The organism is Enterococcus nangangensis, assembly GCF_005405245.1.
Taxonomy (GTDB): domain Bacteria; phylum Bacillota; class Bacilli; order Lactobacillales; family Enterococcaceae; genus Enterococcus_J; species Enterococcus_J nangangensis.
Map to the genome: position 1 here is coordinate 1 of NZ_BJDR01000011.1, position 57,437 is coordinate 57,437.

General features: G+C 41.6%; 61 protein-coding genes and 1 pseudogene. 43 read left to right on the forward strand and 19 right to left on the reverse strand.

Going from position 1 to position 57,437, the window contains the following annotated elements; genetic code table 11:
* The first annotated feature begins 163 nt into the window (after positions 1-163).
* From rlmN to FFM57_RS05025, 3 genes and pseudogenes are all read left to right on the forward strand, one after another.
* Complete coding sequence (gene rlmN / locus FFM57_RS05015; RefSeq protein ID WP_137599431.1) at positions 164-1,231, forward strand: dual-specificity RNA methyltransferase RlmN; 1,068 nt, start codon at positions 164-166, stop codon at positions 1,229-1,231.
* Positions 1,232-1,317: 86 nt separating this feature from the next.
* Positions 1,318-1,824 (forward strand): signal peptidase I, encoded by a 507-nt coding sequence (gene lepB / locus FFM57_RS05020; protein ID WP_137599432.1) that lies wholly within the window; start codon positions 1,318-1,320, stop codon positions 1,822-1,824.
* Between the two features lie 84 nt (positions 1,825-1,908).
* Positions 1,909-3,103, forward strand: a pseudogene (locus FFM57_RS05025) (MDR family MFS transporter).
* A 57-nt stretch (positions 3,104-3,160) separates the two neighbouring features.
* On the opposite strand, the gene FFM57_RS05030 reads toward FFM57_RS05025, so the two are convergent.
* Entirely contained in the window at positions 3,161-4,000 is an 840-nt protein-coding gene (locus FFM57_RS05030) for an NUDIX domain-containing protein (protein WP_137599433.1), read from the reverse strand.
* 176 nt (positions 4,001-4,176) lie between these two features.
* Between FFM57_RS05030 and FFM57_RS05035 the strand changes: the two genes are divergently transcribed.
* The 9 genes from FFM57_RS05035 to FFM57_RS05075 all read left to right on the forward strand — a co-directional run bounded on the left by FFM57_RS05035 (position 4,177) and on the right by FFM57_RS05075 (position 12,342).
* Positions 4,177-4,818 (forward strand): deoxynucleoside kinase, encoded by a 642-nt coding sequence (locus FFM57_RS05035; RefSeq protein ID WP_137599489.1) that lies wholly within the window; start codon positions 4,177-4,179, stop codon positions 4,816-4,818.
* Positions 4,819-4,926: 108 nt separating this feature from the next.
* Entirely contained in the window at positions 4,927-6,933 is a 2,007-nt protein-coding gene (gene metG, locus FFM57_RS05040; RefSeq protein WP_137599434.1) for a methionine--tRNA ligase, read from the forward strand.
* A gap of 195 nt (positions 6,934-7,128) precedes the next feature.
* Positions 7,129-7,908: a TatD family hydrolase gene (locus FFM57_RS05045; RefSeq protein ID WP_137599435.1), complete on the forward strand. Its 780-nt coding sequence runs from the start codon at positions 7,129-7,131 to the stop codon at positions 7,906-7,908.
* Positions 7,905-8,477, forward strand: coding sequence for a ribonuclease M5 (gene rnmV, locus FFM57_RS05050; protein ID WP_137599436.1), 573 nt, complete (start codon positions 7,905-7,907; stop codon positions 8,475-8,477). Before FFM57_RS05045 ends, rnmV begins: the two co-directional genes overlap by 4 nt.
* Positions 8,470-9,354 carry a 16S rRNA (adenine(1518)-N(6)/adenine(1519)-N(6))-dimethyltransferase RsmA gene (rsmA, locus tag FFM57_RS05055; protein ID WP_137599437.1) on the forward strand — a complete coding sequence of 295 codons (885 nt, stop codon included), beginning with the start codon at positions 8,470-8,472 and terminating at the stop codon, positions 9,352-9,354. Before rnmV ends, rsmA begins: the two co-directional genes overlap by 8 nt.
* 68 nt (positions 9,355-9,422) lie before the next feature.
* Positions 9,423-10,898 (forward strand): MDR family MFS transporter, encoded by a 1,476-nt coding sequence (locus FFM57_RS05060; protein ID WP_137599438.1) that lies wholly within the window; start codon positions 9,423-9,425, stop codon positions 10,896-10,898.
* Positions 10,899-11,160: 262 nt separating this feature from the next.
* Positions 11,161-11,523: a hypothetical protein gene (locus FFM57_RS05065; protein ID WP_137599439.1), complete on the forward strand. Its 363-nt coding sequence runs from the start codon at positions 11,161-11,163 to the stop codon at positions 11,521-11,523.
* A gap of 21 nt (positions 11,524-11,544) precedes the next feature.
* The gene (locus FFM57_RS05070) at positions 11,545-11,940 is read left to right on the forward strand and encodes a hypothetical protein (RefSeq protein WP_137599440.1); all 396 of its coding nucleotides are present in this window, start codon (positions 11,545-11,547) and stop codon (positions 11,938-11,940) included.
* Between the two features lie 12 nt (positions 11,941-11,952).
* Entirely contained in the window at positions 11,953-12,342 is a 390-nt protein-coding gene (locus FFM57_RS05075; RefSeq protein ID WP_137599441.1) for a hypothetical protein, read from the forward strand.
* A gap of 100 nt (positions 12,343-12,442) precedes the next feature.
* On the opposite strand, the gene FFM57_RS05080 is transcribed toward FFM57_RS05075, so the two are convergent.
* Positions 12,443-12,751 (reverse strand): type II toxin-antitoxin system RelB/DinJ family antitoxin, encoded by a 309-nt coding sequence (locus FFM57_RS05080; protein WP_137599442.1) that lies wholly within the window; start codon positions 12,749-12,751, stop codon positions 12,443-12,445.
* A gap of 217 nt (positions 12,752-12,968) precedes the next feature.
* On the opposite strand from FFM57_RS05080, the gene FFM57_RS05085 reads away from it, so the two are divergent.
* Positions 12,969-13,574 carry a hypothetical protein gene (locus FFM57_RS05085; protein WP_137599443.1) on the forward strand — a complete coding sequence of 202 codons (606 nt, stop codon included), beginning with the start codon at positions 12,969-12,971 and terminating at the stop codon, positions 13,572-13,574.
* Between the two features lie 141 nt (positions 13,575-13,715).
* On the opposite strand, the gene FFM57_RS05090 is transcribed toward FFM57_RS05085, so the two are convergent.
* Both FFM57_RS05090 and FFM57_RS05095 read right to left on the reverse strand, forming a co-directional pair.
* Positions 13,716-13,970, reverse strand: a complete 255-nt coding sequence (locus FFM57_RS05090; RefSeq protein WP_137599444.1) for an AbrB/MazE/SpoVT family DNA-binding domain-containing protein — start codon at positions 13,968-13,970, stop codon at positions 13,716-13,718.
* 296 nt (positions 13,971-14,266) lie between these two features.
* On the reverse strand, positions 14,267-15,370 hold the full coding sequence (locus FFM57_RS05095) for an ABC transporter ATP-binding protein (RefSeq protein ID WP_137599445.1): 1,104 nt from the start codon (positions 15,368-15,370) through the stop codon (positions 14,267-14,269).
* A gap of 184 nt (positions 15,371-15,554) precedes the next feature.
* Between FFM57_RS05095 and mgsA the strand changes: the two genes are divergently transcribed.
* From mgsA to FFM57_RS05110, 3 genes are all read left to right on the forward strand, one after another.
* Positions 15,555-15,974 (forward strand): methylglyoxal synthase, encoded by a 420-nt coding sequence (mgsA, locus tag FFM57_RS05100; protein ID WP_137599446.1) that lies wholly within the window; start codon positions 15,555-15,557, stop codon positions 15,972-15,974.
* Positions 15,975-16,088: 114 nt separating this feature from the next.
* Positions 16,089-16,418, forward strand: coding sequence for a P-loop NTPase family protein (locus tag FFM57_RS05105; RefSeq protein WP_137599447.1), 330 nt, complete (start codon positions 16,089-16,091; stop codon positions 16,416-16,418).
* Between the two features lie 75 nt (positions 16,419-16,493).
* Positions 16,494-16,763: a hypothetical protein gene (locus FFM57_RS05110; protein ID WP_137599448.1), complete on the forward strand. Its 270-nt coding sequence runs from the start codon at positions 16,494-16,496 to the stop codon at positions 16,761-16,763.
* A 75-nt stretch (positions 16,764-16,838) separates the two neighbouring features.
* Here the strand turns inward: FFM57_RS05110 and FFM57_RS05115 are convergent, their stop codons facing one another.
* From FFM57_RS05115 to FFM57_RS05135, 5 genes are all read right to left on the reverse strand, one after another.
* Positions 16,839-17,432: a hypothetical protein gene (locus FFM57_RS05115; protein WP_137599449.1), complete on the reverse strand. Its 594-nt coding sequence runs from the start codon at positions 17,430-17,432 to the stop codon at positions 16,839-16,841.
* A gap of 158 nt (positions 17,433-17,590) precedes the next feature.
* Complete coding sequence (locus FFM57_RS05120) at positions 17,591-17,935, reverse strand: type II toxin-antitoxin system PemK/MazF family toxin (RefSeq protein ID WP_137599450.1); 345 nt, start codon at positions 17,933-17,935, stop codon at positions 17,591-17,593.
* Positions 17,929-18,192, reverse strand: coding sequence for an AbrB/MazE/SpoVT family DNA-binding domain-containing protein (locus FFM57_RS05125; RefSeq protein ID WP_137599451.1), 264 nt, complete (start codon positions 18,190-18,192; stop codon positions 17,929-17,931). The genes FFM57_RS05120 and FFM57_RS05125 overlap by 7 nt, the downstream gene beginning before the upstream one ends.
* 85 nt (positions 18,193-18,277) lie before the next feature.
* A complete protein-coding gene (locus FFM57_RS05130) occupies positions 18,278-20,044 on the reverse strand; it encodes an ABC transporter ATP-binding protein (protein WP_246023405.1) in 1,767 nt (588 codons plus the stop codon).
* Complete coding sequence (locus FFM57_RS05135) at positions 20,041-21,771, reverse strand: ABC transporter ATP-binding protein (protein ID WP_137599452.1); 1,731 nt, start codon at positions 21,769-21,771, stop codon at positions 20,041-20,043. The genes FFM57_RS05130 and FFM57_RS05135 overlap by 4 nt, the downstream gene beginning before the upstream one ends.
* A 109-nt stretch (positions 21,772-21,880) precedes the next feature.
* Here FFM57_RS05135 and FFM57_RS05140 point away from each other — a divergent pair, with 109 nt between their 5' ends.
* On the forward strand, positions 21,881-22,693 hold the full coding sequence (locus FFM57_RS05140; RefSeq protein WP_137599453.1) for a putative ABC transporter permease: 813 nt from the start codon (positions 21,881-21,883) through the stop codon (positions 22,691-22,693).
* Positions 22,694-22,747: 54 nt separating this feature from the next.
* Here the strand turns inward: FFM57_RS05140 and FFM57_RS05145 are convergent, their stop codons facing one another.
* The gene (locus tag FFM57_RS05145; protein ID WP_137599454.1) at positions 22,748-23,224 is read right to left on the reverse strand and encodes a nucleoside 2-deoxyribosyltransferase; all 477 of its coding nucleotides are present in this window, start codon (positions 23,222-23,224) and stop codon (positions 22,748-22,750) included.
* Between the two features lie 151 nt (positions 23,225-23,375).
* Here FFM57_RS05145 and FFM57_RS05150 point away from each other — a divergent pair, with 151 nt between their 5' ends.
* Complete coding sequence (locus FFM57_RS05150) at positions 23,376-24,569, forward strand: 3D domain-containing protein (RefSeq protein WP_137599455.1); 1,194 nt, start codon at positions 23,376-23,378, stop codon at positions 24,567-24,569.
* 128 nt (positions 24,570-24,697) lie between these two features.
* Positions 24,698-25,264: a GNAT family N-acetyltransferase gene (locus FFM57_RS05155; RefSeq protein WP_137599456.1), complete on the forward strand. Its 567-nt coding sequence runs from the start codon at positions 24,698-24,700 to the stop codon at positions 25,262-25,264.
* Positions 25,265-25,356: 92 nt separating this feature from the next.
* Here the strand turns inward: FFM57_RS05155 and FFM57_RS05160 are convergent, their stop codons facing one another.
* The 3 genes from FFM57_RS05160 to FFM57_RS05170 form a co-directional block, all read right to left on the reverse strand.
* Positions 25,357-25,572: a hypothetical protein gene (locus FFM57_RS05160; RefSeq protein ID WP_137599457.1), complete on the reverse strand. Its 216-nt coding sequence runs from the start codon at positions 25,570-25,572 to the stop codon at positions 25,357-25,359.
* 174 nt (positions 25,573-25,746) lie between these two features.
* Positions 25,747-26,262: an LURP-one-related/scramblase family protein gene (locus FFM57_RS05165; protein WP_137599458.1), complete on the reverse strand. Its 516-nt coding sequence runs from the start codon at positions 26,260-26,262 to the stop codon at positions 25,747-25,749.
* 32 nt (positions 26,263-26,294) lie between these two features.
* On the reverse strand, positions 26,295-27,161 hold the full coding sequence (locus tag FFM57_RS05170; protein ID WP_137599459.1) for a Cof-type HAD-IIB family hydrolase: 867 nt from the start codon (positions 27,159-27,161) through the stop codon (positions 26,295-26,297).
* Between the two features lie 111 nt (positions 27,162-27,272).
* Between FFM57_RS05170 and FFM57_RS05175 the strand changes: the two genes are divergently transcribed.
* The 5 genes from FFM57_RS05175 to FFM57_RS05195 all read left to right on the forward strand — a co-directional run bounded on the left by FFM57_RS05175 (position 27,273) and on the right by FFM57_RS05195 (position 33,727).
* On the forward strand, positions 27,273-27,962 hold the full coding sequence (locus FFM57_RS05175) for a uracil-DNA glycosylase (protein ID WP_137599460.1): 690 nt from the start codon (positions 27,273-27,275) through the stop codon (positions 27,960-27,962).
* 102 nt (positions 27,963-28,064) lie between these two features.
* The gene (gene pta / locus FFM57_RS05180) at positions 28,065-29,045 is read left to right on the forward strand and encodes a phosphate acetyltransferase (protein WP_137599461.1); all 981 of its coding nucleotides are present in this window, start codon (positions 28,065-28,067) and stop codon (positions 29,043-29,045) included.
* Between the two features lie 442 nt (positions 29,046-29,487).
* The gene (locus FFM57_RS05185) at positions 29,488-30,873 is read left to right on the forward strand and encodes a citrate transporter (RefSeq protein WP_137599462.1); all 1,386 of its coding nucleotides are present in this window, start codon (positions 29,488-29,490) and stop codon (positions 30,871-30,873) included.
* A gap of 63 nt (positions 30,874-30,936) precedes the next feature.
* Positions 30,937-33,069, forward strand: a complete 2,133-nt coding sequence (locus FFM57_RS05190; RefSeq protein ID WP_137599463.1) for a hydantoinase/oxoprolinase family protein — start codon at positions 30,937-30,939, stop codon at positions 33,067-33,069.
* Positions 33,044-33,727, forward strand: coding sequence for a hypothetical protein (locus FFM57_RS05195; protein ID WP_137599464.1), 684 nt, complete (start codon positions 33,044-33,046; stop codon positions 33,725-33,727). Before FFM57_RS05190 ends, FFM57_RS05195 begins: the two co-directional genes overlap by 26 nt.
* A 56-nt stretch (positions 33,728-33,783) precedes the next feature.
* On the opposite strand, the gene FFM57_RS05200 is transcribed toward FFM57_RS05195, so the two are convergent.
* Entirely contained in the window at positions 33,784-34,806 is a 1,023-nt protein-coding gene (locus FFM57_RS05200) for a YeiH family protein (protein WP_137599465.1), read from the reverse strand.
* A gap of 103 nt (positions 34,807-34,909) precedes the next feature.
* Between FFM57_RS05200 and FFM57_RS05205 the strand changes: the two genes are divergently transcribed.
* Positions 34,910-35,749, forward strand: coding sequence for a LysR substrate-binding domain-containing protein (locus tag FFM57_RS05205; protein WP_246023407.1), 840 nt, complete (start codon positions 34,910-34,912; stop codon positions 35,747-35,749).
* A gap of 27 nt (positions 35,750-35,776) precedes the next feature.
* Here FFM57_RS05205 and FFM57_RS05210 read toward each other — a convergent pair whose 3' ends face one another.
* The 3 genes from FFM57_RS05210 to FFM57_RS05220 are packed head-to-tail and all read right to left on the reverse strand — an operon-like array spanning position 35,777 to position 38,985.
* Positions 35,777-36,598, reverse strand: coding sequence for a TPM domain-containing protein (locus FFM57_RS05210; protein ID WP_246023409.1), 822 nt, complete (start codon positions 36,596-36,598; stop codon positions 35,777-35,779).
* Complete coding sequence (locus FFM57_RS05215; protein ID WP_137599467.1) at positions 36,595-37,722, reverse strand: TFIIB-type zinc ribbon-containing protein; 1,128 nt, start codon at positions 37,720-37,722, stop codon at positions 36,595-36,597. Before FFM57_RS05215 ends, FFM57_RS05210 begins: the two co-directional genes overlap by 4 nt.
* Before the next feature lie 12 nt (positions 37,723-37,734).
* Positions 37,735-38,985 carry an SPFH domain-containing protein gene (locus tag FFM57_RS05220; RefSeq protein ID WP_137599468.1) on the reverse strand — a complete coding sequence of 417 codons (1,251 nt, stop codon included), beginning with the start codon at positions 38,983-38,985 and terminating at the stop codon, positions 37,735-37,737.
* Positions 38,986-39,137: 152 nt separating this feature from the next.
* Between FFM57_RS05220 and dnaX the strand changes: the two genes are divergently transcribed.
* The 10 genes from dnaX (at position 39,138) to dinB (ending at position 47,249) form a co-directional block, all read left to right on the forward strand.
* Positions 39,138-40,964 (forward strand): DNA polymerase III subunit gamma/tau, encoded by a 1,827-nt coding sequence (gene dnaX, locus FFM57_RS05225; protein WP_137599469.1) that lies wholly within the window; start codon positions 39,138-39,140, stop codon positions 40,962-40,964.
* Positions 40,965-40,988: 24 nt separating this feature from the next.
* A complete protein-coding gene (locus FFM57_RS05230; RefSeq protein ID WP_137599470.1) occupies positions 40,989-41,297 on the forward strand; it encodes a YbaB/EbfC family nucleoid-associated protein in 309 nt (102 codons plus the stop codon).
* Between the two features lie 39 nt (positions 41,298-41,336).
* The gene (gene recR / locus FFM57_RS05235; RefSeq protein ID WP_137599471.1) at positions 41,337-41,933 is read left to right on the forward strand and encodes a recombination mediator RecR; all 597 of its coding nucleotides are present in this window, start codon (positions 41,337-41,339) and stop codon (positions 41,931-41,933) included.
* 42 nt (positions 41,934-41,975) lie between these two features.
* Entirely contained in the window at positions 41,976-42,617 is a 642-nt protein-coding gene (tmk, locus tag FFM57_RS05240; protein WP_137599472.1) for a dTMP kinase, read from the forward strand.
* Positions 42,618-42,645: 28 nt separating this feature from the next.
* Positions 42,646-42,975, forward strand: coding sequence for a cyclic di-AMP receptor DarA (darA, locus tag FFM57_RS05245; protein WP_137599473.1), 330 nt, complete (start codon positions 42,646-42,648; stop codon positions 42,973-42,975).
* A gap of 15 nt (positions 42,976-42,990) precedes the next feature.
* Positions 42,991-43,920, forward strand: coding sequence for a DNA polymerase III delta subunit-related protein (locus tag FFM57_RS05250; RefSeq protein ID WP_137599474.1), 930 nt, complete (start codon positions 42,991-42,993; stop codon positions 43,918-43,920).
* Between the two features lie 18 nt (positions 43,921-43,938).
* Positions 43,939-44,748, forward strand: coding sequence for a PSP1 domain-containing protein (locus FFM57_RS05255; protein WP_137599475.1), 810 nt, complete (start codon positions 43,939-43,941; stop codon positions 44,746-44,748).
* Positions 44,749-44,752: 4 nt separating this feature from the next.
* Complete coding sequence (locus FFM57_RS05260; RefSeq protein WP_137599476.1) at positions 44,753-45,091, forward strand: DNA replication initiation control protein YabA; 339 nt, start codon at positions 44,753-44,755, stop codon at positions 45,089-45,091.
* A 104-nt stretch (positions 45,092-45,195) separates the two neighbouring features.
* On the forward strand, positions 45,196-46,068 hold the full coding sequence (gene rsmI, locus FFM57_RS05265) for a 16S rRNA (cytidine(1402)-2'-O)-methyltransferase (protein WP_137599477.1): 873 nt from the start codon (positions 45,196-45,198) through the stop codon (positions 46,066-46,068).
* A gap of 68 nt (positions 46,069-46,136) precedes the next feature.
* Positions 46,137-47,249, forward strand: a complete 1,113-nt coding sequence (gene dinB, locus FFM57_RS05270) for a DNA polymerase IV (protein ID WP_137599478.1) — start codon at positions 46,137-46,139, stop codon at positions 47,247-47,249.
* Between the two features lie 107 nt (positions 47,250-47,356).
* Here the strand turns inward: dinB and FFM57_RS05275 are convergent, their stop codons facing one another.
* The gene (locus FFM57_RS05275) at positions 47,357-49,150 is read right to left on the reverse strand and encodes a hypothetical protein (RefSeq protein ID WP_137599479.1); all 1,794 of its coding nucleotides are present in this window, start codon (positions 49,148-49,150) and stop codon (positions 47,357-47,359) included.
* A 135-nt stretch (positions 49,151-49,285) separates the two neighbouring features.
* Here FFM57_RS05275 and FFM57_RS05280 point away from each other — a divergent pair, with 135 nt between their 5' ends.
* Complete coding sequence (locus FFM57_RS05280; RefSeq protein WP_137599480.1) at positions 49,286-49,777, forward strand: S24/S26 family peptidase; 492 nt, start codon at positions 49,286-49,288, stop codon at positions 49,775-49,777.
* Between the two features lie 86 nt (positions 49,778-49,863).
* Positions 49,864-50,481 (forward strand): alpha/beta hydrolase, encoded by a 618-nt coding sequence (locus FFM57_RS05285; protein WP_137599481.1) that lies wholly within the window; start codon positions 49,864-49,866, stop codon positions 50,479-50,481.
* Positions 50,482-50,656: 175 nt separating this feature from the next.
* Here the strand turns inward: FFM57_RS05285 and lepB (FFM57_RS05290) are convergent, their stop codons facing one another.
* Positions 50,657-51,232 (reverse strand): signal peptidase I, encoded by a 576-nt coding sequence (gene lepB, locus FFM57_RS05290; RefSeq protein WP_170999901.1) that lies wholly within the window; start codon positions 51,230-51,232, stop codon positions 50,657-50,659.
* A 261-nt stretch (positions 51,233-51,493) separates the two neighbouring features.
* Between lepB (FFM57_RS05290) and yycF the strand changes: the two genes are divergently transcribed.
* The 6 genes from yycF (at position 51,494) to FFM57_RS05320 (ending at position 57,414) form a co-directional block, all read left to right on the forward strand.
* Entirely contained in the window at positions 51,494-52,189 is a 696-nt protein-coding gene (yycF, locus tag FFM57_RS05295) for a response regulator YycF (RefSeq protein ID WP_137599483.1), read from the forward strand.
* Between the two features lie 9 nt (positions 52,190-52,198).
* Positions 52,199-54,037, forward strand: coding sequence for a cell wall metabolism sensor histidine kinase WalK (gene walK / locus FFM57_RS05300; RefSeq protein WP_137599484.1), 1,839 nt, complete (start codon positions 52,199-52,201; stop codon positions 54,035-54,037).
* Complete coding sequence (locus tag FFM57_RS05305; protein ID WP_137599485.1) at positions 54,034-55,347, forward strand: YycH family regulatory protein; 1,314 nt, start codon at positions 54,034-54,036, stop codon at positions 55,345-55,347. Before walK ends, FFM57_RS05305 begins: the two co-directional genes overlap by 4 nt.
* Positions 55,348-56,178, forward strand: a complete 831-nt coding sequence (locus tag FFM57_RS05310) for a two-component system regulatory protein YycI (protein ID WP_137599486.1) — start codon at positions 55,348-55,350, stop codon at positions 56,176-56,178.
* 53 nt (positions 56,179-56,231) lie between these two features.
* Positions 56,232-57,038, forward strand: coding sequence for an MBL fold metallo-hydrolase (locus FFM57_RS05315; RefSeq protein WP_137599487.1), 807 nt, complete (start codon positions 56,232-56,234; stop codon positions 57,036-57,038).
* 175 nt (positions 57,039-57,213) lie between these two features.
* On the forward strand, positions 57,214-57,414 hold the full coding sequence (locus tag FFM57_RS05320) for a hypothetical protein (RefSeq protein ID WP_137599488.1): 201 nt from the start codon (positions 57,214-57,216) through the stop codon (positions 57,412-57,414).
* Positions 57,415-57,437: the final 23 nt, after the last annotated feature.

Sequence of the window (57,437 nt, forward strand, 5' to 3'; positions counted from 1 at the left end):
CTTCCATAAGGTTATTTTATCATTTTGGGACATTTTCCCTTTCGATATACCTAGGACATTATCACTTTCGAACGAGAAGCTTCAGCTTTTCACAGCAAGGCAGCTTGCTTTTTGAAAAAAATTAGGCTATAGTTTAGAAACGAATAAGGGGGATTTTTTAACGATGAAACCATCCATCTACGGTTTAACTCAACCGGCATTAAGCAATTGGCTACAAGAACACGGCGAGAAAAAATTTCGCGCTAGCCAGATTTGGGACTGGCTCTATCGCCAACGGGTGACGGAGTTTAGCGCCATGACGAATTTATCAAAAAACTTAATTACCTTACTAGCAGAAAATTTTATTATTAACCCACTAAATTTATTAGTAACACAAGAAGCTAGCGATGGCACGGTGAAGTATTTATTTGAGCTGGCGGATAAATTGTTAATCGAAACGGTTTTAATGCGGCAAGAATACGGTTTGTCGGTCTGCGTGACAACGCAAGTCGGTTGCAACATTGGCTGTACCTTCTGTGCTTCTGGTCTATTGAAAAAGCAACGAGACTTAACGGCCGGTGAAATTGTGGCGCAAATTATGATGGTGCAACATTATTTTGATGAGCGCCAACAAGATGAACGGGTTTCCCACGTGGTAGTGATGGGGATTGGCGAACCTTTCGATAATTATGACAATCTCTTAGAATTTTTACACGTGATTAACGATGCGAAAGGCTTAGCAATCGGCGCACGGCATATCACAGTCTCCACCAGTGGTTTAGCCCATAAAATTTATGATTTTGCTAAAAATGGACTGCAAGTAAACTTGGCGATTTCTTTACATGCGCCGAATAACGAGGTACGGACTTCCATGATGCGGATTAATCGTAGCTTCCCTTTGGAAAAATTAATGGCCGCGGTGGACTACTATATTGAAGAAACCAATCGGCGGATTACTTTTGAATACATTATGCTCCATAACGTCAACGATCGTTTGGAACACGCCGATCAATTGGCCGCTCTTTTACAAAATAAAAAGAAACTAGCTTACGTGAACTTGATTCCTTATAATCCCGTTAGTGAGCACGACCAATATTCCCGCTCAGACCGCAGTGATGTGCTGGCCTTTTATGATCGCTTGAAGAAAAAAGGGATTAATGTTGTAATTCGTAAGGAACATGGTACGGACATTGACGCGGCTTGTGGTCAACTTCGTTCTAAACAAATGAAAAAGCAAAACACCCCAGCTTAAGGAAATCTTTAAGGGAGTAGAGTGTAGCTTTCCACCTTTTTTTGTTATACTAAAAAGGCAGATGAAATGAGACGGGGGAACTTGGTATGAAAAAAAGTGATTGGCTCTTTTTGGTAGTAGTCGCCTTAATTTTTGCAGGACTACGCCTCTTTGTATTTTTTCCAGCAGCAGTCGATGGCCGCTCCATGGCGCCGACGTTAGCCACCAGTGATCGTGGTATCGTGCTACAATTGAAAACCCCGGACCGTTTTGACATTGTCACCTTAGATAGTCATGATGCTGAAGAAAAAATTTACATCAAACGGGTGATTGGCTTGCCTGGTGATCACGTGGTGTATCAAGACGGCGTGTTAACCATTAACGACAAGATGTACGAGGAACCTTTCTTGGATCCACAATTAGCCTTTAATGAAGATGGTACCAGTGCCACCGGCGATTGGGATTTAGAAGTACCGGCAGATTCTTATTGGGTTTTAGGGGATAACCGTGGCAACTCAAAAGATAGTCGAGCTATCGGTTTTATTAAGAAAAAGGATATTGACGGTGTCTTTGTCTGGCGTTTCTGGCCGTTAAACAAGTGGGAATTGTTTTAAAAAGAAGAGTTAGAGCTGTGGCGGAAGCTGCAGTTCTTTTTTCATAGATTTTAGCAGTTAGCTGAGAGGGAAGAGGTTTATTTGTTGGCAAAAGAAATTAAGTTACCGTGGCTGTTGTTAGGTTCCATCCTTACTAGTATTGGCATGAGTTTTATTTGGCCCTTAACGAGTGTTTATCTCCACGACCAGTTGGGGATTAGTCTAGCTGTGATTGGTGTGGTGTTGTTCTTCAACTCCCTAGCTAGTGTGGTGGGGAATTTAGTCGGTGGGCTGTTGTATGATCATTTTAATCCTTACCGCCTGTTAGTTGGCGGCGCCCTTTTTACTGTGGCGTCGTTAGCGGGGATGATTTTTTTTCACGGTTGGCCGAACTTTGGCGTGGGTCTTTTCTTCGTGGGCTTAGGGAGTGGTTGGAACGCGACGTTAGTAGCCGCGTTTGGGGCCAGCATTAAAAAGTATGACGGACGATATGTTTTTAACATGCTCTACTTTGCGCAAAATTTAGGGACGGTACTGGGGACGCGCGTTAGTGGGTTTTGTCTATGACTATTCCGTGACACTGCTGTTTATTTTAGCAACAGTGCTTTATGTGGGCTTCACCTTAATTGCCCTTTTTGCCTATCGCCCGATTCGTTATGTGAAAAGGCATGACTCTAGCACAACGAGTACGGAAAAGAATTTTAAAAATAAATTAGCGGGCAAAAATATTTTGCTTTTAAATAGTTTTTTTCTGATTTTATTTTTTGCGTGGGTGATGTATCAACAATGGGTTTCCAATTTGTCGGTATATATGACAGGCATGGGGATTCCCCTCAGTTCCTACAGCCTATTGTGGACGTTAAATGCGGGGCTTATCGTGCTGATTCAATTAATTTTAGTGCGTATCTCCCGCTGGATTAAAGAAACGATTTACCAAATTTATTTTGGTTTATTGATGTTGGCTTTATCTTTCTTTGTCTTATTGCTGGCGAAAAGTTATCTTTACTTTGTGGTAGCCATGATGGTTTTAACGCTAGGGGAAGCGACAGCTTTTCCGGCGATTCCCGCATTGATTCACGAGTACACGCCCCAAAGTGTCAAAGGCCGCTATTTAGGTTTAGCCAATTCTTTTGCAGCAGCAGGTCGGGCAGTGGGGCCTTTGTTTGGTGGGCTATTAATTGACGGAGCGAGCTACCAAGTTCTTTTTGTGGTAGCCGGCTTAACGGATTTAATTTTATTAGCGGGTTTACTCTTCATGTATCGTCTGACGAAAAATAGTCTTCACGTCTATCGCGAATAAAAAGGTTGTGGCAAACTTCGACGAACAGAAGTTTTCCACAACCTTTTTCACTATTTGCTAGTTTTCAATTTTATTTTTCGTTAAGACTTGCTCATCCAAACGATAAATTTTCGACGGGCGACCAATCCCCACTGGTCGTTCACCAATTTCCACAAAGTAACGGAGCATCGCTTTTTTAAAATTAGAATGGTCGATGCGTTTAAAATCTTCCCCTAAAAATTTAGCAAAAACTTTGCGAGCCTCAGTGATGGTAAAGTCATCGCCTAAAACTTGTAAAATCTTCGGATCGTGTTCCATACGGTTTAAAACTTGCAAAAAGGCGGTCCAAATAATCAAGTTGTGGTCAAAAGCCAAACGGTCAGGGCCTAAAGATTCGCCGGTTTTTAAATCTAAAATAATTTGCACATTTTCACTCGTCAAGAACAAGCGATTGTTTTCTCGCCGAATGTCAAACCAGCGAGCCGTCTTGGCATCATCGCCGGCGGTTAGAGGTTCTTCACCAATGAAAGCCAAATAACTAACCGTGACTACCCAGCCCCGTGGATCTCGATTAGGTTCGGAAAAAGCGTGGAGTTGTTGAATTTGATCTAAGGTAATCAAGACGCCAGTTTCTTCTTTGGTTTCCCGAATGCAACTCATTTCTGTCGATTCATTAGGATTAACGAAGCCCCCCGGCAGCGCCCAAGAATTTTTGTAAGGGTTAGTGTCCCGTTGCACCAATAGCACTTTCAAGGCATCTTCTTTTTTGTTGTAACAAAGTAAAACATCATCCACCGTCAAAGAGGGAGACTCATATTGGGGATGTTCTTGCTGTTTATACCAAATTAAAAATTCTTCTTCGCTAGCTTGGTGATTATAATAATATTTTTCGTCTTTTTTTGAGGCAAAAGTTTTCATCAGCAACTACTCACTTTCTATAATTTCTGTCTCAATCATAGCAAAAAAAGTTAGAAAAACCAACGGCTAAGAAGCAACAAACTTTTTCTGGTTGTTTTTTTATTTATTGAGTGTGGGCAGGGGACCTGATGTTTGCTATAATAGGAAAGATTAAATGAAGGAAGGCGATGAATATTTTGATTATCACTAGTGGGACCATCGGCTCAGGGAAATCTTCCTTGACAACCTTAATCGCTGAGAACCTCGGAACGAAGGCTTTTTATGAAAGTGTCGATGATAATCCCGTGTTACCACTTTTTTATTCCAATCCTGAGCAGTATGCTTTTTTACTGCAAATTTTCTTTTTAAATACGCGTTTTGCCAGCATCAAACAAGCCTTAAAAGACGACAATAACGTGTTGGATCGCAGTATTTATGAAGACAGCTTGTTCTTCCATATGAATGCCGAAATGGGCAGAGCAACGCCAACAGAAGTGGAAGTTTACGATAAGTTACTCAACAATATGCTGGAAGAAATTACGATGGCCGCACCGAAAAAAGCGCCAGACTTATTGATTCATATTGAAGTTTCTTTAGATACGATGTTAAAACGCATCCAAAAACGTGGCCGCGATTACGAACAATTGAGTTATGACGGGAGCTTATATGACTACTATAAAGAATTAAATTCCCGCTACGTCAAATGGTATGACGATTACGATTACTCACCAAAAATGAAAATCGACGGGGATCGTTACGACTTTATGGAAAGTTTGGAAGATCGCGCTGCTGTTTTAGCGCAAATCAAAACGAAGCTGAAAGAATTAGGCCGCATTTAAAAGAAGCTGCGCTTTTTAAACAACTGAATTTTATCCACAAGGCCTAATAAAATGTGATATACTTACTCTAAATGTAAAGATTTTTTTGACGACAAGGAGGCACTACTCGTGACGGATAAACCAACATTTTATATCACGACACCCATCTATTACCCTAGCGGTAAATTGCACATTGGTAACTCTTATACGACAATTGCTTGCGATGCGATTGCCCGCTACAAACGCCTGATGGACTTTGATGTTTTTTATTTAACAGGGATGGACGAACACGGACAAAAAATTGAAACGAAAGCCAAAGCACTAGGCGTGGAACCCCAAGAATACGTGGATTCCATGGCGGTCGATATTAAAAAGCTGTGGCAAACCTTAGACATCAGCTATACGAAATTTATTCGGACAACGGATGACTACCATCAAAAGGCGATTCAAAAAATTTTTGAAAAACTTTTGGCGCAAGGGGATATTTACCTTGGGGAATACGCCGGCTGGTACTCGGTGGATGATGAAGAATACTTCACCGAAACCCAATTATCTGAAGTGTACAAAGACGAAGCAGGCCAAGTGATTGGCGGACTCGCTCCTAGTGGTCACGAGGTCAAATTAGTTAAAGAAGAATGTTACTTCTTCAAAATGAGTAAGTACGCGGATCGTTTATTGCAATACTACGATGAACATCCTAACTTCATTCAACCAGTTTCCCGAAAAAATGAAATGGTGAACAACTTCATTAAACCAGGTTTAGAAGACTTAGCGATTTCCCGCACGACCTTCACTTGGGGGATTCCTGTGAAATCTAATCCAAAACACGTGGTCTACGTCTGGATTGATGCTTTATTTAACTATATAACCGCGCTGGGTTATGAATCAGACGATGACTCTTTATTGAAAAAATATTGGCCGGCGGATGTCCATATGGTAGGTAAAGAAATCGTCCGTTTCCATACAATTTATTGGCCAATTATGTTAATGGCAGTAGGATTGCCGTTGCCTAAACAAATTTTTGCCCACGGTTGGTTATTAATGAAAGACGGCAAAATGTCTAAATCTAAAGGCAACGTGGTTTACCCAGAAACCTTAGTCAACCGTTATGGCTTAGATGCCTTACGTTACTACTTGTTGCGGGCTGTTCCATTTGGTGCTGATGGCGTCTTTACGCCAGAAGATTTCATTAACCGCGTCAACTTTGATTTGGCCAACGACCTAGGCAACTTATTGAATCGGACGATTGCCATGATTAATAAATATTGTGATGGCGTCGTGCCAAGTTACGCTTCATTTGTGACGGAGTTTGATTCCGAGCTTTCTTCGACAGCGGCTAACGTCATTGGTCGTTACCATGAAGCGATGGATAAAATGGAATTCAACACCGCTTTAGCTGAAGTCTGGACTTTAATTTCCCGTGCTAATAAATACATTGATGAAACGGAACCTTGGGTCTTAGCCAAAGACGACGCGCGGAAAAAAGAATTAAATTCCGTGATGGTCCATTTAGCAGAAAGCTTGCGGATTATCGCCATTTTACTACAACCAGTCATGACCAAAGCACCAAAAGAAATTTACCGTCAATTAGGCTTGAAAGATGTGCCCATGACCTTAAAAGAAATTCACTTTGGCGAATTTCCTAAAAATATCAAAGTTGTCGCCAAAGGTACGCCAATTTTCCCTCGTTTAGAAGTGGAAACGGAAGTCGAATACCTCCAAAAGAAAATGGCTGAAACGGCTAACGCCCAACCTGTTGATGTGAAATGGGATCCAGCTGAAACCGAATTAACCTTAGCGAAGGGCAAACAAATTGATTTTGCCGCCTTTGACCAAGTAGAATTAAAAGTTGCCGAAGTCATTCACTGCGAAAAACTTAAAGGTTCTGATAAACTTTTGAAATTCCGTCTAGATGCTGGGGATAACCAAAATCGCCAAATTTTATCCGGCGTAGCCGAATTTTATCCAGACCCTAACGAATTAATTGGGACAAAAGTGGTGATTGTGGCTAACTTGGCCCCAAGAAAAATTCGCGGCGCCATCAGCCAAGGGATGATTTTATCCGCTGAAGCTGACGGCAAACTTGCAATTGTTAAAGCACCAAAAGGCATGCCTAATGGTGCCTTGATTGGCTAATTAAGAGGCTGGGAGAAAAAGCCTCCAGCTCCAAGAAATAAGCGGGAATATCCGAAAATGGCTTTTGACATTTTTGTGATATTCCCGCTTATTTCCGAGAAACGAGGGGGTTAAAACCCTTTGCCAACATTGCTTTTTGACCGCCGTTTTTACATGCCACAAACTAGTATTAGGCTGCGGATGGAGGAAGAGAAAATGAAAATTTTTGATAGTCATACACATTTGAATGCTGAGGAATTTCAAGAGGAGATTCCCGAAACCATTGCTCGCGCGCAAGAACTAGGGGTGACGCAAATGGCAGTGGTGGGTTTTGATGATCCCACCATCAAAAAAACGCTGGCTCTAAGTCAGGAATATCCTAACATCTGGTCGATTATCGGTTGGCATCCCACCGAAGCTGGCTCTTACACACCCGCTGTGGAAAAGTTTTTACAAACCCATTTAACTGATGAGAAAGTAGTCGCTTTAGGAGAAATTGGTTTAGATTATCATTGGATGGAAGATCCTAAAGACGTACAAGAAAAAGTTTTTCGGCGCCAAATTGCTATTGCTAAAGAATTTCATTTGCCGATTTCCATTCATATGCGAGAAGCCATTGAAGATACGTATCGCATTTTAAAAGATGAAGATGTGCGGGAGATTGGCGGCATCATGCATAGTTATAGTGGCGACACTGAGTACATGAAACGCTTCTTAGATCTTGGCATGCACATTTCTTTAAGCGGAGTCGTGACTTTTAAAAAAGCGGCGGAAGTTCACGAAGTCGCTAAAGCTGTTCCTCTTGATAAATTATTAGTGGAAACCGATGCACCCTACTTAGCGCCTGTACCCAAACGAGGTAAACGCAATGAACCAGGCTATACTCGTTATACTGTAGAACGAATTGCGGAATTACGAGGCGTAACGCCAGAAGAAATCGCGGCGGTTACTTTTCAAAATGCGGTGGAACTTTTCAAACTTGAGGGTCGTCTATGAAAGAAAAAATTCAAGAAATCATCGTGGTGGAAGGTCGCGACGACACCAGAAGACTGCAAGAAGTTTTTGAAGTGGATACCATTGAAACTATCGGCTCGGCCATCAATCAAGAAATTTTAGCGCGGATTGCTCATGCTGAAGAAGTCCGAGGCGTCATTGTTTTTACGGATCCTGACTTTGCCGGTGAAAAAATTCGCAAGACGGTTATGGAAGCTGTCCCTTCAGCCAAACACGCCTTTTTACCTAAAAAAGAAGGGCGGGGGAAAAAGAAATACGCTTCACTAGGTGTCGAACATGCCAGTGACGAGGCCATCAAGAAGGCCTTAGCGCAAGTGGTGACCCCCACGACGGAAGAAATGGAATTGATTCCTTTAGCTGATCTCCAAATGCTAGGTCTAGTCTCGGGTCCTAACGCCAAACACTATCGCGAATTGTTGGGGGAAAAGCTAGCGATTGGCTACACCAATGGCAAGCAGTTGCAAAAACGCTTAGGAATGTTTCGCATTCCTTTAACTGAAGTTGTCGCCTATCTCAAAGAAATTCAGGAGAAAGAAAAAAATCATGAATGAACCTTTAATTGCTACCCCTTCCCGTACGCGGGCCATTATGAAAAAGTACGGCTTAGTTACCAAAAAAAGTTTGGGCCAAAACTTTATCACGGATACGAATATTTTAACGAAAATTGTGGCTACCGCCGCCCTGAATACCGAAACCAGTAACGTGATTGAAGTCGGACCCGGGATTGGCGCTTTAACCGAAATCCTAGCGCAAAACGCCAAAAAAGTTTTAGCGTTTGAAATCGACAATCGTTTGATTCCCGTCTTAGCTGACACGCTAGCTCCTTATCCTAACGTAACGGTGCTTCATGAAGATGTTTTAAAAAGTTATCTCGAAAAACGGGCGACAGAAGTCTTCGGGGAAAATCCGCAAGTGAAAGTCGTGGCGAATTTACCTTACTACATTACCACGCCCATTATGATGCACTTTTTAGAATCCAATTTAGACGTCACCCAAATGGTGGTGATGATGCAAAGGGAAGTCGCCGAACGGATTACGGCGAGTCCTAATTCCAAAGCTTACGGTTCTTTATCCATTGCCGTTCAATATTATATGGAAGCAAAAGTTGCCTTCATCGTACCCAAGACCGTCTTCGTGCCGCAGCCTAACGTGGATTCAGCAATTCTTTCCTTAACGAAACGGGCAACACCCTTAGTCCAAGTGACTGACGAAAAAGAATTTTTCAAACTCGTCAAAGGTGCTTTTCAATTACGCCGCAAAACGTTGTGGAATAATTTATTGCGCCTCTATGGTAAGGAAGAGGTCACGCAAAGCTGGCTAAAAGAAGCTTTGGCTAGCGCGACAATTGAACCAAGTCGCCGGGGAGAAAGTTTGAGTATTGAAGATTTTGCTAATTTAAGTAACGCCTTAGTGGTTTTAAAAAAATGAAAGTAAAAACTGTGGAGCAATTACCCACAGTTTTCTTTTTGTAAAGATAAAGGGGATTAAGAGCTTTAATGAAAGAAACAAATGTAAAATTAGTAACGGTGGCCGTTTTTGTGGCGACCTTTATGACCGCAGTAGAAGGCACCATTGTCACCACTGCGATGCCGACAATTGTCGGCACCTTGCATGGCATCGAAATTATGAATTGGGTTTTTGCCATTTATTTGTTAACCAACGCCATGTTAACGCCGATTTATGGCAAACTCGCCGATAAAATTGGCCGCAAACCGGTTTTTATTTTCGGGACACTTTTATTTATCATCGGCTCCGCCTTATGTGGCATGTCGAACACCATGATGACTTTAATTATTTCCCGGGGTATCCAAGGGATGGGTGCCGGGGCCATGATGCCAGTAGCCTTAACGATTATTGGCGACTTATATGATATGGAAAAGCGCGCACGAGTCTTAGGCTTAAATAGCACAGCTTGGGGCATTGCTAGTGTCGTGGGTCCTTTGGCTGGCGGCATTATTGTGGATACTGTCGGTTGGCACTGGATTTTTTTCATTAATGTCCCCATTGGTTTACTGTTAATTTTTCTCATTTGGCGCTACTTAGTAGAAGGGGAAAACTTTAAAAAAGAAAACAAAGCTAGTAAACAAGCCCCAATGGATATTGCCGGTAGTTTATTTTTAATGGGCAGCTTAGTAACGTTACTTTTAGCTTTCCAATTTTTAGGAGAAGGCGGCCGACAATTACCCGTGATTAGTTTACTGGTAGGCTTTGTAATTTGTTTAGTTTTATTTATTTTCGTCGAAAAAAAAGCCCAAGACCCGGTAATTAATTTAAAATTATTTACGAGTAACATCTTTGTGGTGGTAAACATTGTCGCAGCTTTAGCCAGTGGCTTTATGATGGCTATTGACGTATATATTCCCATGTGGATGCAAGGAGTCTTAGGCCTTTCAGCAGGTGTCGGCGGTTTAGTGTTAACGCCTCTATCCATCTTGTGGATGTTGGGTTCTTTTTTAGCCGGTCGTTGGTTAGTCCAATATGATGTGCGAAAAACCCTGTTACTAGGTTTAGCCATCGCTTTTGTGGGGAGTCTTAGCTTATACCTGATTCCTATTTCAGCACCTTTAATTTGGTTTATTCTTATTTCGGCAATCTTAGGAGTCGGGTTAGGCGCCATCACAGTAACCACCACCGTCAGCGCCCAAAGTAGTGTTAACCATGAAGAATTAGGCGTAGCCACATCTTTTAATACTTTAGCCAGAACGATTGGTCAAACGATTATGGTTTCAGTCTTTGGTATTTTAATGAATACTATTACTAGCCAAAAATTAGCCCATCAAGAAATTACCCATGATCCAGATATTATGAACAAATTAGTGAATCCCCACACGGCAAAACTTTTACCCTTAGAACAACTTGTTCCTCTAAGAAAAATTTTATTTGCTGGTTTGCATGGCATTTATGGCGCCGGTTTGTTATTGCTTGTTTTAGCAATCCTCTTGACGGCGCTTATGAGAAATAAGGAAAAATAAAAAAATCCCTCAGCATTAACTACGAACTAGTCAGGTTCGTGGCGATGCTGGGGGATTTTTATGTTGGGAAAACAACAAAGTTGTCGGTAGGTTTTGCTGTCTCCATGGATATAACGAATTTTTTATAAATTATTTTTATTAGTAGTCAAAAGTTTATTGTAATCAGCTAAAAAGTGGCATATACTGTAAAAAAATTGTAATCGTATTCAGCTGATTTTATGTGGGTTATTGATGGTTGAAACGTTGGAAGGAAAAAATGTAAATGAAAAAGCAAAATCCGGTGGTCACTGTGTTAGGAGCAATCGCCATCATTAATATGACGCTGCGTTATGTTGGCAAAGCATTCCCCCAGTTAGATATTTTGTGGTGGGGCATTCGGCTAAATACCTTGGTGGCTTTAGTCTTAGTTGTCGGTGTGGCCAAAGAACAAGCGGGGACGGGGCACCGTTTCGCCCAACATCCACTGCTGGTGCACGTAATTGTTTCTTTCTTTTATGCTTTAATTGTCTTCGCTGCTTTTCTCAAACTTACGTTAGCTTTGAAAATTGGAGCGGGGATTGGCTTAGCTGTGATTTGTCTGGGTCTTTTATACATGATGGAAGGTCGAAGAATGCAACGCAATTAATCAAGAAGAGGGGTAAAGAATATGTCCATTCGTACGAAGTTCAATAAAATAGTAAGTAATTTTGTGATTGTCTTTGTGGTGGCGATGGGAGCCGATGTCCTCATGCTCCGTTTAATGGATTGGCTGCCCCAAGGTGATTTTGCTTGGATGCTGTTGGATAAATTTATTAAATTTGGTTTTATTCTCTGGTTTGTTGCCTATTTGACGGCGAGAAGAGAAGGGCGCCCGATTGTCTTAGACAAATATATTTTTGGCTCGTTGCTCATTTTTTCTGTGATGGATACTGGGGTTAATTTTATCCAAAGACTACACTTTAGTAGCGACATCCATCTATTTTTAATTGGTTTGCGCTTCGTTTTATTTCTAGTGCTACTCTTTGTTTTTTATAAAATCTATCGTCGTAAACTTCAACAATAAAGGAGAGTGTCGATGTTAAAGAAATTATTGAATAACCTCGTAGTGGTATTTATCTTAGTCGTTTCCCTCCGTGTGCTCATGGATCACATGGAGGAATGGGTGCCTGCTGGTTTATTTTTATGGCGTGCTGTAGGAAAACTGATTATGTTGTCCTTTCTCTTTTGGGTGATAGAGCGAGAAACTGCTAAGAAGTCCGGACAATCCTACACCTTTGATAAAGCACTTTTTGCTTCAGCAATAGTCTATGCTGTCGTCGCTACAGGGATTGATTTTTTACAAAAATTGCCAACCTTTGTCCAAACACCAGCTATCGGAATTGGCTTACACATCCTCCTTATAATTTTCTTGCTGTTTGCCTTATATAAAGTCTATAAGCATAAAAATCAACAACAATCCAATTAATAGTCTTCCCCAAAGGAGCACCACGATTTTGTCGTAGGTGTTTCTTTTTTTGCGTAGCTTACTGCAAATTAAAAAAGACTACTCGTGAGAGCAACCTTTTTTAAGATGGTTGGATATTATTTAATTCTTTTTCAAAAGCCTCTTTGGCAGGAATACCTTTACCACTCATTATTTCTGCATATCCTTTTTCAAGCTCGTGATTCATTTCCTCATCAGAAAGTTTGCTGGCATTTAATATACGATGGTCTGGTAATTTCACATCAAATGGAAGTCCGCGCTGCAAAATAATCTGTTTATAAAACATAGTGATTGCGTTTGATGCGGGAATTCCCAGTGTGTTGAGGATTTCTTCTGCTTGCTCTTTTACATCAGGCTCGATGCGCGCATATAAATTTGCCGTTTTAGCCATCTAGTTTACCTCCCACTCTTTTATAGTACAATTATAATTTTTTGTGCGGACAAAAGCAATACATTCGATTAGGATAACGAATTATCATAAGAAGTTATTTCCGAAAGATTCCGTGAAAATTTTCGCAAAAACAAGTCTAGTGTCTTGACACCTAACTGTAAACAAAGTAAAATGAACAAGAATTTAACGTGTCATGACATGTTTGGAGGAGATTATTATGGGAAGAAGTTCATTGTCAGTGCGCCAACTCGCTTTATCTGGATTATTAATTGCCATGGGGATTATGATTCCCATGTATATGCCCCGATTCACGATGGGGCCAGCTAGTTTCACTTTGGCTAGCCACGTACCCGTGTTCATCGCCATGTTTGTTTCACCATTTTCCGCAGCAGTAGTGGCTGTGGGTACAGCCTTTGGTTTTTTTATGACCGCTACGCCAATCATCGCTTTTCGCGCTTTGAGTCACTTAGTCTTTGCGGTCCTTGGAGCAATCTATTTGCAAAAGAATCCCAAGATTGTTTTGAAGACTAGTCAATTTATGATTTTTAATTCTGTGATTGCTTTGATTCACGCCGCAGTAGAATTAGCGGTAGTAACGGTGTTCTTCACAGTAGGGAATATGCCGGAAGCTTACTACACACAAGGCTATTTTTATTCCATCGTTATCTTGATGGGCGTTGGCGGTGTGATTCACTCTTTGGTGGACTACACGATTGCTTACGCTGTCGGGAAAAGTCTTAGCCGGACTTTCGACTTACCAATCTTCAGCAAAGCAAAAGGTGAGCTACACGCAGATGAAGCTTTACGCGCTAAAATTTCTTAAAAAAATCATACGAAAAAGCCCGACTGCGCGTCGAGCTTTTTTTGTTGGAAAAATTTTATTGGTGTACGTAGAGAGTTAGACTAAGAAAAATTTGTTAATCAATATCATCTTAAGAGTGATAACTTTTTCCGGGTAAACATCTTATTTATCAACTAGCGACTTATATAGTTTCTCGTATTGTTTCATGCTCTCTCTTGCGAGAGCAAACACTTCTTCATCAGATGCTTCGTCAACCTTTTTTAGAATGACATCATCGTCACTTAAGACGTATTGAATATAAATTTCGCCATCATCTGCTGAGATACGTAAGAGGGCACTTACTTCTTTTGGAACAGGCAAAATATAACTATCGCCATCTTTTCTCAGCTTAATTGGTTTTGATAAGATCTTGTCCATGGACTGTTCACTCCTTTTCTTGTGTGTAAACAATACACCGTACCATTAGTAAAATCAAATCTATTTATTGTTCGGGTGAAAATAAATTTTTTAAACGAGCTTACTTAGCTCTTCCATGTGTCCAGCTTTCCCAACTAGAAGAGTCGGTAATAAGCCATAAGGCACAAAAAATTTGGAAAACAATTTTCCATGCCTTCCGTCTTATTACTCCTCTTCTGAGCGAGTTGTCAAAGCTCTTCCAATAAAAAATAGCCACCTTCTATTGCTAGAAGGTGGCTAGAAAAGGGGGACGTAGTTTAGCGAATTACTTGTTCAGTTTCAAGATCGAAGAAGTGTGCTTTGTTTAAGTTGAAAGCCAAATCGATAGTGTCTTCTGGTTTGTAATAGTTACGAGCGTCAACTTTAGAAATGAATTCTGTTTCGTCGAGTTTCGTGTATAACATTGTTTCAGCACCTAATAATTCAGATACGACGATTTCAGCTTTAACAACAGATTCTGGAGCAGCTTGGATAGCTACTGGTTCAGAGTGGATATCTTCTGGACGGATACCAAAAGTTAATTCTTTACCTTCGTAACCAGCTTCAACCAAGACTTTGTTTTTGCCTTCTGGTAAACGTAATTTAAGGTCGCGGCCGTTAGAAATCACGCCGTTGTTTAACGTAACTTTGAAGAAGTTCATGGCAGGGGAACCAATGAAGCTTGCTACGAACAAGTTGTTTGGTGTATCGTAAACTTCTTTAGGTGTACCAACTTGTTGGATAATCCCAGCGCTCATGATAACGATTCGGTCAGCCATGGTCATAGCTTCTGTTTGGTCGTGAGTTACGTAGATTGTTGTTGTTTCCAAACGACGGTGCAATTTAGCAATTTCAGCACGCATGGAAACACGTAATTTAGCATCCAAGTTAGATAAAGGTTCATCCATCAAGAAGACTTTAGCATCACGCACGATGGCACGTCCTAAGGCAACCCGTTGACGTTGTCCACCAGATAATGCAGCTGGTTTACGTTTCAAGTATTCTGTTAAGCCTAAGATTTCAGCAGCGTTTTCAACACGTTGTTTGATATCAGCTTTGTCGTATTTACGCAATTTCAAACCGAAAGCCATGTTATCATACACGGTCATGTGTGGGTATAAAGCGTAGTTTTGGAATACCATAGCGATGTCACGGTCTTTAGGCGCTACATCGTTCATCATTTTGTCGCCAATCCAAAGTTCACCTTCAGTGATATCTTCAAGACCTGCGATCATCCGCAAGGTAGTAGATTTACCACAACCGGAAGGACCAACGAAAACGATAAATTCGCGATCGGCGATGTCCAAGTTAAAGTCGTTTACAGAGTAGAAATCATTATTTTCGTATTTTTTGTATACGTGTTTTAATGCCATTTGTACCATAAGTTTCACTCACCTTTTGTTTTTTTAGTATTGCTTAACTGATGTCTTTAGTATATTGAAAACGGTTCCTCTCCACAAGGTCAGGATGCACAAGAAAACGGTGTCAATTTTCAGCATGTTGCCCAATAGTTTTTGTTTGTGGTATCATGAGGGCGAATTAAGTGCTGGAAGGAGCATGATTGAAATGAAAATTGCATTGATTGCCCATGATCGTAAAAAAGATTTAATTGTTAAATTAGCGACAGCGTATCAAGATATTTTAGCGCAACATGAACTTTTTGCTACAGGCACGACTGGACAACGAATTATGGAAGCAACGGGTTTACCGGTGCACCGCTTCAAGTCCGGTCCTTTAGGGGGCGACCAACAAATTGGCGCCATGATTTCGGAAGATAAAATGGATTTAGTAATTTTTTTGCGGGATCCATTAGCGGCCCAACCCCACGAACCAGACGTCAACGCTTTGATTCGTTTAAGCGACGTTTACGAAGTACCGCTAGCCACCAACATTGGCACGGCGGAAGTACTGATTCGCGGATTGAAAGCTGGCTTCATTGACTTTCGTAACGTGGTTCACGATGATCCCCATCCTGTTAGTTTATAAAAAGAAAATCCGTTAAAAGCTGACGCTGCCCAACAAAAAATTTGTGGGGAAGTTCAGAAGCTTTTGACGGATTTTTTTGTTGGCGCCAAGACTAACAAAGAGAAGAGGACTAAGATGAGAACTATTGAAATTTATGACTATCACCTACAAGCTAACCAACAAGATTTATTTCACATTCAAGAACTAGCGATTGTTCCAGGGGAGAAGGTGGGCTTCGTGGCGGAAAACGGGCAAGGGAAGACGACTTTATTTAAAAAAATAATGGCCCAAGATGATGAAAGAATTCGCGTGCATGGTTCACTGGCGTACCTACCCCAGCTTTTTATTGACCATGATTGTAGTGGTGGCGAAAAGGTAAAGGCCGAGTTGATGCGTTTATTTAAAGGCGAAGAAGATAGTCTACTGTCACAGGAACACTTCCAACCTTTTTATCGTATTGTATAGACTCAATTGAAATGTTATCATGTATTTACCAAGTAAGGGTTTACAAAAGAGGGTGAAAGGATTGGAGAGGTACAGATGACCATTGAAGAAAAATATAAAAAGTATACAGATAATGTTGTCGCAAAAATTATTTTAATCTCCGCCCTGTATTCATTAATTTTGGAGGATAAAGTAGCAAGCGCGATTGTTGATGCAATTATGCTCTATATCCTACCAATCATTGCCTTTTCTTATGTGATAATTATGTATTTTGTGATGAAACCAAAAGCTCCTGTGAAGTTTATCTTTTCCGCCCTTATTCTTGCTGCCTATTTGTATCTCTTTGCCAGAAGTTGCTTAAGCTAAAAAATGTCGTGCTACAGACGAAAAGATGATGTTAACTTCGCCAAAATGGAAATTAACATCATCTTTTCTAATTTCTTATTTCGCTTCTACTTTTTCTAAGTGTCGCACATGTACTACTTCTCGATAGAGTGAGGAGTTATAATGAGCAACCCCTTGCGTAGTAATTGCTACTTTGTCGCCAGTTGCCAACTTTTCATGGGAATTATCAAACCAAACAACGTCTGGACTTGTCGACTTTAGTTCCATATGGTGCTTATTATAGACGTCAATCAATTCTGTTGTAGCAAAACCAACTTGATTTTTGGTGGAATCGACACTCACCACATAGCCCACTTCGGTAGCTTTAGCAAAAAAATTTGTATAAATAGGGTAGATTGATCTAAACGTCAGAATCAGAATAGGAATCAAAGCTAACCAAATTTTTGTTTTTCTAGTTTTTGCGGGGCGAAGGATTAAGAAGTAATAACCCACTAAACTAATAGCGATAGCCACCAAAGCATAGGGTAAAAAAAGATGCATGGCGTTTGCCTCGGCGGTGACGCTAGCACTAGTTTGGGCGTTAAAGAAATCAGCGTCTTGCATGGGAATAAGCAGGGGAAAAGTCATTAAAAAGCCTAAGACAAATAGTACGCGTACTAAAGCTTTCAAAAAAATTTTTAAGGTCTGCACTTTATCTACCTCACTTGTGGTTATTGGTAATTTATTTTATGTTAGCATGAATTTATGTAGATTTATTAGAAAATAAAGTATTTTTATTATTTCTTAAAAAGCTAACTATTTATTGAGTTGGAAAAAGCATAAAGTCAGCATTCATCAGAATGTTAACTTTATGCTTTTTGAAATACCGCGCGAACCTTTAACAAGAGTTCAGTTACAAGTTCCTCATGGGCGTGTTCTAAAAATTTACAGTCTCTTGCTTCGTAGTCAATAGTAGTTAATTGATCTAGCAAAACTTTGCCGGTAGTTTTCATTTGATAATTAGGATGGATAGGGACATAGAGAGGATAGTTGCGCTGCGTGCTAGAAATAGGCGCAACAATAACGACATTGCTATAATCGGCAATAATATTATGACTTAAAACAATGTAGGGACGTTTACCAGTTTGTTCGTGACCTGAACGCGGCGCAGTGTTCAATAATAAAATATCGCCTTGACGTGGGATATTTACCATTGTTCCTTACCTACTGCATCCCCTAAAGATTGTAGTTCGACGTGAACTTTCTCTCCAGAATAGTTTGCGAAAATCTCTTCAATAGTGAGTTCATTTTCTGACGCAGCAGCTTCAATAATCAGACGCTTTTTGCCATTGACTTCTTCTTGCGTAATTTTTACTTTGTCATCAGTGTGGATACCAAGATACTCCATAATATTTTTAGGAAGGCGTAGTCCATTACTATTTCCCCATTTTTTTACAGGCATCATTTCCATCAAAAACACCCCTCTCTTGTATATACATAGTATAACATAAAAGGGAGGAGTGTATATACTAAATTATCCGCGTACGATTCTTTCGTTAACCTTGATTAAACTGTGCTTGGTAAAGTTGATAATAGGCGCCACCTTTAGCTAGGAGTTCTTGGTGGTTACCACTTTCCACAATTTGACCATGATCCATGACGAGAATTTGGTGGGCGTTTTGAATGGTGGATAGACGGTGGGCGATGATGAAACTAGTTTTACCTGCCATCATTTTATTGAAGCCATCTTGAATTTGTTTTTCTGTTAAGGTATCGACGGAACTGGTAGCCTCATCCAAAATAAGCAGGGGCGGATTTTTTAACATAGTACGGGCAATCGTTAAGAGTTGCCGTTGCCCATTGGAAATTTCTAGGCCGCCTTGACCGAGGATTGTTTGATAACCCTCCGGTAAACTTTGAATGAAGTGGTGGATATGGGCCTCTTTGCAGGCGGCAATCATTTCTTCGTCGCGAGCTTCGGGGCGGCCAAACTTCAGATTCTCAGCGATACTAGCATCAAATAGCCAAGTGTCTTGCAGCACCATGCCAAAGTTTTGCCGTAAAGAATCGCGAGTAGAGTGTTGGACATTTTCACCATCAATAAAAATTGCGCCATCATCAACTTCATAAAATCGCATCAATAAGTTGACGAGGGTCGATTTACCGGCGCCAGTTTTCCCCACAATGGCAACTCGTTCGCCAGGGTTCACTTGCAGATTAAAATTTTGAATCAAAGGCTGATCCGGAGTGTAGCTGAAGTCCACGTCTTGAAAGGTAATTGCGCCTTTCGGGTGAGTCAAAACTTTTTCATTAGGAAAGGTTGGTGCGGGAACTTCATCTAAGATAGCGAAGCTTCGACTCAAGCCAACTTGGGCAGTTTGTAATTGGGTCATCAGGCCCGATAGTTCAATAAAAGGTTTTGAAAATTGGCCGGCGTAAATAGTGAAGCTAGAAATAATGCCAATGGTGATGCCACTGTTTCCTTTTAAATAAAGGAGTCCGCCAATTAACGCAATCAAGACGTAAGCCAAGTGATCCACGAAACGGGCACAAGGATTAGTTAGGGAACTAGCGAATTGCGCCTTTTGTCCTTTAATGTACAGCTGGTGATTCAAGTCTTCAAAGGTTGCTTGCCGTACTTTTTCTTGGGAGAAGGCGCGGACAATTTTTTGTTGTAAAATTCCTTCTTGGGCGTAGCCGGATAACTGGCCTAAAATTTCTTGTTGTGCTTGGAAAGTTTTTTGGGAATTTTTAGCGACTAAGTAATTCGTCAAGAAAATTAGTGGGGTGGTGATAAGGACGGTTAAGGTCAGCCAGCCGCTTAAACGACCCATAAAGATTAGCGCCAAGATAATCGTCGTTAAGCCTTGAAAAATTTGGGCAAAGACGGCAGTCACGGCGATGGAGATATTATCCATATCGTTGGTAAAACGACTAATCAGACTGCCTTGGCTAGTTTGATCAAAGAAACGTAAAGGCAAAGTGTCGAGTTTTTCAATGGCTTCTTGGCGCAAATCATTGACGGCGTGGTAAGCTAAACGATTGGCAAAAAACTGGGTGAAAAATTGGGTCAAGCTAGTGACTAGCATAAAGAAAAGGAGCAGACCTAAGATGTTAGTGAGTCCGGTAAAGTCCACTTGACCTTGACCTACTAGGCGGTCAATCCCGCGCCCTAGATAATAGGTGGTAACGACACTGGCAATCCCACCTAAAACACCGCAGCAAAAACCTAAGCCGAGACTTCCCTTATAAGGAGTAACATAAGTCATAAAGCGTTGAATTAATTTTGGTTCTTGATTTTTCGTACTAGTGGTCAAGCTCATGCGTTTTCCACCTCCTGTTGTGAGGTAAAGATTTCTTGGTAGGTAGGATTTTCTGCCAACAAGGTGGCGTGGGTCCCGAGACCGACTTGTTGTCCTTCCGCTAAAACTAAAATTTGTTGGGCATTTTGCAGGGTGGAAACTCGTTGTGAGATTAAGAGGAGTGCTGTGTCTTGCAAGTTTTCTTTTAGTGCTTGGCGCAACTTATAATCGGTTTGGTAATCTAAAGCACTTAAGGCATCATCTAAAATTAACAGGCGCGGCTTACGAATTAACGCGCGAGCAATCGTTAAGCGTTGCTTTTGTCCGCCAGAGAAATTTTGACCCCCTTCAAAAACCGGGGTGTCTAATTGTTGGGGCAGACTTTGGACAAATTCCGCCACTTGAGCAATCCTTAAGGCTTCCCAGCACTCAGCATCAGTCGCTGGCTGTTTACCGAAAGCTAAGTTCTCGCGAATCGTCCCGGAAAATAAGACTGCTTTTTGCGGCACCCAAGCGATGGCGTTTTTCAAGCTCTCGTCTTGGAGGAAATTAACGTCTTTATTATAGAAAGAAACCGTTCCTTTTGTTGCTTCATACTCGTGCAAAATCAAAGGAATCAAAGAACTTTTCCCGCTACCGGTAGCGCCAATCACCCCAAAGATTTCACCGCGTTTTAAAGTGAAGTGGATATTTTGTAAAACTAAGCCACTTTTCGGTGTATAACGGAAGTCGACGTGGTTAAATTGTAAAATTTCCGATTGTGTAAAATCGGTAGGGGTTAATTCCGTGGTACCTGCTTGCAATAAGTTTTCGCTAATTAAGACTTGGTGCACGCGGTTGGCGGAAGCTTCCGCCCGCGTAAATAAGACCACCAAGTTAGAGACGATAATTAAAGCGAGCAACATTTGCGACATGTAATTGACTAACGCCAAGATTTCCCCTTGAGGCAGTTGACCATTGTTAACTAAAAAACCGCCGAAATACAAAATACATAAAATCCCCATATTCAAAATCAACGTTGTTAACGGACTCAATAAAGCGGAGAGGTTGGCGACTTTTTCATAGGTAATCCGGAGGGCGTCGCTAATCTTTTCCAATTTTTCCGTCAAGACTTTTTGTTTGGCAAAAGCGCGAATCACCCGTACACCAGTCAAATTTTGTCCTAACTGGCTGTTAAAATGATCCAATGTTTCTTGTACCTTTTGATACATCGGTACGGATAATTTAATAATGAAGTACAAAAGGCAAATAAATAATGGTAAAGTCACGAGAAAAATTAAACCGATTTTCCAGTTAAGGTAAAAAGCCATCACGATACTGCCGAGACTGAGAAACGGTGCCCGGACTAAGAGGCGAATCACCATGGCTAGCGCGGTCTGCACTTGGTTTATATCGTTGGTTAAGCGGGTAATCAAGGTGTCGGCGCCGAATTCATCCAACTGTTGGTAAGAAAAGTGGTTTACTTTGTGCATCAAAGCATCCCGTAAAGCCGTTCCAAAACCTTGGGAAGCAATCGAGGCATAATATTGGCAAACTAGGGCGCACAACAAACCAGTGATGGAAAAGAAAAACATCAAGCCGGTCATTTGCCAGACCACATGAGGATCGTTTGCCTTCAGACCTTGGTCAATTAAGCGCGCCAAAAGCAGCGGCAAGAGCAGCTCAAAGACTGCTTCTAAAAATTTAAATACTGGACCTAAAATAATTTGTTTCCGATATTTTTTAGCGTAAGGAATTAATTTAAACAATGGCTTACCTCCTTCAAACAATTCAACTTTCATTTTTACATATTTTGGACAGATTGCAAGGACAGTTTCCCAACTATTTGGTAAAATAATGCTAACAAGGAGGAGAAGGATGACAAAAACAATGGAAATTATTTTATTATTTTTCTGCTATTCTTTTTTAGGTTGGCTGTGGGAAACAGTTTACGTTTCACTACGGACGAAAAAATTTGCTTACCGCGGATTTTTAGTGGGACCCATTACGCCAATTTACGGTTTTGCAATTTTAGGTGTTTTATTTTTACTGCAACCCTTCACGGAAAATATTTGGTTGCTTTTTGGCGGTGCGGTAGTAATTTGTTCGGTGGTGGAATACATCACCAGTTGGGGCTTAGAAAAATTATTCAATGCTTCATGGTGGGATTACCACGATGTACCGTTTAATATCAACGGCCGCGTTGCGTTACCAATTTCTCTTTTTTGGGGCGTTTGTTGTGTGTTAATTAGTCGGATTGTTCATCCGTGGTTGGCTGCGGTGGTGGCAGGTGTGATTGCTAAGACAGGTTATTTGTTCCCAATTTTGTTTAGTGTCATTACAGTCGGCGATTTAATTTACACCGTCTACAATATGGTAGGTTTCAAAAAAATTGTCGCTACGTTAAATACGGCAGTGGAAGAAAAGAAAGCCGAGCTTACCGAAAGCCTCACCGATTTAAAAGAACAATTAGGCGACGATGCAGAAAAGTATCGGCAAAAATTGCGGGAGCGGCGCTTAACCTGGTTGCAAGAATTAAAGAAACAACCGGAACAATGGCAAGCATTGCCTAAATTAAACGCCCACCAAAAACGTTGGTTGCGGAACTTCCAACGCTTAGACTTTAAAAAGATTCCTCTTTCTACTGAAGAATTGAAAGAATTAGTTCGCGCTTTACAAAAGAAAAACTAAAAGGAAATGAAAAGACCATGCAGCTCGTAAAGGAGGTACATGGTCTTTTTAACTTTATAAATATTTTGCAACACTTGTCAGTAAATCTTCTTCATTATTAACAATGGCGCCATTAAGTTTCACAAGTCCAATAGTATACAAGTTAGCATAAGGAAATTGTGATTCGGCAATTTCTCCTAGCGCTTTTAGTTTTTGTGAATTACTTGCCCCTTGTTGACGACTGTCAGTAAAAAGTCCTACGATGGGAATTTGTGCTTGATAGGCCACGCCAATTTCTGAAGCGACACCGACATCAATCACGGGACCATCTAGTACAGCAATCATTAACTGACTTTGTAGTAGTTGCTCCGTATCGTATTGGGCAATTTGTTTTGCATCTGCGTAATTATTTTTATCGTTAATTTCTGCCGCTTCTTGGGGTAAATAAAAGGTTTTAGTAGGAAAAGCACTCCGTAATTCTTTTACCAAGTGAGCATTGTAAAGTTGTTCGCTTTGAGCAAACAAGGGGGCAGCGAAGTACACATCAGCCATAAAAAATCTCTCCTTCATCCATGAAATATTACATAATCTCCTAGATTATGACACAATTTGTAATAAAAAGTAAACGAAATGAAACCCGTCACGGAAAGAGAACGGCTATAATAGTAAATGTTAAAATTCCTTTAAGAAAGGTGTTTTTTGCATGAAAGGGAAACAGTTACTAGCCCGCCTATTGGTGCTGGTTACCGTAGTAGCCGCCATGACGCCAGTAAATTTATTTGCGGATAGTCTAGGGGACATTACGAAAAAGCAACAAGAAGCTCAAGCAGCTGGCAGTGCCATTTCCTCTGAACTAGAGGATGCTTTGCAGCAAGTCAGTGACACGTATACCGAGATTGACAATTTAAATACAGAAATCACCGACACGAAAGCGCAAATTTCGCAAACGCAAGTAGATATTGAAGCTTCCAAAGAAAAAATTGAAAAACGCAAAGCAGTCGTAGCGGAGCGCTTACAAGCTTTACAAGTTTCGAACACAGGGCAACAAAAAATGGCTATGCTCTTAGAAGCTAAAAGTATTTCCGAGTTTATTAATCGAGCGCTGTTAATCAGCCAGATGCAAGCTGCGGAAAACGAAAAAATGAATAGCTTGATACAAGAACAAGAAAATCTCGATAGTTTGATGGCACAATTGGAAGACGCCCAACAAGCCTTGACGACAAAAGAAGGCACGCTACAAAGTGAAGTCGCTGACTTATCGACGCAAGTGACTGGCTTACAAGCCCAGTTTGCTAAGAATCAAGATTTAGTGGCGCAATTGGCGACTGAAAAAACGGCTGAAGAACAACGGATTGCTGATGAAAAAGCCGCGCAAGAAAAAGCTGCTAAAGAAGCCGCTGAAAAAGCGGAGCAAGAAAAAGCCGCCGCTAAGGCCGCTGCCGAAAAACAAGCGGCAAGCGACAAGAATAGTAGCACTAGCAACAATAATGATAGCAGCAGTTCCAACACTGGCAATTCTAGTAACGCAAACGAAGATTCTAGCTCCACAGAAGCTAATACTGGTAACAGTGAGGATAATAGTAATTCGACACCAAGTGGTAGCACTACTTTTTCCATGGAAACAACAGCCTATTCCTTCAGTGAAGCCGGAGCGAGTCCTTTTACAGCCAGCGGCATTGACTTGCGGACTTATCAAGGAGGCGTTATTGCCGTGGACCCAAGTGTGATTCCTTTAGGGACTCAAGTCTATGTGGAAGGATATGGTGTGGCGATTGCCGCTGATACAGGTGGTGCGATTAAGGGAAACATCATCGACTTGCACTTTAGAACGGTTGGTGAATGTTATAGTTGGGGTCGACGCTATAATGTCAAAGTTACCGTTTTAAAATGGCCATAAATAATAATCTTTGAATCATCAAGGAGCTGCGCTTGTGCAGTTCCTTTTTTTCGTAAAAGGGGACTTTGACTTTTCTGTAGCCCTTCGCTACACTGGAAGACAGGAAGAAAAGATGAGGAGGAAGAGATATGATTCGGCCAGCTGAAGAAAAAGATGCAGCAGCGATTGCCCGTTTAGTGTTCATTATTTTAAAAGATATGGAATTACCTTTTTTAAATGAGGTGCCAGAAGCCGAGGTATTAGCGATTTTAGCGGAAACGGCACTGGAGCCCACTTATCGTTACGGCTTAGCTCGGGGGATTGTGGAAGAAATTGATGGAGAAGTTGCCGGGATTGCTTTTGGCTATCCAGCTGATGATGAACCGCTTATTGATTTGCCCTTAAGTGCTGTCCTAGTCCGTCATAATTTAAGTGGAGACTTGAAGCTCTTTGAAGATTTAGAGACTTTACCGGGGGAATGGTATTTAGATTCCATCGCCGTTGCTGAAAAATTCCGTGGTCAAAAAGTGGGTACACGTTTACTGGCGGCAATTCCAGCAATTGCGCAAGCAGCAGGCTTTGCTAAAGTCGGCTTAAATGTCGACTTGAAAAATCCTAATGCCCAACGTCTTTACCAACGAATGGGCTACCAAGTAGTGAGCCAAATGATTTTATCTGGTCACGATTATAACCATATGCAACTAACGCTAGCATAAAGAAAACGGACTGCCAACTTACAAAGGCAGTCCGTTTTCTTTCAGTTTTTAACAATTATTTTTCTCAGCTCTATAAGCAATGAGAGAAACTGTCATTTGGGACGAGTTTTCTGCTGAGCTTTCTTTCCTTTTGCTTTTTTCTTTTCTTCTTCCGCTTCTTTGTCATCTTTAACGTCCATTTTTAACTCCCGATCTTTTTTTGCTATTTCGTAAAAATGAAGCCGACTAATTTCGGGGATTTTAATACTTCCGGCTACCTGCTCATCCATTGTCTGGGAAAAATTTGGATTATTAACAATTTCGGCCACCATAGATTCCTTCTTTCTAAAGTAAATTAATTTGATAATCATAGCAAACTGATTAACTGCCAGTGTTAATCAGGAGTCACCTTCATTGATAAGCTAAAGGACTGATAGAAGCTGCGACAGGCTCACCTTTTTCATACGTTAAAAATCGCTAGGCTTAACGTATGAAAAAGTAGTTTAATCTAGTGAAAGATTAGGCTTCAAATTTTTTTGTGGATCTTTTTTTGTATTGTAAAGCCAGTAGTCTAAGACAGAAGCTATGCAAATAGCTAAGGGCGCCTCTGTAACTTGCGGAATATCTAAAACGTAACAATCCCCAAAGGTAAAACTCCCGCTAGTCATCGCCATGACTTGCCGCCGAAATTGAAAAATATGGTACTGGTGTTCCTCCACATTGCCAAAGACGTGCCAGCCAAGTTTTTGAATGTAGTAAAGATCCAGCGTGAAGTGAAAGAGGCGATTCATGGTGCCCACCTTTTGATAGTCTTGGTACAAATCAAAACGCGTGCCAAAAGACCAAGGAACACGCTTTACAAAAGCCAATAAGGTCCCAGACATAGAATACACCGATAGGACATTGCCTTTAGGTCCCCAACTTCCGACTAATAAAAATTGGGGGACACCGGCGGGATTTTTAACTACCGTACGCGCAGCTTGTCCTAAATACTTTTGCTGGATTAAATATTCACTCACGCGTCGTTCCTCCTTTTTTTAATGGCTGGGGACTAAAGATTTTCATTAATAGCGCGATGGATAGCTTGGGCTACACCATTTTCGCTATTAGCTGGGGCTAAATACTTGGCATAAGCATGTACTGCTTCAGGACCATTAGCCATAGCAAAACTGACACCGGCAACTTCCAACATACTTAAGTCATTGAAATTATCACCAATCGCCATGACTTCGTCTAAAGGTATGTCCTTTAGTTCTGCCACGCGTTTTAAGGCGCGACCTTTTTGAGCGTTGACGTGATTAATTTCAATATTATTTTTAGCGCTAGAAGTAACAGTAAGGTGCGGCAACTTATTGAGTTCATCGGTCGCCACTGCCAGTAGACCAGGGTCATCTAAAGCAAAGACGATAAATTTCAAAATTTGTAAGTTTTCATCTGCTAAAATGCTGGCAAAGTCCGGTACAAAGTGGACGTGCAATAGTTCTAAGTGCGCCGCAGCCATGGCAATCGCCATTTTACGGGAAATATTGCGGGCTTCTTTTAAATAATTAGACGTGGTAGCAATCCGCATGGCATGACTGTTGGAAAAAGTTCCTTTCGTCGTTGCCAATTCAAAATACAACTGATGCTTTTCTAATACAGTAATCACTTGTAAAACAAGTTCTTTTGGGATATCAATGGTAAACATTATTTGGCCGGCTTGGTCGTAGACTTGCGCACCATTGACGCTAATCATGGGTAAGCTGAGGCCAGCTTTGGCTAATACAGGTGAGGCTTCCGTTCGTCCACGTCCCGTTGCCACCATAAATTCGATGCCTTGCTCTTGGGCGTAGCGAATTGCCGCCGCATTTTCTTTTGAGACTTGCGATGTTTCGTTCAGTAAGGTACCATCCATATCAGAAGCAATTAATTTAATCACAGTAGATTCTCCCTCGCTTTCGTTCTCTTCATTTTACCACTTTTTATAGGAAGTGAAAAACGTAAACCGAAGCACGACAGTGGGGTGTAACCAATTTAAGGAGGCAGCGCATTGAAAACCATTCTTCACAATAGCTGGCAAGAAATTTTAGCGCCAGAGTTTAGCAAACCTTATTATGGCCAGTTGCATCAATTTTTAAAAGAAGAGTATCAAACGCAAACGATTTATCCTGATATGTACCACATCTATGAAGCATTGGAGTTAACGCCTTATGAAAAAGTAAAAGTGGTCATCCTCGGTCAAGATCCTTATCATGGTCCAGGACAAGCCCATGGGTTAAGTTTTTCGGTGAATCCAGGTGTAGCGATCCCGCCTTCATTAAAAAATATTTATCAAGAATTGCAAAATGATTTAGGGATTACTCCTGTGTCCCACGGCTATTTAGTTGCTTGGGCTAAGCAAGGGGTCTTACTACTAAATACGGTACTTACAGTTCGTGGCGGCCAAGCTTACTCTCATCGCGGTAAAGGTTGGGAGCAACTGACGGATAAAATTATTCAAGCGCTTAACGAGCGGAAAACGCCGATTGTTTTTATTCTTTGGGGCAACGGTGCAAAAGAAAAAATGAAAATGATTGATACATCTCGACATATTGTATTAACTTCGCCACATCCCTCACCCTTATCAGCCCATCGCGGCTTTTTTGGCTCTCGGCCCTTTTCAAAAACGAATAACGCCCTGATTGCGCTAGGGGAGGAGCCCATCAACTGGCAACTGCCCGCTGATCCGCACAAAGAATAATCAAGAGTAGAAACAAAAAAAGTAGTACAGGAAAAAAGACTGTTTTTTTTGTGGAAAGTAGTGTATGATAAGACCATAAATAATTTTTTGGAGGGACTCCCTGTGGAACTTTTTGATAGCTTGAAATACAAAATTATCCGTCGTAACATTAAAATCGTTTTTCCTGAAGCAACTGATCCTCGTATCTTAGGTGCTGCCGTACGTTTGAAAGCTGACGAATTGGTGAACCCCATTTTAGTCGGTAATAAAGCTGAAGTAAGCGAAAAAGCTAAAAGCTTAGGTTATCAAGCTGACAGCTTCACCATCTTAGATCCTAATGATTATCCTGAATGGGATGCCATGGTGGAAAGCTTTGTTGAACGCCGTAAAGGTAAAGCAACGAAAGAACAAGCTGAAAGCATTTTGAAAGACCCAAACTACTTTGGTACGATGTTAGTTTACATGGGCAAAGCTGATGGGATGGTAAGTGGTGCGATTCACTCTACTGGTGATACTGTTCGTCCTGCTTTACAAATCATTAAAACAAAACCAGGCGTTTCACGGACATCCGGCGCTTTCTTAATGGTTCGTGGCCGTGACCAAGAAAAATACTTGTTCTCTGACTGTGCGATTAACGTAAACCCAGGAGCACAAGAATTAGCTGAAATTGCTGTAGAAAGTGCTAAAACAGCTGCCTTGTTTGATATCGAACCCAAAGTTGCAATGTTAAGTTTCTCGACAAAGGGTTCTGCTAAAGCAGACGAAGTGACAAAAGTTCAAGAAGCAACAAGAATTGCTAAAGAATTAGATCCAACAATCGAATTAGATGGTGAATTACAATTTGATGCTGCTTATGTTCCATCTGTTGCAGCGCAAAAAGCGCCAGAATCTGATGTTGCTGGTAAAGCGACAGTCTTCGTCTTCCCTGAATTAGAAGCTGGGAACATTGGCTACAAGATTGCTCAACGTTTCGGTGGTTTTGAAGCCATTGGACCAATCTTACAAGGGTTGAACCAACCGATTTCTGACCTTTCTCGTGGTTCTAACGAAGAAGATGTATACAAGTTAACAATTATTACTGCCGCACAAACGTTATTAAAATAAAAAATAAGTTTTTGATATATTAGTATTTTTGAAAAAAAATCCTTTAGCCGTGAGCTGAGGGATTTTTTTTTAGGTAAAAAAGTATTTTATTCTGACCGTTTGTTATTTTTAGAATATGGAAATTTTCATGAAAACGAGGATTAAAGTATGCCCTTAAGCTTTTTATTTTATGCAATGAAAATGTAAACCCTTAACAATGTGATTTTTTCAACAAAGATAGTGGTCTTGACCAAAAAAGATATTGAAAAAGAAAAGTGGAAGCGTTATACTGTGGTCATGCTTTCTGATATATCAGTCTGGCGCAAGCCTAGTATATCAGGAGTGCCAAGGAAAAAATTTTTTGAGGAAGTTTGTTTGTTTAATTAGTGAAGAAAGGAGCAAAAAACGGGGGACAAACAGACAGAATCGCATCTCTTCTAATTTGAAACGGAGGCATAACAAATTGGTTAATGTAATTATTGGTTTGATTTTAATTGCCACATTCTTTGTAATGGTGTGGTACTGTGTGAAAGGTTACAACTTGATGGTTGGTTTCTTCGTAATGGCAACATTATGGACGGCTATCGCTTTAATTGGTAATGCTCTTTCTCCTTCTGATGTAATGGAAAACAAAGACTGGTTAAGCGTTTTGATTAACGTTTACGGCGACGGACCAGCTGAGTACTCTCGGTCGATCTTAGTTAACGTCTTCTTCGGTGCATTCTTCGGTCGTGTGTTAGTAGAAACAGGGATTGCTGCTACTTTAATCCGTAAAGTTACCGAACTTGGTGGGGATAAACCACGGATCACGATGGCGCTTTTATGTATCGTAACAGCAGTCATCTTCATGGTTAATACTGGTATTGGGCCAGTTATCTCTATCGCTGTTATCGTATTACCTATCTTACTTTCTTTAGGGATTTCTGCTCCAGTTGCTTTGTTTGCATTCATGGGCTCCATCATGGCTGGTATTTTCTCTAATCCAGTTAACTTTGCCCAATACCAAACAATCTTCAAAGGATTTAACGAAGCTGCAGGTGCTTATACTTTCAATGAATACTTCAACTTCTCCATCATCGCTTCTGTTGTAGCTTTAGTTGTTGTTTTAGTGGTAGCTAACTTATCTATGGGTAAAAAGAAATCTTACTCTTGGGCTGCTAACGCACAACAAAGTGGTTCTGATGACGCTCCTTGGTATTCTTGGATTGCCGTTATCTTACCAGTAGTTTTAGTTTTAGCTGTTAAAACAAGTGTTCCTGGTGCTGATGGCAAACCTTTAACACAAACTTTCCCAATCATCTTTGGGTTCATCATCTCCGGTATTTATGCTTTATTAACAACTGGCAAACTTAAAGGTAACTATTCTGAAATTTGCCGTCGTTTTGCTAAATTGTTCACAGATGGTTCTATCGACGTTGCGCCAATGATTGGTTTCTTACTTACTTTGGCTATGTTCAACAACGCTGCTGCTTTTGCTAAACCTTACTTTACTGCAATCTTGGGCGACTTCATTCCTCATTCTGCATTAATCTTAGCAATCGCTTTTGGTATCTTAACTCCACTCGGATTCTTCCGTGGGCCTTTAAACTTAGTTGGTTCTGGTTCTGCTATTTTAGCAGTTGTCTTAGCTGCTTACCCAGACAATGCTTACACTTTCTTGTTCCCATTGTTTGCCGTAACAACAATTGCACCTCAACATTTGGACGTAACACAATCATGGGTTGCTTGGGGCTTTGGTTACAGTAAAGTTTCTTCCGGCGACTTCATGAAGAAATCTATCCCAACTGGGTGGATTATCGGTATCGTAATGTGTTTAGTTGCTTACGTATTATACGGAACAAGCTTCTAATTCCGCGTCGTAAATATATTCTTGATTTGATTTAAAATGTAATAAAAAGTAAGGGGAATTCTCATGAAACGTTCAGTCAGAATGGGTATCGACGTTGGTGGTACGCACACGAAAGCCGTGGCTATCGACAACGCTACTCACGAAATTATTGGTAAATCCTCTGTTAAGACCACCCACGATGATCCTCGTGGGGTGGCTGCAGGGGTTGTAAGATCTTTTGAAAATTGTATGAATGAAAATGGCATCGCTCCAGATGACGTCGTTTTCGTAGCTCACTCCACCACCCAAGCAACTAACGCCTTAATTGAAGGGGACGTTGCTAAAGTTGGGGTTATCGGAATGGCTAAAGGTGGTTTGGAAGGTTTCTTAGCAAAACGCCAAACACGAATTGACGACATTGACCTTGGTAATAACAAGACCATCAGTATCGTGAACTCTTTCATTCCTTTAAAACAATTATCTGAAAGCAAAGTTGAAGAAACTATCGGTCAATTAGAAGGACAAGGCGCACGCGTTTTAGTTGCTTCCATGGCCTTTGGGGTAGATGATGGCAAGCCAGAACAAATCGTTCACGAAGCTGCTGAAAAGAAAAATATCCCAACGACAATGGCTTCTGATATTACAAAACTTTATGGTTTAACACGTCGGACACGGACAGCAGCCATCAATGCTTCTATCTTGCCTAAAATGTTAGACACTGCTAATTCTACTGAAGCTTCCGTTCGTGAAGCTGGGGTTAACGTTCCACTAATGATCATGCGTGGTGATGGTGGGGTTATGGAAATTAGCGAAATGAAAAAACGTCCAGTTTTAACCATGTTATCTGGTCCAGCCGCTTCAGTTATGGGTTCCTTAATGTACTTACGTGCATCTAACGGGGTTTACTTTGAAGTAGGTGGTACCACAACAAACATTGGGGTTATTAAAAATGGTCGTCCAGCTATTGACTATTCCATCGTTGGTGGACACCCAACTTACATTTCTTCTTTAGACGTGCGAGTTTTAGGGGTTGCCGGTGGTTCAATGGTTCGTGCTGATAAGAGTGGTATCGTTGATGTTGGTCCACGTTCTGCCCATATTGCCGGTCTTGATTATGCTGTATTTACCGATACAGATAAAATTGTCGGACCAAAAGTTGAATTTTTCTCACCAAAACCAGGAGATCCAGCTGACTACGTGAAAATCGTGATGGAAGACGGTTCTGCCGTAACGATTACGAACTCATGTGCAGCTAACGTTTTAGGTTTAGTTACACCTGAACACTTCTCTTATGGGAATGTTGAATCTGCTAGAAAAGCAATGCAAGCATTAGCCGATTACTGTGGCACAACAGTTGAAGATATCGCTAAACAAATCATGGCTAAAGCCTATGCGAAAATCGAACCAGTTATTTTGGAATTAGCTGAGAAATACAAACTTGAAAAAGACCAAATCTCCTTAGTAGGTGTTGGTGGTGGTGCGGCTTCTCTAATCGTCTACTTCTCCAATACAATGGGTGTTAAATATTCCATTCCAGAAAACGCCGAAGTTATTTCTTCTATCGGTGTAGCCTTAGCCATGGTGCGGGACGTTGTTGAACGGATTATTCCTAACCCAACAGAAGAAGATATTCGTTCCTTAAAACGTGAAGCATTAGATAAAGCAGTTGAATCTGGTGCAACACCTGACTCTGTCGAAATCCACATTGAAATCGATCCACAAACTTCTAAAGTTACAGCGATTGCTACCGGTTCTACCGAAGTTAAAGCAACTGACTTAACGAAAGAAGTGGACGAAGCTGAAGCACGAGAAATCGCTGCTGAAGATATGCGGATGACGGACGCTAACCAAGCCGAATTGTTGGCTGAATCTCATAGCTTCTTCGTTTATGGGGATAAAGCTGCCAATGGCGGTAACGGTCCAGTCCGGATTATCGACAAAAAAGGGTTCATTAAAGTTCAACGTGGTAACGGGATGGCTGTGAAGACTACCGCTGCTAATTATAAAGCTGAATTAGAACGCTTGTGGGATGAAATGGCTGTTTACCAAACAGAATTAATTGCTCGTCCAGATTACTACTTATGTATTGGTGCACGGGTAATGGACTTCTCTGCTATTGATTTTGATCAATTAACCTTGTTGACGGACTTAGAAGTTTCGGCTTTAGAACCGGACGATGAGGTGATTGTAGTTGCCGCAAACATCAAACAAAGCTAAGATTGTTCCTTTAGAACAAATTGCCCACGATCTCAAAGGTTTATCCGATGAGACGTGGGGGCGTTATGCTTTTTCCCGTGATCTTTTGAAAGAAAAGATTGACGAAAAAACTATGTTGGAATTGATTCACGGATCCATTCAAGCAGGGGAAGAAGCAGCTAAAAAAATTCAAATCCAATATCCAAACTTTGCCGTGCCAGAAGTTGTGGCGGCTCACGGAGTACGGGTGGAAAAAATGAAAGCTGAAGATGAACGAATTGGTAACCGGATTATGTTTGCGTTATATACGCCACCGGACCTCGTTCAATTAGCGTCAGCACCAATTGAAAAATTGGGAGCTTTCGACTTGCCTTGGCTGGCAAAAGAAAAAGTGGAAAACTTAATGTTAGGCCACGAACTCTTCCATCATATTGAAACCCACGACCCAGAAATTTTTACGCAAAAGACTAAGATTACTTTATGGAAAGTTTTGTTTTACTCCTACCGGACGAATGTTCGCGCTACGAGTGAAATTGCCGCCATGGTCTTTACAAAAATATTGAATGATCTAGATTATTCACCGTTTATGTTAGACATCTTGCTCTTTTATGCGTATGAACCTGAGACAGCCACCACGATGTATTACGAAGTACTGGATTTCTTAAATGAAAATTCGTAATGACTGACGAATGAGAATTTTTTAAGACCCGAGCGTTGCAACGCTCGGGCTTTTTTTTATTTTAAATGTAATGAAAAAATTAATAGACAGGCGGCCAAAGTTTGGAGGCTACCAACCCCTAAACCGTAAGCCAGGAAGCGGGGACCTTCTTTTAAAAATTTGCGCAAGTCTAAACGTAAACCAATTGCAGCTAGCGCAGTGGTTTCAAACCACGTACTAAAGAAATGAGCGCCGGTGGCTAAAAATGTTGGTAGGGGGAAGAAGCTATTGGCAATACATAAAATTAAGAACCCTAGCACATACCAAGGAATCGAAAGACGACGCCGACTTTTTGTTGAAGGGGCAGAGTTATGAGCTTGTATTTTTTTTTCAAAAAGAAAAACTACCACCACTAACAAGATGATGCGGGTAATTTTAAAGAGCATGGCATATTGAACAGTTTCACTATTAATTAAACTCGCTCCGGCGACTACTTGCCCGACAGATTGTAAGGTGCCACCTAATAAGGCACTGCGGGCTAACAATGTTTTACCAAAAAGAGCAGTGCCTAAAAAAGGGAGCGTCAACATCATGATAGTCCCTAGGAGATTAACGAGGGTAATAATTTGCCCTTTTTCTTCATCCTCTGCTTGAATCGCTGGGGCAATGGCCCCAATCGCCGATGAACCACAAACTGCGTTCCCGCCGGCCATCATTAAAGCCATTTTTTCATTGAAGCCTAACTTTCGGCCTAAAAGATAAGCGCCCAAAATAGTAAGCGTCATCAGGCAAAGAATGTAAAGCAATCCGCGCCAGCCCATTTGACTAATTGTTTGGAACGTAACCGTCAAACCTAAGAGTACAACGGAGTACTCTAACAGGCGACTTTCAGCAAATTTTGTGCCGGGAGCCAAATTTTTTTGCCGAAATAAAGTGTTGCCGCCTAAAATTCCTAGCAGAATAGCAAAGGTGGCCCCGCCAATCGTTGGTAAGACGAGGGCACAGAGCTTTCCCAGTAGTGCCACCGCTAGTGATAAGAGTAAGCCGCGCTGAATATTACTAAATGAATTCTTTTTTGTTTTTTTGAACCAGTGTTGCATCAAATCATCCTTTCTTTGTTAAAATAAGTATAAACGTAAAGTAGTCCGCGATTAATCGTAACTTTGAATACTAGCTATTAAAAAAATGGATGGAAGGGTTCTCATGCTGAAACAATTAACTACTTTTAAAACAGTTTACGAAACCCGCAGCTTTTCGAAGACTGCGCTGCTGCTTTTTATTGCTCAACCTACTGTCTCGGCGCAAATTAAGCAATTGGAAAATGATTTACAGACGCAATTATTTATTCGGAGTGGTCGCCAAGAACTGCAAGTAACCGCGGCGGCTGATTTTTTATATCATAAGACGTTAGGACTATTGGATGACTGGGAAGAAGTCGTACAAGCTTTGCGTTTACAACAAGAAGAAGTGCGGCTGATCCGCCTGGGTGCTTCCCATACTTTTGCTAGCTATGTACTGCCGCAGGTCTTGCCCTTACTTCATGCAGCTTTTCCTAAAATAAAATTTATCGTGGAACTTTTAAATTCCTTTGAAGTGTTGCAAGCTTTGACGCAACACCAAATCGATTTAGGCTTCATTGAAAAGCCTTTAGCAAGTAAGGAGTTGACGCGCCACACATTGTTGGCAGATGAACTAGTTTTAGTGGGGGATTGTAAAGGGCCGTGGCTAGTACGGGAATCTTCTTCAGGGGTTTACTATTACACGCAACGCTATTTGGAAGAAGCTGGTTTGACGCCAGAAATTTTGACGATTAAAAATAATGAAATTATCGTGGCATTATTACGCCAAGGGTTTGGCTGTTCCTTACTGTCTAAAAGAGCTGCTGAAGGGCTACCATATCAAAAATTAGGTCCAAGCTATCAACGAGAATTTTATTTGTTGCAGCAAAAGACGGCTGATCGGCAGTTAGAAGCTTACATCGCCTTTATTCGCCAGTGGAGTGGAAAAATAGACGGACAACCAAAAAAACTTCCCAACGTCTAGGCGTCGGGAAGTTTTTTTTAGTTAGTATTAAAAGCCCCGGGAGCCGCCACCAAACGTTCCGCCACCAGAAGAATGGGTGGTAGAACCGCCACCACCACCGCCACCGCCACTTTTTTCTGAACGCGGAATGCGGCGGGTAGTGACAAAGGAATTGGTGAGCTGATCTTTTTGATCGGTTAAGGTGAGCTGGCCTTGTTGCCGGTACTCGTATTCATAGCTAGGTTTTTTCAATTGATAGCGACTCTTCACCACAAAGAAGAAGATGCCACTGAGAATTAAAGCGCCTAAAAAAGCGAGTCCTCCTTCAAATAACGTGATAGTACGATACATGGTCACTTTGCCTGTTGCTTCGTCAATGGTGTAATGTCCACTGGGAATACCTTCATTGAAGTAATACAAAGTCTCATCAATAAAAGTATTGAAAGCTTGATAATACTCTTCGCTACTCAAACCATTATCGTAAACGGCATCTAAAGTATCTTCAATCCGACTGTCGGTCATGTAGTGAATCATATTGCCTGAAGTGGAGATGTACACTTGGCGACCAGTCATATCGAGATAAAGGAGAATACCATTCTCATCGTTGCCGATGGTGTCGCCTAATGTTCGATCGACAGCATAGCGCGGGTCATCTTGATCCAAGTCATAGCTAGTGGCAATCATGAAGGTGGCTTTCGTTTGTTGCTGCGCTTCAGCTAGCCGACTTTCTAATTTGGCGATTTGCTGGTTGGTCAAAAGACCTGCATCATCTAAAACATTTTCTGCAGCGTAGGTAGTACGAGAGCTGAAAGCAAAATAGGTCAGCAAGCTAAAGACAATAATTAAGAGAAAACGACTCATTTTTTTCATAGGAGATACCCTCCTAATAAGAATAGGGCAAATAAAGCGGCGAAGATTCCTCCGCAAGCAAGGCCAAGACGTTGCAAACTAATGGGGAGAACGCCGGCGGTTTTACCAGTTTGACCATTCATGGCATAATAATAAACTTTTTTGTCGCCGCGATTTTGATAGGTCACTAACCAGACAGGGAGCAAGACGTAATGATTTTCCTGTTGCTGAGTTTTGATATTACTTTGTTTGCCAGTGACGGTTGTGTACTGGCTAGCGGTTTCCTGTAGTAAATTTTGACTGTAGTTTTGTAATTCTTTTTGGACACTTTCTTGTAGCACATTAAATTCAATGTCCCGTTTTTCCGCTTGGAAGCCGGCTAAATATTGGCTATGAAAGCTGACAGCCTTATCTAAAGGGAAAGGTTGGACCGAAGTAACCATATTTTTTTGCACATTTTTCGTCAAAGCGTTTTTTACCAAGTTTTTAAAAGAAAGCTTTCCTTGTCGATAAATGGCGTATTGCTTGGTTTCGGTGTACTCAAGGTCCCCGACACGCCAAACCCGCAGACTGGTGGCATTGGCGCGGAACTGACCATCCAGCTCAGCATCCACCACCCAATACGGAAAATAGACCCCCGTTAGCAATTGAATTTGTTTCTCATCAAAAAAATCTTTAGGAATAAATTTTTTCTTTTTTGTCCAATTTAAAAATTCTGCCTCGGCTTTTTCTTTAGAAATAGCAAAAGGCAAAACTTTTTCTGGTTGGAAAGTACCGGCGAGGCGGCCAGTTAAGACCACCGGATTGTGGCAAAAGTAACAGTAGGTGGCAGCCGTAGTAGCATCCGTGACAATTTCAGCACCACAACTAGGACAAGTAAATAATTCTAGGTTACTCGCGCTGGTGGCATCGGTTGCCGCTTGTGGCACTGTCGTATCTTTTGCAGCAGCTGTCGTTTCTGAACCTTCTACAGTTGGCGAGGGTTCATCTGCTACTAGCCGTGCTGCTTTTTGTTGCGCTTCAAAAGCGCTGACTTCAGCTTCCGTAAATTCTGACAAACAAAAATCACAATGAAATTTTTGATCGTCAGGATTAAAAGTTAAAGGACCACCACAGTTGGGGCACTTATGCGTAATGACCTCCATCGTCAGTCCTCCTTATAGGGGAATGCCTTGGAAAGGTTTCCCGCAGTGGGGACAAAATTTCGGCACACCTTGGCTTAAATCAACGACTTCATGACATTCGCTACAACGCATTTCGATTTTTACCCCGTTAGTCGCTTGACTAGGCGCTTCCGGTCGCGCCTCTCCACAGTTAGAACAGAATTTACCAGTGTTTTCTTGTCCGCATTTTGGACAAGTCCAACTGTTATTTGGTGCACTTTCTTTTTGCTGCTGTTCTTTTTGTTGTGCGGCTTGTGCTTGATTATTTTTTGATGCTTCGGCAAAATAATTTCCAGTTTGGTTCATCCCCATGCCGACGCCAAAGAAACCGCTAGCTGCGCCACCAGGATTTTTCCCAGCTTCTTCAATGCCTCGTGCCATCGCTCCTTGGACGTAACCTTCCCGCACGCTAGGATCGCCTAACATCGCTCCTTGGTTGCGCATGTTAATGAGTTTGGTAGAATCATCGGTGTAAGAAATGCTAGCCACCGCCACTGCGGCTACTTCCATGCCACGGTTTGCTTTCCATTCGTTATCTAAGGCATCTTGCATGTAGCGGGAAAGCTCCAAACTTTTTGACGGTACGTAAGAAATGCGTTGACCATCTTGGGACATTTGGTTAATGGCGCTTTGTAAAGCAGTGAGGAATTCATTTAAATATTGTTCGTTGATGTCGTTAATGTCTACCCGCGTTTGATTGCGTGGGACGGCTTCTTTGTAAAAAAGTAAGGGATCAGTAATTTTAATGGAGTAAGTACCATGGGCGCGCAAAAATAATTCCGCGTTGTAAAAATTATCGAAATAATTGAGGGGCGCTGGGGTACCAAATTTAATTCCTTTAATTTCTTGCAAGTTAATAAAGAAGACTTGTTGCTTTTGCGGGGTCACCCCACCGAAACGGAAACGTTGGAAAGATTCTTGTAAGGCATCTTTAAAGTTGCCGTTAAATAAAGATGGAGCCGCGGCATTTTTTACTGTGAAATAGCCTTCTTCTGCGGTGTAGTCAATAATTTTACCGCCATCCACTAAAAGCATCATGGTGTTGACCGGGACGTGAATCACCGAACCATCTGTGACGACATCTTCGGTACCTTTACGATTAGAACCGCGCTTATCATCGCGGCGCACTTTCACGCCGCCGGTCATGACGGTGGTCTGTCCAAGTTCGTCTGGCTCGATAATTTCTAGCCACTGATCGGCTAAACTTCCTGTTAAGGTACTAGTTGCTGCTTTAATTAAACCCATAGTAAAACCTCCTTTAATTGTGTTAGCCTTATTATAGCACGGATGACTAAAATTCCTTTTTCAAACCCCATAATAGCTTTTAAACATCAGTTTTTTTTAGTATAATAGATAGAACGAAGTTGAAAAATTCTGCAAAGAAAGAAGGTTGGAAAATGGCATATCAAGCACTGTACCGCGTGTATCGCTCACAACGCTTTCAAGATATCGTGGGGCAATGGGCCATCACTCAAACATTGCGCAACGCCATTGCCACCCATAAAACCTCCCACGCGTATTTATTTACCGGACCACGAGGCACCGGGAAGACCAGTGCGGCGAAAATTTTTGCCAAAGCTATTAATTGTCCCCATCAAAAAGACGGCGAGCCTTGTAACGAGTGTGAAATTTGTCGCAGTATTACCGAGGGCCGGTTAAATGATGTGATTGAAATCGATGCGGCATCGAACAACGGGGTCGATGAGATTCGTGAGTTGCGGGACAAAGTAAAATACGCACCGACGCAAGCCCAATACAAAGTCTATATCATTGATGAAGTACATATGCTTTCCACTGGTGCGTTTAACGCCTTATTAAAAACGTTAGAAGAACCGCCGAAAAGTGTCATCTTCATCTTGGCAACAACAGAACCTCACAAAATTCCAGCGACGATTATTTCCCGGACGCAACGCTTTGATTTTAAAAAGATTGCCACGCCAGAAATTGTCGCTCATGAAAAAGAAATTTTAAATGAACTGCAAATTCCTTTTGATGAAGAGGCTCTTTTTGTCATTGCCAAAGCGGCAGAAGGGGGGATGCGGGATGCCCTCTCGATTTTAGATCAGGGAATTTCTTTTGGGGATGGCGAGGTCACCTTAGAAGCCGCGCTACAAGTAACAGGTAGTCTCTCCCAAGAAAAGTTAGCTGCTTATTTAACAGCGGTGTTGAATCATCAGGTAGAAGCTAGTCTAGAAATTTTAGAAGACATTTTGCAAGAAGGCAAAGAGCCCCAACGTTTTATTGAGAATGTGATGTTTTATCTGCGGGATTTATTAATGTATCAACAAGCGCCGCAATTATTAACAGCGCAAACAACACAAGTCTCCCCTGAATTTATTGCCTTGGCGCAAAAAGTTCAACCGGATACAGTGTATGCCAGCTTGAAAGTATTAAGTGCCACCCAACAAGATTTGCGCTTTACGAATCAGGGACGGATTTATTTAGAAGTGACCACTGTGAAATTAGCCGCCGTAGCTACGGCACCAAGTATCACGGCAGGCGCGGCAGTTAATCCTAGCAAGGCTATCGTCGAAGCGGCACCAACCAGTGATACGCCAGCTTTGCAGCAGTTGAGCCAAGAAGTTAGTCGCTTGCAACAACAAGTGAGTCAGCTGACGGAACAACTGCATAATGGTGCTAGTAGTGATCATTCGATACGTCCACCAGCAGTGAAGCGCAGCGGGCATAGCAACCAACAGAAACCACAAGAAATTCCGCGCCAACGGGTCTTTGCCACGTTGGAAAAAGCAACGCGAGAAAACTTGCAAGGAATTCGTCATCATTGGGAAGATTTGTTACAATTACTGCAGGCTTCTCAACGGGCGATGCTAAGAGCTTGTGAACCGGTGGCGGCTTCCAATGAAGCTTTAGTTGTCGTCTTTGATTATGAAATTTTATCGAAACGGGCGGCTGCTGATACGGATTTACACCAAGCAATTAAAGCAGGGGTTGACCGCCTCTTACATTTTGCACCAGAGCTAGTGGCCATTCCCCGCGAAGCTTGGCCGAATTTACGGCAAAGTTTTTTACAAGAACGGAAGTTAAAGAATGCCAATGGCGGTTCACAACAAGCAGTACCTGAGGCTAATGAAGAAGGTCCTTTAGCCCAGTTGACGGAAGAAACCGGTGAAGAGGACTTGGTGCCAGAAGTTGCCAAGGATACTTTTGTGGAAACGGCAGAAAACTTTTTCGGCAAAGAGTTTATTGAAATCACCAACGACTAATAAAAAAAGAAAGTAGGAATCACAATGCGTGGCATGGGAAATATGGGAAATATGATGCGTCAAATGCAAAAATTACAAAAGGAAATGGGCATTGCGCAAAACGCTTTAAATGAGAAAGAGTTTACCGCAGAAGCTAGTCAAGTAGTTACCGTGACCTTTACTGGCGATAAAAAATTAAAAAATATCACCATTAAACCTGAAGCGGTGGATCCTGAAGATGTAGAAATGTTACAAGACGTCATTGTGCTGGCGGTGAACGACTGTTTACACCAAATCGACGTCGAAACGGAAAAAACCATGGGTAAATACACGAAAGGTTTACCTGGATTTTAAGCCGTTTAAGGAAAGCCTCAAAAGAAAGAAGGAACCCTTTTGCAATACCCCCAACCGATTGCTAAATTAATTGAAAGCTTCACCAAGCTACCGGGGATTGGTCAAAAGACCGCCACCCGCTTGGCTTTTACGGTGGTGGACATGAAAGAAGAAGCGGTTAACGAGTTTGCCAAAGCCTTAATTGCGGTGAAACGAGATTTAACTTTTTGTTCCGTTTGTGGCAATATCACGCAAGAAGATCCTTGTGAAATCTGTCAGGATAAAACGCGGGATCGCTCCACCATTTTAGTTGTCGAAGAACCAAAAGATGTGATGGCTTTAGAAAAAATGCGAGAGTATCACGGTTTGTACCACGTGCTCCACGGTGTTCTTTCTCCCATGGAAGGCACTGGTCCTGACGATATTAATTTAACGAGTTTAATTACGCGCTTACATGATGAAACGGTACAAGAAGTTATTATCGCTACCAATGCGACAACGGAAGGGGAAGCAACGGCCATTTATTTATCCCGCTTGATTAAACCAGCAGGGATTAAAGTCACCCGCTTAGCCCACGGATTGGCAGTGGGGAGCGATATCGAGTACGCCGATGAAATTACTTTACTGAAAGCCGTGGAAGGTCGCCGCGAAATTTAAGCGGCACGCCCTTTTAGTAAGGAGCAGAGAGGAAGAAAAAGTTTGCAAGGTTTATTTATTACTGTGGAAGGACCCGATGGCGCTGGGAAAACCAGTGTCATTCAAGAATTAGTTCCCCGTTTGAAAAAAATTGCCACCCGTCCCGTGGTGGTCACTAGAGAACCTGGTGGCAGTCGCATTGCGGAAAAAATTCGCCAGTTAATTCTCGATAAACAAAATACGGAAATGGATGCGCGGACAGAAGCCCTGCTTTATGCCGCTAGTCGTCGCCAACATTTAGTCGAGAAGATTATGCCCGCTTTAGCTGCCGATGAGATTGTCATTTGTGATCGCTTTGTGGATAGCTCACTTGCTTATCAAGGCGCTGCCCGCAAACTTGGCATTCAAGAAGTTGCGGCGATGAATCTTTTTGCCACAGAAGGACTGACACCGGCGTTAACTTTATATTTAGATGTGGACTCCGATACTGGCTTGCAACGTATCTATCGCAATCGTCAAAATGAAATCAACCGTTTAGACGTGGAAGCACCGCAGTTTCATCAGTTGGTCCGTCACGGCTATTTAAAAGTGTTAGCCGAAAATCCAGAGCGCATGGTAAAAATTGATGCGCGTCAACCCTTGGCAGATGTGGTGGAAGACTGTTATGATATAGTTATCAAAAGAGCACCAAATTTTTTTCAATAAAATGTAAATAAGAAGGGTGGAGTTTTCCATGAAATTGATTTTAGCCATTGTTCAAGATAAAGATAGCAACCGTTTAGCTAATGAATTTATTGATGCCAACGTGCGGGCCACCAAGCTTTCATCTACCGGCGGGTTTTTGAAATCAGGAAACTCAACATTTATCGTGGGGATTGACGATGAACGGGTGCAAGAAGTTTTAGATTTAATTAAAGAAACGTGTCAATCACGTAAACAATATGTTTCCACACCAGTGAGTCTCGACTTATCCTTAGACGGTCAAGTACCTTATCCCGTAGAAGTCGAAGTAGGTGGGGCGACGGTTTTCGTTTTACCTGTTGATGCTTTCCAACGCTATTAAACAGGAAAAGCAGCGATGAAATTGGAAACAACCTTAGCCAGTACGCAGCCCATTGTTTTTCAACAACTCCATAACAGCCTTAAGCATGGACGTCTCGGCCATGCTTATCTTTTTGAAGGTCCGGCTAAAAGCGAGTTGGAGCAAGTGGCGCTTTTTTTAACGCAAGGTTTCTTTTGTCAAAATGCGCAAGATGGTTTGCCTTGTGGCCTGTGCAGTAATTGTCAACGGATTGCTTTAAAGGAACACCCCGATGTTTTATGGGTGGAACCAGAGGGGCAAACGTTAAAAGTCGAACAAATTCGCCAGTTGCAAAAAGAGTTCGGTAAGTCTGGTTTAGAAACTACCAAGCGCGGGTTTATCATTTGTGAAGCTGATAAAATGTCAATCGGTGCGGCCAATAGTTTGCTGAAGTTTTTAGAAGAGCCGCAAATGGATAGTTTGGCGATTTTGACAACAGAAGTGTTGGGCAAGATTTTACCTACCATTCAATCTCGCGTTCAAATTTTAAATTTAAAACCCCAAGCGCCGCAGCTGATTGCCAAAGTTTTAGTGGAAGAGCACGGACTAGCCGTTGAAGAAGCAAAACTTTTAAGTCAACTGACTCATAGTGTGGAAGAAGCGGTTGAATTCTCCCAAAATCAATGGTTTAATGAAGCTAGCAACGTTTTATTAGCGTGGGTAGAAAAATTACTGCAAGGAAAAACGGCTGCTTTTGTCGCCGTGCAAACCCAATTGGTGCCACTTTTTAAAGAAAAAGAACAACAAGCGCTAGCTTTTGATTTGATTTTTTTAGGAATTCACCAAGGACAGGTTGCCACGAATGTCAAAGCACAAATTGCCGCCATCTTTTTGCAAGCTCAGCAAAAGTTGCAAAGTAATGTTTCATTGCAAAACGTCTTGGAGCAAGGAACGTTAAAAACTTTCTCCATACTGCACGTATATTGAATTTAAAGGAGAGTTAAGATGGTAACAGTAGTAGGGGTTCGTTTTCAAAAAGCGGGCCGTGTTTATTATTACGCTCCTGGTGAACATCCCGTGGACTTACAAGAACCCGTGGTGGTGGAAAGCCAGCAATGTAAGCAACTAGGTTACATTGCTATGTTGCCAAAAGAAGTAGCCGACGATGAAGTGGTGGGGGATTTAAAACCTATTTTGTATCGCGCCACGTCAGAAGATTTACAAAAAGCGGCGGCTAATGAAGAAGAAGCGCAACGAGCGTTAAAAATTGCCAAAGAAAAAATCCAGGAGCGGGAGCTAGAGATGAAACTGACGCAAGTGGAATATTCTTTTGATAAAAGTAAATTAATTTTTTGTTTTACCGCCGATGGCCGAGTGGACTTTCGTGAGCTGGTGAAAGATTTAGCGGGTATCTTTAAAACCCGCATTGAGTTACGCCAAGTGGGGGTAAGAGACGAAGCCAAGATTTTAGGCGGCATCGGTCCTTGTGGTCGTCCCTTATGCTGTACGACTTTTCTCGGAGATTTTGTGCCGGTGTCCATTAAGATGGCTAAAGATCAAAGTTTGTCTTTAAATCCGACGAAAATTTCAGGACTATGTGGGCGTTTAATGTGCTGTTTACAATATGAAAACGAACAGTACGAAGAAGCGAAAAAGGCGATGCCCGATTATGGGACAGAGGTAGTGACGCCAGAAGGTAAAGGCAAAGTCATCGGCTTAAACTTATTAAACCGTATCGTCAAGGTGAAAGTGTTTGGGCGGGAGACGCCTTTTGAGTATGCCTACGAAGAACTACAAATTGCTGAAAAAGGGTGAGAAAATGGACAATCGCTCCTTATACGATAGTTTTGACCAATTGGAAGTAGAACTTTCCACCACCATGAATCAGCTGTTGGAGATCAAAGAGAGCTTACAAAAATTGGTGGAAAAAAACGCAGAATTAGAATTAGAAAATCAACACTTGCGCCAACATTTAGAAGAAATCGATAATCGTAATGCGACTCCTAGTCGGCAGGAGCTTTCCCGTTCCCGCATGAACCTTGAAAAGCTTTATGAAGAAGGCATTCATGTCTGTAACGTTTTTTACGGTCAACGGCGGAAAGATGATGAGTCCTGTGCTTTTTGCTTAGACGTAATTTATGGAGAGCGCAGTAAGTAACGACTTGATTGCAGGTAAAAATAAGCGAAGCGTCTACAACTGATTTTCGTTGAGGACCTTCGCTTTTCTAATGGCTGCATGAAGTTTCAAAGGAGGACATTGGTGTGCAACGTCAACAAAGTTTTGCTAAAAATGAAGAAGGTTGTCTTTACCTCGTGCCAACACCCATTGGCAACTTGCAAGATATGACCTACCGCAGCGTGGCGACGTTACAAGAAGTGGACGTGATTGCCGCTGAAGATACCCGCAACACGATTAAATTATTAAATCATTTCGCCATTACGACGCCACAAATTTCTTTACATGAACATAACTATCAAGAGCGCATTCCCCAACTTTTAGCTCGCCTTAAAGCCGGTGAAAAAATTGCGCAAGTGAGTGATGCCGGCATGCCTTCTATTTCTGATCCCGGCCACGAACTGGTTTTGGCCTGTGTGGTAGAAAGGATTCCCGTCATCGCCTTACCAGGAGCTACCGCTGGAATGACGGCCTTAATTGCTTCAGGTTTAACGCCGCAACCCTTTACTTTTATCGGTTTTTTACCGCGAAAAAAAAGTCAACAAGTGGAAGCTTTAGCGGCATATACGCAAAGCTGTGGCACGTTAATTTTTTATGAATCGCCTTTTCGCTTAAAAGATACGTTAAAAAATGTTGCCGCGGTGTTTCATGATCCGCAAGTGGTAATTTGCCGGGAGTTGACGAAGATTCACGAAGAATATTTACGGGGAAAGGCGAGTGAACTTATTGGCTATCTGGAAGAAACGTCCTTAAGAGGCGAGTGTGTCTTACTGGTGGCACCGACTGAATTTCCGGAAGAAGTTAGTCGTGACGAGGACTTAACGCTGCTTTCCATCACAGAACATTTCGCCCATTTAAAAGCAGCTGGTCTCACGGATAAAGAAATTATTAAGACCGTGGCAAGCGCACGACAAATGAAAAAGCAAGAAGTCTATAAAATTTTTCACGAATTAGTTTAATCGTCACAACCTCCTTGAAAGAGAACGTACATTCGGTGTATGATACTTTTAAAGGAGGTTTTTTCGTCATGAAGCAGTTGGCTTTGCCTTTAAAAAATGATACCCATCGTAAAATTATTCATATTGATATGGACGCCTTCTTTGCTTCAGTGGAAGAGCGTGATCATCCAGAGTTTCGCGGCAAACCTTTAGTGATTGCTCGTCATCCCCATGATACGGGGGGCCGGGGCGTGGTGACTACCGCCAATTATGAAGCACGCAAGTTTGGGATTCACTCTGCCATGAGCGCGCAAAAAGCCTACGAGTTATGTCCCAAAGCGATTTTTCAAGAAGGGAATCACGCTTACTATCGAGAAATCTCTCAAGAAATTCGGCAAATTTTTCAACGCTACACCGATATTATTGAGCCCGTCTCCATTGATGAAGCGTATTTAGATGTGACGGAAAATAAAATTCACAGCACCTCCGCCATTAAAATTGCCCGCTTGATCCAACGGGATATTTTTCAAGAGCTGCACTTAACGTGTTCAGCTGGGATTAGTTATAATAAATTTTTAGCTAAAATGGGCTCTGATTATCAAAAGCCCCGCGGACTTACGGTGATTATGCCCCAAGACGCGGAAAAATTTTTACAAAGTCTACCAATCGAAAAATTTCACGGCGTCGGGAAACAAACCGTACCGAAGATGCATCAGTTAGGCATTTTTACTGGCGCTGACTTAGCGGCTAAAAGCGAGTGGGAATTGATGCAACACTTCGGTAAAATGGGCTATTCTTTGTACCGAAAAGTGCGGGGCATTCATGATTCCCCAGTAAATCCGGAAAGAATTCGCAAGTCCATCGGTAAAGAACACACTTACGCCCAAGTTTTATTTACGGAAAATGAAATCATTACGCAGCTGCGGAAATTGGCGCAAAAAGTGGCCGCTAGTTTAGCGCAACACCAAAAGCATGGTCAGACGATTGTCTTAAAGGTGCGCTATGAGGACTTCACCACCATCACGAAACGTAAATCTTTTCCTCAGTACTTTAAAAATACTGACGATTTATTTTTTTACGGCAAAGAATTGTTTGACAGTTTACCCAGCAGTAAGCAAGGGATTCGCTTGTTAGGAATTACCGTTACTAATTTAGCCCCTGTGACTTTTGAAACCTTGCCGCTACCTTTATTTGAAAAATAAAAGTGTTCACCAGCTGCCAGCTGTAAAAACAGCGAGGCCTGGCGAACACTTTTTTAGTTAGGCAGAATAAACAAAATTTTTATGAGCGACACCGCAGAAAGACTGAATCATTCATACACCATTGCTTCTGCTGAGGCGATGTTTAAGACGATGACAAGTTGTTGCATCGGTTCATTTTCTGTCAGGGTGCAACAGCCGTGATAACGTTTCGCTAAATCTTTTAAAATCAGTTGCGCATATTGAAAACCTTTTTGCTGTAACTCTTTTTTATCCGCCACATAATCACACGTGACTTTTAAAGTTTCACCATCGCTATGCATGGTAAATTTTAACCAAGGATCTAAGCTAGGGGTGGTGGCCTTAATAATCGGATTTAACACATTGACTAACAGGCTAGTTAAATCGGTGACCGGCAATGAGAGCTGGTCTTGTCCGGTAATGGCAAAGCTCGCTTCGATTTTTTGCTGGCGACTTAATTTTTCGTAGTGATTGATGATTAAAGAAACGTAGGAATCCCTTTGATTATTATTTCTTTGCGTCGTTGCTTCTCGAGTTGTTAACGTTTCTAGGTAGTCGTGGATATCCGTGAATTTCCCACCACTCGCAAAATCTTGCAACACTTGATAATGATGGTGGTTTTCATTTTTCATAAAACGGACTTCTTGACTATGCAGCGCTAATGCCAATTGATTTTCCTCTAAGACGGCATTGCGCATGGACAGTAAGCTAAGTTCTTGTGCCCGCCGCTGCTCTTCTTGAATGTAAGAGAAAACACCGTAAGCACAAATGATAATGCCTAGTAGTGAAAAGGAAAGACTGCGGAGCAACATTAAATCAGGCATCCAAGTGATTAAATTAGCAATAAAGCTCACCACATTAGCTAGCGCCGTGAGGAAAAAAATAGGGAAAATATAAACGTAAAAAGGATTGCCCCGCCTTTTTTCTAAATAAGCTAAGAGCGTGGTGATAAAAGTTCCCGCAATCAAAGGAACATTGTAATAGTAACTGGAGATAGCTAACGGCAAAATTTCTAACAAGTGAAGACCTAATGTGACTAGAGCCACTCCAGCAACGCTTAAGGTAAAAATCCGAAACGCTTTAACGTAATAGCGGGCTTTCGCCAATAAATAGCAATTCAAAAGAGACGGGAAAACTAATAGCAAACTATAATACAATTCCGAATGGACGCGGGCTGGGAGAAACAAGTAGCTGGCCGCTACCGATACAAAAGAATCCAGTCCTAACGTAATGGTAAAAAGTCCTAAGCACAAGAAAGATAAGTCAGCATTTTTATTACGCCAAACATTCCAAAGATAATATAGTAAAATACCGAAACCGAGAAAGAAACAAAAAGTTCCTAAGACTTGGGTAAAAAAGTTTTGGTCCATCAAAAAACTTTTAGTGGCATCACTAGGTAGGAGGTAGCCTTTAATGAACCACGAGTTGTAACGAGAATAAGGGGAGCGCACGCGAATAACTAATTTTTTATTTTGATAATCGCTAGGCAAGGCAATCTTGGTAAAGGTAAAGCCAGGATCCTTATCTTCTTCAACGCGGGTTTGATAAAGGAGCGTACCATCTAAAGTGACTTTGACTTTTTGCTCTTGTAAGAAAAGCAAAAAATCAGGTTCTTCTATCGCGTGTGTTAAATCGTAAGAGAGGTAATATTCAGTGGCGGTAATCCGTTCCGCTTCTTGCCATGACATGGTTTTTGTTTCAGGCGTGGGATAAGTTAAGGAGTATTGCCAGGCTTTACTTAAATCCGTTGCTTCATAAATAGAATGGGGATTTAAAGTGAAGCGATTAAAAAGCAATGCCGCCATGACGATAAAAATTAAGGGGAGGGTGTAATAAAAGCGTTGGGCTAAAGTCCGCGGGTGATTCAGCATCCGTTCTTCCATAAAAAACTCCTTTCTCATTATTTTTTTAAAAGAAATTCGCTAATAACAATGATATACTAAGGTTAACGAAAATTCTATAAGTTATTTTAAATAACCGTAGTAATCATTAACTCATTTTTGAAAGGAGTAGTCTTAATGAAAAAAAAGTTGTCCATCGGCTTAGGGGCCATTTTTTTTGTCCTGTTAATTTTGGTCTTTGCGCTGCATCTGTTAGGGTTTCAATTATTTAATGTGACGGATGATTCCATGGAACCTGAGTTAAAGCAACACAGTCTGGTAATTGTTCAAACCAAACCGGCAGAACATATTCACACTGGCGAACTCATGACCTATTACGATAAAGAAAGTCAGCGGATTGTCACCCACACAGTGGTGAGTCGCGATGAGACGGGAGAAACTTTTTATGTAAAAAGTCACGCCGCCACTACGGCCAGTACAACGCCGATTAATCGGCGGTATGTTTTAGGTCAGCCCTTTTTAACCTTGCCACGGTTAGGGACAGTGGGTGTTGTGATTGATCATCACTTAGTTAGTTTAATTTTCTTTAGCTTGTTACTCGTCTTGTGGCTGTTTATTTTTTATTCTGTTCAATTCGGCACTTCCCCCAACAGTTGGGAAAAATTCTGAGTAAAGGTCACCGATTTTTTTAGGGAAGCGCATCGATTTGTCTGGGATTTTAATCGTGCTACAATCAGACCAAAGGAGGTTAGGGAATGGATTATTTTTATCAAAAGGGAACGAGCCTGACAACTTTGGTTTTGCTTCATGGTACTGGTGGTGATCGTCATTCTTTAAAGAGTATTGCCGCTGCAATTGCTCCGGCCGCTAATCTAGTCGCTTTGGAAGGCGCTGTTTTGGAAGCTGGTGCGCGTCGTTTTTTCAAACGCCACGGAATGAATCAATTCGATTATGAAAGCTTGACAGAAGCAAGTTTAGCGCTGGAAAATATTTTATTGACGGTTAGTCAGACTAAAGATTTACCCTTGGAACAATTTGTCCTCCTGGGCTATTCCAATGGTGCCAATCTGGCTAGTTATTTCTTACAGCAACGCGTTACCCCTGTCTGCTCCGCTATTTTATTTCATCCCATGGCTTTAGGTGGGACCAACGAAAATTTTTCTTTAGCTACTAAAAATCTTTGGCTGTCCTATGGGGCCCACGATCCTTTTGTGACAGCATCAAACTTTAAACAGCTCATCTTGCAATTAACGCAACGGGGCGCTGGTGTTACTTGTTTCCGACATGACGAGGGTCACCGCATAACGGTGGCGGAGCTTGCGGCAGCTGAAAAATTTTGGCAAACGCTAGAAAAAACGCAAAATCGCCCTTAAAAAAACACAGAATATTCATAATTACTCGCTAATATATAAGCATACCAACAATTGCTTCTTACCCAAGAAGCACCCTAACTTTTTCATTTTTAACTCCTGCCCGCTATGCCCGTAGCGGGCCCTTTTTATTTAAAAAAAAACTAGCCGCAAGAAGCTGCGACTAGTTCAGAAGTATTTAATAAAAATGAGCAGTTAACGTTGAAGCATCATACTGGGGCTGATTGTTAGCCCTTTGACTTTGAATGATGCCCATGTGTTGTGGGGGCCAGTAAATTAAAGTAGCGTGGCACTCCACGGCTTCTTTTTTGATAAAACCGAATTGGCGACTGTCGTTAGAAACGGGGCGATTATCCCCTAAAACAAAGAGGTAACTTGCTGGCACGGTAATTTGTCCTAGCTCTTCATAAAGATCAAAGTCTGGCGTATAAATTTTGCCACTAGGTGTCCGCAGATACTCTTCTGTCACTGCTTGTCCTAAAATGTACAAGGTACTATCTTTAAACTCAATGGTCTCTCCAGGTAAACCAATAACCCGCTTAATATATTTCGTTTCCTCAGCTTCATCTGGTGCGATAAAAGTCACCACGTCAAAGCGCCGTGCTCGTTGTCCTTTGACGGCTAATACATAGGTATCGTGGGGAATTGTTGGTTCCATCGAGCGCCCCGTGACGTGAATCGAGGTGAAGGGCCACAAGCTAACTAGCCACAAGCCCAAGAGAAAAACCAAGAGAAGTGTACGCCATTTTTTCACCGGCGGCGCCTCCTTAATGATGGTTTTTTAATGTGCAGTTGTATTTTATCATTAAAAATTAATTTTAAAAAGAAAAATGCTGTCTTACTAAGGGGACAAGTGGAAGGCTTAACAAGAAATTTTTTGCTACTAGCAAGCAGATTTCTCATGAGGAATCTTAAGCAAAGTAAAAACTGTGGGAGAAATCGTGTAATAGCTAGGAAAATCAGTTATAATGTAAGAGATAAGAAAAAGTAATATATTTCCACGAGGTGAAATGTGATGAAAAAAATTTTAGTAGTGGACGATGAGAAGCCCATCTCGGATATCGTCAAATTCAATTTGACCCGCGAAGGCTATGAAGTGTATACCGCCTATGACGGGGAAGAAGCCTTAGAGAAAGTACAAGAAGTTGAACCGGATTTAATTTTATTAGATTTAATGTTACCGAAAATGGATGGCTTAGAAGTGGCCCGTGAAGTGCGGAAAAATTACGACATGCCCATCATTATGGTGACGGCAAAAGATTCCGAAATTGATAAAGTCTTAGGCCTAGAATTAGGGGCCGACGATTATGTGACCAAACCTTTCTCTAACCGGGAACTAGTCGCGCGGGTGAAAGCTAATTTACGGCGTGGTCAAGGCACACCTAAAGCGCAAGAAGAAGTCAACTCAGAAATTACCATTGGTGAATTGACGATTCACCCGGATGCCTACATGGTAACGAAAAAAGGTGAGCCAGTGGAATTAACCCACCGTGAGTTTGAGCTTTTGCATTACTTAGCAAAACATTTAGGACAAGTCATGACCCGCGAACATTTATTGCAAACGGTGTGGGGCTACGATTATTTTGGCGACGTGCGGACAGTAGACGTGACCGTGCGGCGCTTACGGGAAAAAATCGAAGACAATCCTTCTCATCCTGGTTACTTAGTGACTCGGCGCGGCGTAGGGTATTACTTAAGAAATCCAGAATAGGAGTTAAGCATGAAAAAGAAAATTCGTTTTTTCCAATCTGTGAATTTTAAGATTGCTATTGCGTTTATTCTTTTACTCCTCATTTCGATTGAGATTATCGGGGCTTATTTTATCCGCGAATTGGAACAAAATACCATCACGGATTTTGAAAATTTGACCAATGCACAAGTAGAAAGTTTAGCAAAAAATTTAACGGATGAGTTGGAAAAAAGCGATGTCTCGCGGACAGAAGCTAATGAAAACATCCGCAAAGTCCTAGACGATTTTGTCTCTAGTGACACATTGGAGGCCCGGGTCGTGGATGACCGGGGCCTTGTGCGTGCAACCACCGATTTAACGAAGCAAAATGATGTAGGAAAGAAAAACGATTTAAAGGACTTGAATGATTTCTCCAACTCTCGTAAAAAAGAAATTATCGATAGCGGTAAACGCGTCTGGATTAATATTGAACCAATCTATTCTTCCACTGGAACGACACCCATTGGCGTATTGTATGTCCGCAGTAATATTGAGAGTCGCTATAACGATGTGAACGATGTCGCCCTCATCTTTTTTACCGCCAGTTTAATTGCCGGAGCAGTTTCTATCGTGGTGGCGGTCCTGATCGCCCGTTCTATCACGCGCCCCATTGACGAAATGAAAGAACAAGCACTGCGCATTGCCCGCGGGGATTACTCGGGGAAAGTTAAAGTCTATGGGCAGGATGAATTAGGGCAACTGGCAGAAACCTTTAATGCCTTATCTGAGCAAATTGAAGAGACCCAAGATGCCATGGAAGCCGAGCGTAATCGGCTAGATTCCGTCTTGTCCCACATGAACGATGGCGTTATCGCCACTGACCGACGGGGGAAAGTCATTATCATTAATGAAATGGCGATGGATCTTTTAAGTGTGACCTCAGAAGAAGCTTTGGGCCAATCCATTTTAAAATTATTGGATATTGAAGAAGACTACACCTTGCGGAAACTTTTGGAAGAACCCGGCGAAATTTTAATTGACTTTGCGGAAAAAGAAATCAGCGAAGACTTTATCTTAAAAGTGGATTTTTCCATGATTCGCCGTGAGTCGGGCTTTATTTCGGGTTTAGTTTGTGTCTTACATGATGTTACGGAGCAAGAAAAGAATGAAAAAGAACGGCGGGATTTCGTGTCTAACGTCTCCCATGAACTGCGGACGCCTTTAACCAGCATGCGTAGTTACATTGAAGCTTTAAGCGATGGGGCGTGGGAAAATCCGGAAGTGGCTCCTAGCTTTTTAAAAGTAACTTTAGAAGAGACCGACCGCATGATTCGGATGATTAATGATTTGCTTAATCTTTCTCGGATGGATGCCGGTAACACGCAACTCCAAACAGAATACGTCAACTTTAACGAGTTGGTAAACTTTGTCTTAGACCGTTTTGATATGATTGTGCAAAACGAAGAAGATCCCCGCAAAAAGTATGTCATTAAACGGGAATTTACCACCCGTGCTTTGTGGGTGGAAGTAGATACGGATAAGATTATCCAAGTGTTAGACAACATCATGAATAATGCGATTAAGTACTCGCCAGATGGTGGCGTGATTACTTGTACACTAATTGAGACGCACAATAATGTGATTTTTTCCGTTCGCGACCAAGGACTAGGTATTCCGAAAAAAGATTTAAATAAAATCTTTGAACGTTTCTACCGTGTCGACAAAGCTCGTTCCCGTGCTCAAGGGGGGACCGGGTTAGGCTTGGCGATTTCTAAAGAAGTGATGAAAGCCCATGGTGGGGACATCTGGGTAACCAGTGAAGAAGGGCGGGGTTCGGCCTTTTATATTTCACTACCTTATGAACCTTATGAGGAGGATTGGTGGGAATGATTACCAAAGATCGCGTCATTCGTTTCATTTTAATTTTTTTAATCGCCTCTAGTCTGGTCCTGACGTATTTAATTTGGATGAGCCCCATTAAGCCACCAGAAAAAGAAGTCAGCAATGCCGGCACGACAACTGCGGTGCAAAGTAATTTAAAATCAGCTACGGAAGCTTTTTTACCCAATAAAGCAATTTGGTATCAAGGGACAGCCCGCAGCGCTAGCACGAAGGAAAGTTTTATTAGTTTAATTCAAACGGAGTTAATCAACGGCAAGTATGGTGCTTTAACGGCGGTGACTGATGACGATGCCTACACGGCGGCTTTAGGGACAACTGCCGGAGTCGAATTGGAATACGTGGGGAAATTTTCCTTAGAAGAATTTTTAAACGTCTATAACTTGAAGTTTCCTTTAGGTGACGAAAAGTCGGCGGCGGTGACCTTTGATCGCATCGTCTTAGACTTTAAAGAAAATTATTTATATTTACTTAACGATAGCCGTCCGCAAACCATTTACCGCGCAGCACTGGAAATTGCAGAAGGAGACATTAGCGCTTACGTTACTAAAAATAAAAAAGATTTTATTGGTGTTTCCCGCGGTCATGAGACGTTGCCTAACTTTTATTATGTCGATGAATCGATTTCGTTGCCGAAGTACAATTATATTTTAGCGACGCAACCGTATACGACTTTTACTAGTGCTTTTTTCAGTGAAACATCTGACTTGACGATTAACGATAATGGTCAAGAATTAATTTACAGCAACAGTGTGGGGGAAAGTCTTAGCATCGCTGATGTGACGGGGCAAGTTTTTTACCGTAGTGCTAGCAACCAAAATAGTAATGATAATTCCTATGATCGTTTAGTAAATAATTTGTACCGCCAAAGTTTTGATGCGCTAGCGCCCTTAGGCAATCAACTAGGCAACTTGCGCTATTTTGATTTGAATAATAATAGTTTGACCTTCACTACTTATTTAGAAGGTTATCCTTTAATGAGTCCGAATTTTCAAGGTCAGGTGCAAGTGGAGTTTAACGGCGAGCACCTAAGTCGAATTTATTCCAATGTAGAAAGCGTACAAATTCCCATTCCCGCGGATGAACAAGTTTTACTCCCCGATACGGCGACTTTTTTAACAATCTTAGGGACAGCGGGGGTCGACTTGAGTAAAATTGAAAATTTGCAGATCGGCTATCAGTGGCAAAATTTAAAAGAGGTGTCTCAAGTCATCGTCTTGATTCCCCAGTGGTTTATTCGCTATGCTGGTGAGTGGTACACACAAACGGAACTCTTAACGGTTTTGGAGGTGAACTCCTAGATGGACTTTCGTAAAATCGAACATATTTTTTTAATCGCTTTTCTCGGTTTAAATATTTTCCTATTGACGATCTTTACGCAAAATTTAGCAGAAGCGTCGAACATTGGGACTTCTGAAGAAAAAGATGCCATTGAGACGCGGCTAGCTAAAGATAAAATTGAATACGAAGATGAATTAGCCGACACGATTCCGCAAGGCTATTACTTGTCGGCAGAAGAAACCGTGTTAACCACTAGCGAGCGCAGTACTTTAAACGGGAATAGTACCGTCAGTCCTACTAACGGTACACTGTTGTTAACGGAAGACTATTTGATTAATAGTAAAACGCAAGAAGCTGACGTGGCGAGTCTCCTGAGTGACAGTAAACTTTTACCCTATCCTCATGAGTATCAATATTTAGCAGTGGGTTCTTCTTTGGCGGGGAATGCCCCGTATATAATGGCCACCCTCACTTATGAGGACTTGCCGATTTTTGATGCGACAGCGCAGATGAAAATTTATTTGGCAAATGTTTCTGGCGATGTGTATCGCGTAGACAAGTTGCAGTACAGTCACTTGGATAACATTACTAACTTGCGGGAGAAACAAGATTTAATTTCGGAAAAAGCCGCCATTACCACGCTTTACTACAATAGTAAGCTGCCTGCCGGCTCCACGATTAATTGGCGCATGTTGGCTTATGGGCGGACGCTAAAAGTCGGGGAAAAGAATGTCTACGTTCCTATTTGGTTTGTCTCGGTAACCGGTGATGATGGTGAACATATTGAAGAAGTGAATGCGGTGAACAATAATATCATCACGTCCAACACGATTACCACAGTAGAAAATTAGTGGAAAATAGAGTATACTCTAAAGGATTGTGAAAGAAATAAAGGGGCGGTAACATGAGTGTCGAAGAAGGTTTACAAATTAGTATCTTAGCTAGTGGGAGTACAGGGAATTCCCTGTTTATTCAATCGAAAAAGCAAAAGCTACTGGTGGATGCTGGTTTGTCAGGAAAAAAGATCACTCAGTTGCTTAACTCGATTGGTGAAGATCCCGCTGATTTAAACGGCATTTTAGTGACCCATGAACATCGCGATCACATTCACGGTGTGGGAGTTTTGGCGCGGAAATATCATTTAGACGTCTACGCCAATGAAAAAACGTGGGAAGCCATGAGTCCTTTAATTGGCAAAGTAGATAACGCGCAAAAACAAATTTTTGCTTTAGGAAAAACCATGACCATCGGGGATATTGATATTGAAAGTTTCGGTGTGTCTCACGATGCCGTGGCGCCACAATTTTATCGTTTCCATAAGGATGGCCGTTCTTTTGTCATGCTGACGGATACCGGCTATTGCTCAGATTATGTCCGAGGGCTGATTAAAAATGCTGATGCCTACTTAGTGGAAAGTAATCACGACATTGAAATGTTACGGATGGGCCCTTATCCCTGGAATTTAAAGCAACGCATTTTAGGGGATAAAGGTCACTTATCCAACGATGACGGTGCCCTAGTTATGACGGATGTCTTAGGTGCACGGACCAAACGGATTTATCTCGGTCACTTGTCCAAAGAAAATAATGTTAAAGAAATTGCCCATCTTACGATGGAAAATGTTTTGAAAGAGCACGACTTAGGTGTCGGTTATGACTTTCAAGTCTATGATACGGATCCTGATGCGGCTTCCACGCTATTTGCTATTTAAAAACAAATTACGGGTCTATGATATCTGGTGTTGTTACACAGAAATGTGTAGGAACACCAATATTTTTTTACACAAAAAGACATCTGGTTGGTAAGCGGGAAGTACCCCAGTATATTCTCTAATAGTTAACCTCCTGTTATTCTTAAAATACTTAAGAAAGACAGGAGGTTTCATTATGACTAGCATTCAGGATATTGTTCCTGTAAATATCAGCTCAAATTTCGTCAAGCAACATGACCCCGTGCCATCTCGTCCAATTAAACCCAAAGTAGCCTTACGGCTGAAACACCATGATTTAGATATTACTTTCTACAATGGCTGTGACAAATATCTTTTGTGTACGGTTCTTAAAGAGTTGAATTCAGATGATCGTTGATTACACCAAAGTAAAACATATCT

Bases quoted from the DNA above. Each gene is read 5' to 3' on its own strand.
- rlmN (WP_137599431.1), top strand. From the start codon at position 164: ATGAAACCATCCATCTACGGTTTAACTCAACCGGCATTAAGCAATTGG.
- lepB (WP_137599432.1), top strand. From the start codon at position 1,318: ATGAAAAAAAGTGATTGGCTCTTTTTGGTAGTAGTCGCCTTAATTTTT.
- FFM57_RS05030 (WP_137599433.1), bottom strand. From the start codon at position 4,000: ATGAAAACTTTTGCCTCAAAAAAAGACGAAAAATATTATTATAATCAC.
- FFM57_RS05045 (WP_137599435.1), top strand. From the start codon at position 7,129: ATGAAAATTTTTGATAGTCATACACATTTGAATGCTGAGGAATTTCAA.
- rnmV (WP_137599436.1), top strand. From the start codon at position 7,905: ATGAAAGAAAAAATTCAAGAAATCATCGTGGTGGAAGGTCGCGACGAC.
- rsmA (WP_137599437.1), top strand. From the start codon at position 8,470: ATGAATGAACCTTTAATTGCTACCCCTTCCCGTACGCGGGCCATTATG.
- FFM57_RS05060 (WP_137599438.1), top strand. From the start codon at position 9,423: ATGAAAGAAACAAATGTAAAATTAGTAACGGTGGCCGTTTTTGTGGCG.
- FFM57_RS05065 (WP_137599439.1), top strand. From the start codon at position 11,161: ATGAAAAAGCAAAATCCGGTGGTCACTGTGTTAGGAGCAATCGCCATC.
- FFM57_RS05070 (WP_137599440.1), top strand. From the start codon at position 11,545: ATGTCCATTCGTACGAAGTTCAATAAAATAGTAAGTAATTTTGTGATT.
- FFM57_RS05075 (WP_137599441.1), top strand. From the start codon at position 11,953: ATGTTAAAGAAATTATTGAATAACCTCGTAGTGGTATTTATCTTAGTC.
- FFM57_RS05080 (WP_137599442.1), bottom strand. From the start codon at position 12,751: ATGGCTAAAACGGCAAATTTATATGCGCGCATCGAGCCTGATGTAAAA.
- FFM57_RS05085 (WP_137599443.1), top strand. From the start codon at position 12,969: ATGGGAAGAAGTTCATTGTCAGTGCGCCAACTCGCTTTATCTGGATTA.
- FFM57_RS05090 (WP_137599444.1), bottom strand. From the start codon at position 13,970: ATGGACAAGATCTTATCAAAACCAATTAAGCTGAGAAAAGATGGCGAT.
- FFM57_RS05095 (WP_137599445.1), bottom strand. From the start codon at position 15,370: ATGGTACAAATGGCATTAAAACACGTATACAAAAAATACGAAAATAAT.
- mgsA (WP_137599446.1), top strand. From the start codon at position 15,555: ATGAAAATTGCATTGATTGCCCATGATCGTAAAAAAGATTTAATTGTT.
- FFM57_RS05105 (WP_137599447.1), top strand. From the start codon at position 16,089: ATGAGAACTATTGAAATTTATGACTATCACCTACAAGCTAACCAACAA.
- FFM57_RS05110 (WP_137599448.1), top strand. From the start codon at position 16,494: ATGACCATTGAAGAAAAATATAAAAAGTATACAGATAATGTTGTCGCA.
- FFM57_RS05120 (WP_137599450.1), bottom strand. From the start codon at position 17,935: ATGGTAAATATCCCACGTCAAGGCGATATTTTATTATTGAACACTGCG.
- FFM57_RS05125 (WP_137599451.1), bottom strand. From the start codon at position 18,192: ATGGAAATGATGCCTGTAAAAAAATGGGGAAATAGTAATGGACTACGC.
- FFM57_RS05130 (WP_246023405.1), bottom strand. From the start codon at position 20,044: ATGAGCTTGACCACTAGTACGAAAAATCAAGAACCAAAATTAATTCAA.
- FFM57_RS05140 (WP_137599453.1), top strand. From the start codon at position 21,881: ATGACAAAAACAATGGAAATTATTTTATTATTTTTCTGCTATTCTTTT.
- FFM57_RS05145 (WP_137599454.1), bottom strand. From the start codon at position 23,224: ATGGCTGATGTGTACTTCGCTGCCCCCTTGTTTGCTCAAAGCGAACAA.
- FFM57_RS05150 (WP_137599455.1), top strand. From the start codon at position 23,376: ATGAAAGGGAAACAGTTACTAGCCCGCCTATTGGTGCTGGTTACCGTA.
- FFM57_RS05155 (WP_137599456.1), top strand. From the start codon at position 24,698: ATGATTCGGCCAGCTGAAGAAAAAGATGCAGCAGCGATTGCCCGTTTA.
- FFM57_RS05190 (WP_137599463.1), top strand. From the start codon at position 30,937: ATGAAACGTTCAGTCAGAATGGGTATCGACGTTGGTGGTACGCACACG.
- FFM57_RS05200 (WP_137599465.1), bottom strand. From the start codon at position 34,806: ATGCAACACTGGTTCAAAAAAACAAAAAAGAATTCATTTAGTAATATT.
- FFM57_RS05205 (WP_246023407.1), top strand. From the start codon at position 34,910: ATGCTGAAACAATTAACTACTTTTAAAACAGTTTACGAAACCCGCAGC.
- FFM57_RS05210 (WP_246023409.1), bottom strand. From the start codon at position 36,598: ATGAAAAAAATGAGTCGTTTTCTCTTAATTATTGTCTTTAGCTTGCTG.
- FFM57_RS05215 (WP_137599467.1), bottom strand. From the start codon at position 37,722: ATGGAGGTCATTACGCATAAGTGCCCCAACTGTGGTGGTCCTTTAACT.
- FFM57_RS05220 (WP_137599468.1), bottom strand. From the start codon at position 38,985: ATGGGTTTAATTAAAGCAGCAACTAGTACCTTAACAGGAAGTTTAGCC.
- dnaX (WP_137599469.1), top strand. From the start codon at position 39,138: ATGGCATATCAAGCACTGTACCGCGTGTATCGCTCACAACGCTTTCAA.
- FFM57_RS05230 (WP_137599470.1), top strand. From the start codon at position 40,989: ATGCGTGGCATGGGAAATATGGGAAATATGATGCGTCAAATGCAAAAA.
- darA (WP_137599473.1), top strand. From the start codon at position 42,646: ATGAAATTGATTTTAGCCATTGTTCAAGATAAAGATAGCAACCGTTTA.
- FFM57_RS05250 (WP_137599474.1), top strand. From the start codon at position 42,991: ATGAAATTGGAAACAACCTTAGCCAGTACGCAGCCCATTGTTTTTCAA.
- FFM57_RS05255 (WP_137599475.1), top strand. From the start codon at position 43,939: ATGGTAACAGTAGTAGGGGTTCGTTTTCAAAAAGCGGGCCGTGTTTAT.
- FFM57_RS05260 (WP_137599476.1), top strand. From the start codon at position 44,753: ATGGACAATCGCTCCTTATACGATAGTTTTGACCAATTGGAAGTAGAA.
- dinB (WP_137599478.1), top strand. From the start codon at position 46,137: ATGAAGCAGTTGGCTTTGCCTTTAAAAAATGATACCCATCGTAAAATT.
- FFM57_RS05275 (WP_137599479.1), bottom strand. From the start codon at position 49,150: ATGGAAGAACGGATGCTGAATCACCCGCGGACTTTAGCCCAACGCTTT.
- FFM57_RS05280 (WP_137599480.1), top strand. From the start codon at position 49,286: ATGAAAAAAAAGTTGTCCATCGGCTTAGGGGCCATTTTTTTTGTCCTG.
- FFM57_RS05285 (WP_137599481.1), top strand. From the start codon at position 49,864: ATGGATTATTTTTATCAAAAGGGAACGAGCCTGACAACTTTGGTTTTG.
- yycF (WP_137599483.1), top strand. From the start codon at position 51,494: ATGAAAAAAATTTTAGTAGTGGACGATGAGAAGCCCATCTCGGATATC.
- walK (WP_137599484.1), top strand. From the start codon at position 52,199: ATGAAAAAGAAAATTCGTTTTTTCCAATCTGTGAATTTTAAGATTGCT.
- FFM57_RS05305 (WP_137599485.1), top strand. From the start codon at position 54,034: ATGATTACCAAAGATCGCGTCATTCGTTTCATTTTAATTTTTTTAATC.
- FFM57_RS05310 (WP_137599486.1), top strand. From the start codon at position 55,348: ATGGACTTTCGTAAAATCGAACATATTTTTTTAATCGCTTTTCTCGGT.
- FFM57_RS05315 (WP_137599487.1), top strand. From the start codon at position 56,232: ATGAGTGTCGAAGAAGGTTTACAAATTAGTATCTTAGCTAGTGGGAGT.
- FFM57_RS05320 (WP_137599488.1), top strand. From the start codon at position 57,214: ATGACTAGCATTCAGGATATTGTTCCTGTAAATATCAGCTCAAATTTC.